67 protein-coding genes (1 of these 67 running past the window's edge) are annotated in these 56,603 nt (G+C 39.2%); 60 read left to right on the top strand and 7 right to left on the bottom strand.

The window, feature by feature from the left end:
- Positions 1 to 52, bottom strand: partial view of a ferredoxin gene (locus ABVF21_RS16345; protein WP_194221965.1) — the beginning only. The gene continues 197 nt to the left of window position 1, outside the view; only the first 52 of its 249 coding nucleotides appear in the window; the start codon lies at positions 50 to 52; its stop codon lies beyond the left edge, outside the window.
- A gap of 217 nt (positions 53 to 269) precedes the next feature.
- On the opposite strand from ABVF21_RS16345, the gene ABVF21_RS16340 reads away from it, so the two are divergent.
- From ABVF21_RS16340 to ABVF21_RS16320, 5 genes are all read left to right on the top strand, one after another.
- Positions 270 to 1,319 carry a helix-turn-helix domain-containing protein gene (locus tag ABVF21_RS16340; RefSeq protein ID WP_371018604.1) on the top strand — a complete coding sequence of 350 codons (1,050 nt, stop codon included), beginning with the start codon at positions 270 to 272 and terminating at the stop codon, positions 1,317 to 1,319.
- A complete protein-coding gene (locus ABVF21_RS16335) occupies positions 1,319 to 2,857 on the top strand; it encodes a RecQ family ATP-dependent DNA helicase (RefSeq protein WP_371018603.1) in 1,539 nt (512 codons plus the stop codon). The genes ABVF21_RS16340 and ABVF21_RS16335 overlap by 1 nt, the downstream gene beginning before the upstream one ends.
- Positions 2,838 to 3,416, top strand: coding sequence for a CPBP family intramembrane glutamic endopeptidase (locus tag ABVF21_RS16330; protein WP_371018602.1), 579 nt, complete (start codon positions 2,838 to 2,840; stop codon positions 3,414 to 3,416). The genes ABVF21_RS16335 and ABVF21_RS16330 overlap by 20 nt, the downstream gene beginning before the upstream one ends.
- 27 nt (positions 3,417 to 3,443) lie before the next feature.
- Positions 3,444 to 3,629 (top strand): hypothetical protein, encoded by a 186-nt coding sequence (locus ABVF21_RS16325; protein ID WP_303530927.1) that lies wholly within the window; start codon positions 3,444 to 3,446, stop codon positions 3,627 to 3,629.
- 82 nt (positions 3,630 to 3,711) lie between these two features.
- The gene (locus ABVF21_RS16320) at positions 3,712 to 4,161 is read left to right on the top strand and encodes a DUF2663 family protein (protein ID WP_303530928.1); all 450 of its coding nucleotides are present in this window, start codon (positions 3,712 to 3,714) and stop codon (positions 4,159 to 4,161) included.
- Between the two features lie 3 nt (positions 4,162 to 4,164).
- On the opposite strand, the gene ABVF21_RS16315 is transcribed toward ABVF21_RS16320, so the two are convergent.
- Positions 4,165 to 4,380, bottom strand: coding sequence for a hypothetical protein (locus ABVF21_RS16315; protein ID WP_194221960.1), 216 nt, complete (start codon positions 4,378 to 4,380; stop codon positions 4,165 to 4,167).
- 210 nt (positions 4,381 to 4,590) lie between these two features.
- Between ABVF21_RS16315 and ABVF21_RS16310 the strand changes: the two genes are divergently transcribed.
- From ABVF21_RS16310 to ABVF21_RS16290, 5 genes are all read left to right on the top strand, one after another.
- Positions 4,591 to 5,226 (top strand): CBS domain-containing protein, encoded by a 636-nt coding sequence (locus ABVF21_RS16310; protein ID WP_303530931.1) that lies wholly within the window; start codon positions 4,591 to 4,593, stop codon positions 5,224 to 5,226.
- Between the two features lie 58 nt (positions 5,227 to 5,284).
- Complete coding sequence (locus ABVF21_RS16305) at positions 5,285 to 5,683, top strand: hypothetical protein (RefSeq protein WP_206759496.1); 399 nt, start codon at positions 5,285 to 5,287, stop codon at positions 5,681 to 5,683.
- Positions 5,680 to 6,438: a metallophosphoesterase gene (locus tag ABVF21_RS16300; protein ID WP_303530935.1), complete on the top strand. Its 759-nt coding sequence runs from the start codon at positions 5,680 to 5,682 to the stop codon at positions 6,436 to 6,438. The genes ABVF21_RS16305 and ABVF21_RS16300 overlap by 4 nt, the downstream gene beginning before the upstream one ends.
- A gap of 93 nt (positions 6,439 to 6,531) precedes the next feature.
- Entirely contained in the window at positions 6,532 to 7,455 is a 924-nt protein-coding gene (locus ABVF21_RS16295) for a MerR family transcriptional regulator (protein ID WP_303531136.1), read from the top strand.
- A gap of 139 nt (positions 7,456 to 7,594) precedes the next feature.
- Positions 7,595 to 8,185, top strand: a complete 591-nt coding sequence (locus ABVF21_RS16290) for a genetic competence negative regulator (RefSeq protein ID WP_226613827.1) — start codon at positions 7,595 to 7,597, stop codon at positions 8,183 to 8,185.
- A gap of 103 nt (positions 8,186 to 8,288) precedes the next feature.
- Here ABVF21_RS16290 and ABVF21_RS16285 read toward each other — a convergent pair whose 3' ends face one another.
- The gene (locus ABVF21_RS16285; RefSeq protein WP_371018601.1) at positions 8,289 to 9,002 is read right to left on the bottom strand and encodes a PIG-L deacetylase family protein; all 714 of its coding nucleotides are present in this window, start codon (positions 9,000 to 9,002) and stop codon (positions 8,289 to 8,291) included.
- Between the two features lie 204 nt (positions 9,003 to 9,206).
- On the opposite strand from ABVF21_RS16285, the gene ABVF21_RS16280 reads away from it, so the two are divergent.
- The 3 genes from ABVF21_RS16280 (at position 9,207) to ABVF21_RS16270 (ending at position 12,799) form a co-directional block, all read left to right on the top strand.
- Positions 9,207 to 10,121, top strand: coding sequence for a D-alanine--D-alanine ligase (locus ABVF21_RS16280; protein ID WP_371018600.1), 915 nt, complete (start codon positions 9,207 to 9,209; stop codon positions 10,119 to 10,121).
- Positions 10,122 to 10,406: 285 nt separating this feature from the next.
- Entirely contained in the window at positions 10,407 to 11,687 is a 1,281-nt protein-coding gene (locus ABVF21_RS16275) for a Glu/Leu/Phe/Val family dehydrogenase (protein WP_194221953.1), read from the top strand.
- 116 nt (positions 11,688 to 11,803) lie between these two features.
- Positions 11,804 to 12,799, top strand: a complete 996-nt coding sequence (locus tag ABVF21_RS16270; protein ID WP_371018599.1) for a YpdA family putative bacillithiol disulfide reductase — start codon at positions 11,804 to 11,806, stop codon at positions 12,797 to 12,799.
- 45 nt (positions 12,800 to 12,844) lie between these two features.
- Here ABVF21_RS16270 and ABVF21_RS16265 read toward each other — a convergent pair whose 3' ends face one another.
- Positions 12,845 to 13,816, bottom strand: a complete 972-nt coding sequence (locus ABVF21_RS16265; RefSeq protein ID WP_303530944.1) for an asparaginase — start codon at positions 13,814 to 13,816, stop codon at positions 12,845 to 12,847.
- 125 nt (positions 13,817 to 13,941) lie between these two features.
- Here ABVF21_RS16265 and prsW point away from each other — a divergent pair, with 125 nt between their 5' ends.
- The 7 genes from prsW (at position 13,942) to rpsA (ending at position 19,818) form a co-directional block, all read left to right on the top strand.
- Positions 13,942 to 14,628: a glutamic-type intramembrane protease PrsW gene (prsW, locus tag ABVF21_RS16260; protein WP_371018598.1), complete on the top strand. Its 687-nt coding sequence runs from the start codon at positions 13,942 to 13,944 to the stop codon at positions 14,626 to 14,628.
- Positions 14,629 to 14,801: 173 nt separating this feature from the next.
- On the top strand, positions 14,802 to 15,533 hold the full coding sequence (gene sleB / locus ABVF21_RS16255) for a spore cortex-lytic enzyme (protein ID WP_303531137.1): 732 nt from the start codon (positions 14,802 to 14,804) through the stop codon (positions 15,531 to 15,533).
- Positions 15,534 to 15,547: 14 nt separating this feature from the next.
- Positions 15,548 to 16,897, top strand: coding sequence for a germination protein YpeB (gene ypeB / locus ABVF21_RS16250; protein ID WP_371018597.1), 1,350 nt, complete (start codon positions 15,548 to 15,550; stop codon positions 16,895 to 16,897).
- Between the two features lie 13 nt (positions 16,898 to 16,910).
- Positions 16,911 to 17,078 (top strand): DUF5359 family protein, encoded by a 168-nt coding sequence (locus ABVF21_RS16245; protein WP_194221947.1) that lies wholly within the window; start codon positions 16,911 to 16,913, stop codon positions 17,076 to 17,078.
- Positions 17,079 to 17,229: 151 nt separating this feature from the next.
- Positions 17,230 to 17,901, top strand: coding sequence for a (d)CMP kinase (cmk, locus tag ABVF21_RS16240; protein ID WP_303530950.1), 672 nt, complete (start codon positions 17,230 to 17,232; stop codon positions 17,899 to 17,901).
- Positions 17,902 to 17,905: 4 nt separating this feature from the next.
- A complete protein-coding gene (locus ABVF21_RS16235; protein WP_303530952.1) occupies positions 17,906 to 18,490 on the top strand; it encodes a lysophospholipid acyltransferase family protein in 585 nt (194 codons plus the stop codon).
- 182 nt (positions 18,491 to 18,672) lie between these two features.
- Complete coding sequence (gene rpsA / locus ABVF21_RS16230) at positions 18,673 to 19,818, top strand: 30S ribosomal protein S1 (protein ID WP_226613796.1); 1,146 nt, start codon at positions 18,673 to 18,675, stop codon at positions 19,816 to 19,818.
- 69 nt (positions 19,819 to 19,887) lie between these two features.
- On the opposite strand, the gene ABVF21_RS16225 is transcribed toward rpsA, so the two are convergent.
- On the bottom strand, positions 19,888 to 20,025 hold the full coding sequence (locus tag ABVF21_RS16225; RefSeq protein WP_303530954.1) for a YpzI family protein: 138 nt from the start codon (positions 20,023 to 20,025) through the stop codon (positions 19,888 to 19,890).
- Between the two features lie 130 nt (positions 20,026 to 20,155).
- On the opposite strand from ABVF21_RS16225, the gene ABVF21_RS16220 reads away from it, so the two are divergent.
- The 17 genes from ABVF21_RS16220 (at position 20,156) to ndk (ending at position 33,251) form a co-directional block, all read left to right on the top strand.
- A complete protein-coding gene (locus ABVF21_RS16220) occupies positions 20,156 to 20,755 on the top strand; it encodes a YphA family membrane protein (protein ID WP_303530956.1) in 600 nt (199 codons plus the stop codon).
- Positions 20,752 to 21,642 carry a YIEGIA family protein gene (locus ABVF21_RS16215; RefSeq protein ID WP_226613789.1) on the top strand — a complete coding sequence of 297 codons (891 nt, stop codon included), beginning with the start codon at positions 20,752 to 20,754 and terminating at the stop codon, positions 21,640 to 21,642. Before ABVF21_RS16220 ends, ABVF21_RS16215 begins: the two co-directional genes overlap by 4 nt.
- Positions 21,639 to 21,824, top strand: coding sequence for a capping complex subunit for YIEGIA (locus ABVF21_RS16210; protein ID WP_371018596.1), 186 nt, complete (start codon positions 21,639 to 21,641; stop codon positions 21,822 to 21,824). Before ABVF21_RS16215 ends, ABVF21_RS16210 begins: the two co-directional genes overlap by 4 nt.
- A 197-nt stretch (positions 21,825 to 22,021) precedes the next feature.
- Entirely contained in the window at positions 22,022 to 23,335 is a 1,314-nt protein-coding gene (gene der, locus ABVF21_RS16205; RefSeq protein WP_194221939.1) for a ribosome biogenesis GTPase Der, read from the top strand.
- A 51-nt stretch (positions 23,336 to 23,386) separates the two neighbouring features.
- A complete protein-coding gene (gene plsY / locus ABVF21_RS16200; protein WP_303530961.1) occupies positions 23,387 to 23,986 on the top strand; it encodes a glycerol-3-phosphate 1-O-acyltransferase PlsY in 600 nt (199 codons plus the stop codon).
- A gap of 12 nt (positions 23,987 to 23,998) precedes the next feature.
- Positions 23,999 to 25,054 (top strand): NAD(P)H-dependent glycerol-3-phosphate dehydrogenase, encoded by a 1,056-nt coding sequence (locus ABVF21_RS16195; RefSeq protein WP_303530962.1) that lies wholly within the window; start codon positions 23,999 to 24,001, stop codon positions 25,052 to 25,054.
- A gap of 69 nt (positions 25,055 to 25,123) precedes the next feature.
- Positions 25,124 to 25,375: a stage VI sporulation protein F gene (locus ABVF21_RS16190; protein ID WP_194221936.1), complete on the top strand. Its 252-nt coding sequence runs from the start codon at positions 25,124 to 25,126 to the stop codon at positions 25,373 to 25,375.
- 320 nt (positions 25,376 to 25,695) lie between these two features.
- Complete coding sequence (locus ABVF21_RS16185; RefSeq protein ID WP_303530963.1) at positions 25,696 to 25,893, top strand: DUF2768 domain-containing protein; 198 nt, start codon at positions 25,696 to 25,698, stop codon at positions 25,891 to 25,893.
- A gap of 32 nt (positions 25,894 to 25,925) precedes the next feature.
- Positions 25,926 to 26,645, top strand: coding sequence for a hypothetical protein (locus ABVF21_RS16180; protein ID WP_303530964.1), 720 nt, complete (start codon positions 25,926 to 25,928; stop codon positions 26,643 to 26,645).
- A 220-nt stretch (positions 26,646 to 26,865) separates the two neighbouring features.
- Positions 26,866 to 28,344, top strand: coding sequence for a stage IV sporulation protein A (gene spoIVA, locus ABVF21_RS16175; RefSeq protein WP_194221933.1), 1,479 nt, complete (start codon positions 26,866 to 26,868; stop codon positions 28,342 to 28,344).
- A 390-nt stretch (positions 28,345 to 28,734) separates the two neighbouring features.
- Positions 28,735 to 29,007, top strand: coding sequence for an HU family DNA-binding protein (locus ABVF21_RS16170; RefSeq protein ID WP_048309232.1), 273 nt, complete (start codon positions 28,735 to 28,737; stop codon positions 29,005 to 29,007).
- Between the two features lie 118 nt (positions 29,008 to 29,125).
- Entirely contained in the window at positions 29,126 to 29,692 is a 567-nt protein-coding gene (gene folE / locus ABVF21_RS16165; protein WP_194221932.1) for a GTP cyclohydrolase I FolE, read from the top strand.
- Positions 29,693 to 29,715: 23 nt separating this feature from the next.
- On the top strand, positions 29,716 to 29,937 hold the full coding sequence (gene mtrB / locus ABVF21_RS16160) for a trp RNA-binding attenuation protein MtrB (protein WP_098443979.1): 222 nt from the start codon (positions 29,716 to 29,718) through the stop codon (positions 29,935 to 29,937).
- A gap of 213 nt (positions 29,938 to 30,150) precedes the next feature.
- Positions 30,151 to 30,978 carry a heptaprenyl diphosphate synthase component 1 gene (locus tag ABVF21_RS16155; protein ID WP_194221931.1) on the top strand — a complete coding sequence of 276 codons (828 nt, stop codon included), beginning with the start codon at positions 30,151 to 30,153 and terminating at the stop codon, positions 30,976 to 30,978.
- A 3-nt stretch (positions 30,979 to 30,981) separates the two neighbouring features.
- Positions 30,982 to 31,695 (top strand): demethylmenaquinone methyltransferase, encoded by a 714-nt coding sequence (locus tag ABVF21_RS16150; RefSeq protein ID WP_303530971.1) that lies wholly within the window; start codon positions 30,982 to 30,984, stop codon positions 31,693 to 31,695.
- A gap of 41 nt (positions 31,696 to 31,736) precedes the next feature.
- Positions 31,737 to 32,705 carry a heptaprenyl diphosphate synthase component II gene (gene hepT, locus ABVF21_RS16145; RefSeq protein WP_371018595.1) on the top strand — a complete coding sequence of 323 codons (969 nt, stop codon included), beginning with the start codon at positions 31,737 to 31,739 and terminating at the stop codon, positions 32,703 to 32,705.
- Positions 32,706 to 32,807: 102 nt separating this feature from the next.
- A complete protein-coding gene (ndk, locus tag ABVF21_RS16140) occupies positions 32,808 to 33,251 on the top strand; it encodes a nucleoside-diphosphate kinase (protein WP_194221928.1) in 444 nt (147 codons plus the stop codon).
- An 80-nt stretch (positions 33,252 to 33,331) separates the two neighbouring features.
- Here the strand turns inward: ndk and ABVF21_RS16135 are convergent, their stop codons facing one another.
- Complete coding sequence (locus ABVF21_RS16135) at positions 33,332 to 34,750, bottom strand: amidase (protein WP_371018594.1); 1,419 nt, start codon at positions 34,748 to 34,750, stop codon at positions 33,332 to 33,334.
- Between the two features lie 280 nt (positions 34,751 to 35,030).
- Between ABVF21_RS16135 and aroC the strand changes: the two genes are divergently transcribed.
- The 23 genes from aroC (at position 35,031) to ABVF21_RS16020 (ending at position 56,459) form a co-directional block, all read left to right on the top strand.
- Entirely contained in the window at positions 35,031 to 36,203 is a 1,173-nt protein-coding gene (gene aroC, locus ABVF21_RS16130) for a chorismate synthase (RefSeq protein ID WP_194221926.1), read from the top strand.
- Between the two features lie 2 nt (positions 36,204 to 36,205).
- Positions 36,206 to 37,282, top strand: coding sequence for a 3-dehydroquinate synthase (gene aroB / locus ABVF21_RS16125; RefSeq protein WP_371018593.1), 1,077 nt, complete (start codon positions 36,206 to 36,208; stop codon positions 37,280 to 37,282).
- A complete protein-coding gene (aroH, locus tag ABVF21_RS16120; protein WP_303530980.1) occupies positions 37,279 to 37,641 on the top strand; it encodes a chorismate mutase in 363 nt (120 codons plus the stop codon). Before aroB ends, aroH begins: the two co-directional genes overlap by 4 nt.
- Positions 37,642 to 37,981: 340 nt before the next feature.
- Positions 37,982 to 39,433 carry an anthranilate synthase component I gene (gene trpE / locus ABVF21_RS16115; protein WP_371018592.1) on the top strand — a complete coding sequence of 484 codons (1,452 nt, stop codon included), beginning with the start codon at positions 37,982 to 37,984 and terminating at the stop codon, positions 39,431 to 39,433.
- Positions 39,426 to 40,451 carry an anthranilate phosphoribosyltransferase gene (gene trpD, locus ABVF21_RS16110; protein ID WP_371018591.1) on the top strand — a complete coding sequence of 342 codons (1,026 nt, stop codon included), beginning with the start codon at positions 39,426 to 39,428 and terminating at the stop codon, positions 40,449 to 40,451. Before trpE ends, trpD begins: the two co-directional genes overlap by 8 nt.
- Positions 40,444 to 41,214 carry an indole-3-glycerol phosphate synthase TrpC gene (gene trpC / locus ABVF21_RS16105; protein WP_303530983.1) on the top strand — a complete coding sequence of 257 codons (771 nt, stop codon included), beginning with the start codon at positions 40,444 to 40,446 and terminating at the stop codon, positions 41,212 to 41,214. Before trpD ends, trpC begins: the two co-directional genes overlap by 8 nt.
- On the top strand, positions 41,201 to 41,839 hold the full coding sequence (locus ABVF21_RS16100) for a phosphoribosylanthranilate isomerase (RefSeq protein ID WP_371018590.1): 639 nt from the start codon (positions 41,201 to 41,203) through the stop codon (positions 41,837 to 41,839). Before trpC ends, ABVF21_RS16100 begins: the two co-directional genes overlap by 14 nt.
- Before the next feature lie 2 nt (positions 41,840 to 41,841).
- Positions 41,842 to 43,029, top strand: coding sequence for a tryptophan synthase subunit beta (gene trpB, locus ABVF21_RS16095; RefSeq protein WP_371018589.1), 1,188 nt, complete (start codon positions 41,842 to 41,844; stop codon positions 43,027 to 43,029).
- Positions 43,022 to 43,849 carry a tryptophan synthase subunit alpha gene (gene trpA / locus ABVF21_RS16090; RefSeq protein ID WP_303530987.1) on the top strand — a complete coding sequence of 276 codons (828 nt, stop codon included), beginning with the start codon at positions 43,022 to 43,024 and terminating at the stop codon, positions 43,847 to 43,849. Before trpB ends, trpA begins: the two co-directional genes overlap by 8 nt.
- A 9-nt stretch (positions 43,850 to 43,858) precedes the next feature.
- The gene (gene hisC / locus ABVF21_RS16085) at positions 43,859 to 44,962 is read left to right on the top strand and encodes a histidinol-phosphate transaminase (protein WP_303530988.1); all 1,104 of its coding nucleotides are present in this window, start codon (positions 43,859 to 43,861) and stop codon (positions 44,960 to 44,962) included.
- Positions 44,959 to 46,065, top strand: coding sequence for a prephenate dehydrogenase (locus tag ABVF21_RS16080; protein WP_371018588.1), 1,107 nt, complete (start codon positions 44,959 to 44,961; stop codon positions 46,063 to 46,065). The genes hisC and ABVF21_RS16080 overlap by 4 nt, the downstream gene beginning before the upstream one ends.
- Positions 46,066 to 46,078: 13 nt before the next feature.
- Positions 46,079 to 47,365 carry a 3-phosphoshikimate 1-carboxyvinyltransferase gene (gene aroA / locus ABVF21_RS16075; protein WP_371018587.1) on the top strand — a complete coding sequence of 429 codons (1,287 nt, stop codon included), beginning with the start codon at positions 46,079 to 46,081 and terminating at the stop codon, positions 47,363 to 47,365.
- A 371-nt stretch (positions 47,366 to 47,736) separates the two neighbouring features.
- Positions 47,737 to 48,696, top strand: coding sequence for a hypothetical protein (locus ABVF21_RS16070; protein ID WP_371018586.1), 960 nt, complete (start codon positions 47,737 to 47,739; stop codon positions 48,694 to 48,696).
- Positions 48,666 to 49,940 carry a tetratricopeptide repeat protein gene (locus tag ABVF21_RS16065; RefSeq protein WP_303530994.1) on the top strand — a complete coding sequence of 425 codons (1,275 nt, stop codon included), beginning with the start codon at positions 48,666 to 48,668 and terminating at the stop codon, positions 49,938 to 49,940. Before ABVF21_RS16070 ends, ABVF21_RS16065 begins: the two co-directional genes overlap by 31 nt.
- Positions 49,941 to 50,007: 67 nt before the next feature.
- Positions 50,008 to 50,544 carry a ReoY family proteolytic degradation factor gene (locus tag ABVF21_RS16060; protein ID WP_371018585.1) on the top strand — a complete coding sequence of 179 codons (537 nt, stop codon included), beginning with the start codon at positions 50,008 to 50,010 and terminating at the stop codon, positions 50,542 to 50,544.
- A 183-nt stretch (positions 50,545 to 50,727) separates the two neighbouring features.
- Positions 50,728 to 51,564, top strand: coding sequence for a GNAT family N-acetyltransferase (locus ABVF21_RS16055; RefSeq protein ID WP_371018584.1), 837 nt, complete (start codon positions 50,728 to 50,730; stop codon positions 51,562 to 51,564).
- Positions 51,545 to 52,015 (top strand): YpiF family protein, encoded by a 471-nt coding sequence (locus ABVF21_RS16050; RefSeq protein WP_371018583.1) that lies wholly within the window; start codon positions 51,545 to 51,547, stop codon positions 52,013 to 52,015. The genes ABVF21_RS16055 and ABVF21_RS16050 overlap by 20 nt, the downstream gene beginning before the upstream one ends.
- A 133-nt stretch (positions 52,016 to 52,148) precedes the next feature.
- On the top strand, positions 52,149 to 52,646 hold the full coding sequence (locus ABVF21_RS16045) for a ubiquinol-cytochrome c reductase iron-sulfur subunit (protein ID WP_194221910.1): 498 nt from the start codon (positions 52,149 to 52,151) through the stop codon (positions 52,644 to 52,646).
- A 12-nt stretch (positions 52,647 to 52,658) separates the two neighbouring features.
- Positions 52,659 to 53,330 carry a menaquinol-cytochrome c reductase cytochrome b subunit gene (qcrB, locus tag ABVF21_RS16040; RefSeq protein WP_098443956.1) on the top strand — a complete coding sequence of 224 codons (672 nt, stop codon included), beginning with the start codon at positions 52,659 to 52,661 and terminating at the stop codon, positions 53,328 to 53,330.
- A 64-nt stretch (positions 53,331 to 53,394) separates the two neighbouring features.
- On the top strand, positions 53,395 to 54,162 hold the full coding sequence (locus tag ABVF21_RS16035) for a menaquinol-cytochrome c reductase cytochrome b/c subunit (protein ID WP_371018582.1): 768 nt from the start codon (positions 53,395 to 53,397) through the stop codon (positions 54,160 to 54,162).
- 90 nt (positions 54,163 to 54,252) lie between these two features.
- Entirely contained in the window at positions 54,253 to 54,846 is a 594-nt protein-coding gene (locus tag ABVF21_RS16030) for a DUF1405 domain-containing protein (protein ID WP_226613734.1), read from the top strand.
- A gap of 59 nt (positions 54,847 to 54,905) precedes the next feature.
- A complete protein-coding gene (locus ABVF21_RS16025; RefSeq protein ID WP_303531002.1) occupies positions 54,906 to 55,667 on the top strand; it encodes a sporulation protein YpjB in 762 nt (253 codons plus the stop codon).
- A 114-nt stretch (positions 55,668 to 55,781) separates the two neighbouring features.
- Positions 55,782 to 56,459, top strand: a complete 678-nt coding sequence (locus ABVF21_RS16020; RefSeq protein WP_371018581.1) for a zinc metallopeptidase — start codon at positions 55,782 to 55,784, stop codon at positions 56,457 to 56,459.
- Positions 56,460 to 56,518: 59 nt separating this feature from the next.
- Here ABVF21_RS16020 and ABVF21_RS16015 read toward each other — a convergent pair whose 3' ends face one another.
- Positions 56,519 to 56,599 (bottom strand): IS3 family transposase, encoded by an 81-nt coding sequence (locus ABVF21_RS16015; RefSeq protein WP_371018277.1) that lies wholly within the window; start codon positions 56,597 to 56,599, stop codon positions 56,519 to 56,521.
- Between the last annotated feature and the right edge of the window lie 4 nt (positions 56,600 to 56,603).

The following is a 56,603-nucleotide window of genomic DNA, read 5'->3' as shown; positions in this document are numbered from 1 at the left end:
AGGCACCACAAGCAATACATGTGTCTTTATCTACAATAGTATACTTAGCCATGATTTAACCTCCTATTCAATACTTCTATATGCCTTTCATCGTCAATTTATGCGTAAATGAAAGTATTTAATAACCTTATTGTAAAGGTCGCGACTTGACTTTTCAATAGTTTAATCCTTTTATTACCGCCTAATTGAATGTTACCCGGTTTTAAAATAAGTAAACAGATGAAAAAATTTGATACAATATAAAGAAGAAGGAATTGGGTGATTGATACATGCAATATTTAGACGGTGTGCTATTATATATTTTTGACCGTTTTAGGGGAGAGCGTTCACTTTCAGCCGTTCTCCATCTCCTTACTGGGAAAAAATCTTCACAAACGATTCAGGATGCAAAACTATTTAACGTTTCAAATTTTTTTGGTGTTTTGAAGCAAATCAAACGATCTCAACTCGTAGATCATTCCGTTAGGCTTCAAAAAGTTAAATTGATTGAGCCTAACCAACATGATGGTTTCAAGGTCACATTAGAAGGCAAAGAAAAATTGAGCGCTTTCCTAGTGGATAATCCTATTCCCACATACTTAGAAGGATGGAAGTATCATTCTATTAGTGATTTATTCTGGCAGCGGCTTAGTTTATACGTTCAAACGCTATCTTATTCAATCCATGGAAACATGAATTTTTATCCTATAAGCAAAGAAGATAATATTCAAAATTGGGTCAGGCTACACTTTCCAAGCGTGAAAGAACAGCGAGCCATTTTAGCAAATGATTTGTACAAAGAAATATCAGCTATTTTACTCCACCTCCCAGCACATCAGGCTGCATTATTTGTCAAACGGCTAAGTGGTAAAGGAAGGACAGGACTTACTTTTGTTCAAATGAGTAAATCGAACAAGATTAGTGTGGAAGAAGCTACAGTACAATTTCAGAATGTAATTCATGCTTTTCTTACGTATATTCAAAAGAATCCTCTTCAATTCCCTATATTGGGAACAGTGGCGAAAGGGTATGAGGGCGAGTGGCCGTTGACGTCTTCAACTAGGCAGACGTATACCATTCTTCAATCGGGAGTGTCGCTAGAACAAATAGCTCAAAGGCGTCGATTAAAGAGAAGCACGATCGAGGATCACCTCGTAGAAATTGCAATAAATGTACCTGGTTTCTCAATTGATCCTTTTGTATCTCAAGATGCACAGAGGGAAATCCGATTAGCCAGCGAGAAATTAAACAGTCAGCGGTTAAAAACAATCAAACAGTATTTAGATGATAATTATTCATACTTTGAAATCCGATTAACACTTTGTAAGGAAGGGATTTAATGGCTTTAACAGACTTGTTATACAAGCATTTTGGATACCGCGAATTTCGTCAAGGACAGCAGGAAATCATCTTGGATGTGCTAGAAGGAAAAGATGTTTTTGCGATGCTTCCTACAGGTGCAGGTAAATCGCTTTGTTATCAACTTCCAGCATATGCAGGCCTGGCACATATTCTTATTGTTTCGCCTCTCGTATCGTTAATGGAAGATCAAGTACAGCAATTAAAAGCACAAGGAGAAAAGCGAGTCGTTGCGTTAAATGGTTTTCTTCCCTTTGAGAAACGAATCTCGATTCTTAAAAACTTATCACGTTATACATTTATTTACGTATCGCCAGAAATTCTTCAAAATAAGTTTGTGCAAGATGCTTTAACTCAATTGGATTTAGGGTTAATGGTCGTGGATGAAGCACATTGTATTTCTCAATGGGGGCATGATTTTCGAACAGACTACTTAAAACTTGGTGTGATTAGAGACAAGCTTGGTAAACCTCCGGTTCTTGCGTTAACAGCTACAGCTACAGATGAAGTGCGGAATGATGTTATGGATCAATTGCACATGAAGATACCCGCTATTCATATACACAGCGTCGATCGACCTAACATTGCTATTAAGCTAGATAAATTGCCTTCACTTGAAACGAAAATCCAAGCGTTAAAGCGGTATGCTAATGAGTTAGAAGGACCTGGAATCATCTATTTCTCAAGCAGGAACTGGGCAGATAGAATTGCAAAAGAATTAAATGATGACATGAAAACCGTAGCATCTTATCACGCAGGAATGGAGCAGGAAGATCGGTTATTGATACAGCAGCAGTTTCTAAATGATGAGCTATCCATTGTTTGCTCGACAAATGCTTTTGGAATGGGTATTAACAAGAGCAACATTCGATTTGTGATTCACTTTCATCCCCCAGCTACAATCGAAAGCTATTTGCAAGAAATTGGTCGAGCGGGAAGGGATCAAAATCAAGCGATAGCTATTCACTTGTATACAGAAGAAGATGAATTTCTACCCCTTTCATTTATTGACAAAGAACTGCCTAAAGAGGTGCAAATTAAAGAAGTTATGAGAGACTTATCTAGCCGATCAGGTGAAACATATTCAAGTAATCAAATAGAAAGTGAAGGCGCGAAGTTTGGGTTGAATGAGACGGCGTGGCGTTATTTGTTCCACCGCCTAGAAGTTGAAGGAGTGATAGAGGATAAAGTTATTCGCTCTTTTGATGTCGATTCTACTTTAATGAAAATAATTGATGAAACAGAAATCCGGCGCAAAGAAAAACTTGCTAAGTGGTTTGGATTCAAAAGCTGGTTAGAAGAAGAGCAGTGTCGAAGAAAAGGTTTATTAGTTAGGTTCGGTGAAACGAATCATATCATTGACCCGTGTTGTGATTTTTGTGGTTTAAACCTTGAAGATTATACAGCTAGTTATGATCAAAGTGATTCCTCACCACAAGAAGAATTTGACTGGGATGCTGAACTGAAACGGATGCTGACAGTGTGCGGGGAGGATACCAGTGAGAAACCGACAGGCTGAAATAGTAAAACAATTAACTGATCGTGAGCTAGTATTAAATGTTTACTTAACACAGGCGATCATGCTTATTCTAGCCTTTGTATTGGGGGCTTTTCTATTTGGGGAGATATGGTTTCTTCCTAAAATTGTGGAATTCAATTGGAGTGATATAGTCTTCCTAGGAGGTGGTGCAGGCTTACTCGTTGTTCTAGCTGATCTTCTTTTGATGAAATCTCTCCCGGATGAGAAATTAGATGATGGAGGGATTAACGAACGGATATTTTCCAAGCTTTCTGTGCAACATATCTTCTTTTTGTCATTTCTTATATCTTTCAGTGAGGAACTGATGTTTCGAGGAGTCATTCAAACACACTTCGGACTAATACTTTCAAGTTTATTATTTGCAATGATACATGTTAGGTATCTTTCTAAGCCAGTATTATTCACATCTGTTGTAGGAATCAGTTTTTTGCTAGGTATTTTATATGAGGTGACAGGTAATGTTCTTGTCACGATGTCAGCTCATTTTTTTATTGATTTTATTATGGGTTGTTTGATAAAAAGGAAGACACGTCTGTGAGTAACTACATCATGAAAGGTGAGTCTTATGAAAAACGATCGTCCGCTACCCTCTAGGAAGGAATTCCATCGGAATAAGGAAAAACAAAAAAAGCAGGCACGAAGCAAAGGTAGTGAAGAGAATGAACTTCCATCTCTTGCGCTAATCCGAGTGCTCGCGCTGCTATTTATAAGCATGGTTGCCATATTTCTTTTATATTCTTATTTTTCTTAATATGTTTCTCTTATTCAATGCCCCCCTGTATTATCTGGCGCATATGTTGCATAAACTAGTTTCTATAAAAGGGGGGACTAGAGTGGATGCGTTCAAACAATGGAATCTTCCACAGCCACAATCTAAAATGACAAACGTCTTGTTAGAAGAGTTAGTGGAAAGAAAAAATGCTGAAATACAGTTTAATGGAAAATCTCAATTTTATGGGTATGTTCTTTCATGTTTACTTTTAGGTATAGGCGGACTATTTTGGTACGAGCTAGAAAAAAACTCATCTTTATTTGTAAATGGGTTCTCCCCGTCATTGATGCCATTTTTTATGTTGATGATTAGTTTGAGTATAGTAGCATATTTTCAATTAAGAAAGATTGCAAAAAAATGCAAAAAGGCCGAGGAAGAATTTGAATCTTTAAGATTGGAGATATTAGATCGAAGTGATGAACTTTTTGAAGGACAATTGCAGTGGCAAAATCGTCATGCTGTTTTTAAATATTTGAAAGATCAACATGGAATTAACCTTTATTACAAGTGAACTTTATCTTTGTTCAGGACAACCGAAAAATAAATATTGTTCGATTTGGAAATGACTTCCGTTAATGGAAAGCGCATCTTCTGCAAACATTTCAATTTTTCCGAAGGCAACAGTATCTTTAAGTTTTGGGCAGAAAACTTCTACGGGCATACCTAAACGACGGTTGAAATCCAAATCTTCATTACGTAACAATGATTTGGTTTTAAGTTTGTTTATCATAGATCCATCATCTCCGTTTTATTGTTTCCGTCCCAATTGGTCTGGTTATGCTTTAATCTTACCTCAAAAAGACTGAATCTTCAAGCAATTAAAAAGCCCAATTTACGGAAGAAATCGCCTCAATATCACATGAATTTCTCATTTAGAAGGATATTATCTTTGAAATGTGGTATTAATTAAGAGTAATGATCTTACAAAGAGGTGATAGTAGTGTATGTACGTAGTGCAATGAAACCAATTAGAGAAACTGTTTATGTGAATCATGACACAAAGTTGGATGAAACCCTAAAATTATTGAAGGATCGTGAAATTGATGGTGTCCCCGTTATCCAGGGAACGAAATATGTTGGTATTGTTACTTTTAATCGCATTTACAAAGCGTTTTTCAAAAGTGATGCAACCGATAAAGAAATGTTTCTTAGGGAAACCAATGCAGGGGATATTGCTTTCCAAAAAAATGTTACAGTTAATCAGGAGGAAGTGTTTGAGAATACGCTCCTTTTAGCTAAAAATGCACCACTTGTAGCCGTGGTTGATCAAAAGGAAGATTTCATTGGAATCATTACTAGATCAGATATACTTGATCAATTCCAAAGTGCTTTTGGTATGAGAAAGCCGGGCATTCGAATTGCTTTTGCATCTTCTGAAACAGAAGGAAGAATTGCAAGACTAGCTAAAATAGCAAAGAGTTTTCATGAAAATATTATTTCCCTCTCTACTTTTGACGAGTCAAACCAAAATGTACGAAGGATTGTAATGAAGATCGAGAAAAAAGAAAATATCGATCAATTTATAGCAAAACTTGAACAGAATGGATTTAAAGTACTCGATATTAAAGAAGTATGAGATATTAGTACCCATAAAGCCTCCTACTCTTACATACGTTAGAGTGGGGGGTTTTACTATGCCGCTTCTCTTGATAAGGGTTATGACAATATTTTGTTTGCTGTATTTAGCTGAAAGTAACTTGAATTTAAAAAGTATGACCTTTACAGATTTAATGTTAAACAGTGCGCGCTATGGTTTTGGGGCGATTTGTTTTTTATTTGGATTTTTAGTCGTGGCAAGAGTAATCAGGGAGCATGTAGAGAGTTTTCTTGCATTCGGAATTAAAAACAAAGCTCACCTTATAACGTTCTGTATTGAAGGTAGTTTGTTAATTGGCGTATACTGGGTATTGTTTCAAAATAATAAGTGGTTATCTCTAGCATCTCTCGTGATGGCATTTATATATGGTGGTTTGTCGGCTAATATAAGGGCTGCAAGAGAAGTGAAACGCTTTCAGAGGAGCAATGAAACATGAACTATATCATTGGGATCTTTTTGGCAGGTGTACTGTTACTAATTTATATGTGGGGTGAAGCTCATCTAAATCGTGTCCACACGAAGGAACTTTACATTAAACAACTACCAAAAAGCTTTGAATCATTTCGGATTTTTTTTATCTCAGATTTACACAATCGATTGGTTTCTGAGAAAATTTTAGAAAAGGTGAGAGATCAGGTTGATATTGTAGTAATAGGTGGAGACGTAATGGAAAAAGGGGTATCTTTTGATAAGGTTGCTCAAAACATGAGGAATCTTAGCGCTCTCGCCCCTTGTTATTTCGTTTGGGGGAATAACGATTATGAAGAAAATCCTGCAAAACTACAAAAAATTCTAGTTGATAACGGAATCCATATCTTAAAAAACCAGGCAGAAACGGTAATGAAAAATAATGATGGAATAAGCTTATTAGGAATTGATGACCTTTCAACAGAAAACGCTTCACTTCAGGATGCGCTTAATGAAGCGTCAGAAGATATTAAGATCCTGGTTAGTCATAATCCGGACATTAAACAAGATTGGCCAGAAGATAGTGGGGTTCAATTGATTTTATCCGGACATACTCATGGAGGTCAGATTCGACTGTTTGGATGGGGGATAAGAGAAAAAGGTGGAATTAAGAATATTAATGGGACAACCGTAGTAATCAGCAATGGATATGGCACAACAACTTTACCGTTAAGATTAATGGCACCAGCTGAGTCACATATTTTTATATTAAAAAGGAAATAAATACAAAAAAACAAAGCAACGCTTATACAAAGTTTACACAAACATCATTCACCCTTTATACTAGGTGTGATAATGGCTGTATTAGAGGGGAAGATGACTATGTCTGCAGGTAAGTATAATATTAAAGCGGTCTCGAAAAAATTAGGTATTCAACCCGGGACCTTGAGGGCATGGGAGAGGCGTTATAATATTATTTCTCCAATAAGAAATGAAGCTGGTCATCGTCTTTATTCGGAAGAGCATATGTCTATATTAAAATGGCTGGTCCAAAAAACAACGCAAGGCTTTACAATTAGTCAGGCTGTAGAATTGCTTGAGAATGGAAATGATTCATCAGATACGGATAGTATGGGCACTGATATGGTGCAGGATAGGGCTCAAATCTTAGCTGATGAAATCCTTGAAGCCCTTTTAGCTTTTGATGAGAATAAAGCGCAAGATTTGTTGAACCAGGCTTTCTCTGTCTTCAGTATAGATAAAGTTGTTCATGATATATTGGCTAAACTACTAGTGAGGGTTGGAGACCTATGGGAAAATGACAAAATAACCATAGCTCATGAGCATTTTACTACCGCTTTTCTTCGTTCTAGAATCGGTATGATTTTCCATACGCTTCCTGTCGATGGGTACCTTCCAAAAGTAATGGCTGTTTGCTCAACTGGTGAATACCATGAACTTGGATTGTTAATTTTTACTCTGTATCTTAGACGGAAAGGGTTCGAAGTTATTTATCTCGGATCGAGCATACCAGAAGAGGATATTGAAATCGTCGTAGAAGATACCGACCCCAAAATTCTGTTTCTATCATGCACGTTGATGACGAATTTACCAAGGTGTCTAGGTTTGATTGATCGATTGGACCAACGTTTCTCTGAATTAACCATTGGAGTAGGTGGTTCAGCTATTGCACATTTACGTGATGAAAAGAGACAGGCTTACGAACCGTTTTTAGTTGGAAATAATAAAGAAGAATGGGATGCCTGGATTAAAGATAAAATTCAAAAGCTTACTACTTAGTTGAAAGTGGACTTGACTTGTCTAAGCTTCCTTTGACAGTGTAAACTAGAAGAATATCGTCAACCAAGAACCATCTTTGTATTATCACATATAGTATGAATAAAGGATTTGCGGGTGACAGACGGTAGGGGGGAATTAGATGCGTCTTGAACGTTTAGCATATGATAAAATAAAAATATTTCTAACTTATGACGATTTAAATGAGCGTGGAATTACGAAAGAAGAGCTCTGGCAGGACGTACCGAAAGTTCATAGGCTTTTTCGTGAGATGATCATGGAAGCTGATGATGAACTTGGATTTAAAGTAGATGGTCCTATCGCTGTAGAAGTATTTTCACTTCCTGCTCAGGGAATGGTAGTCATTGTCACAAAAGGTTCCGGTGATAGTGAATTTGAAGAGGACTACAACGATGAGTATATTGAAATGCAAGTGACCCTTGATGAAAGCGATGAAGTTTTCTATGAGTTTCGTTCTTTTGAAGATGTGATTGGTCTTTCGAAAAGATTGATCAATGTGGGTATACAAGGAGGAACACTTTATTCCTATCAAAACCATTTTTATCTTAAGTTTGATGAAGAGGAATTTGCAGAGTATGAATTAGATTCTTTAGTTGCTTTACTGGCTGAATTTGGGAATCCTTCCACAATTACAAGCTACCGGGTGATGGAATACGGCAAACAGATTATGAAGACAACTGCAATCGAGCAGTTAAATCATTATTTCAAATAAGGTTCTGGTGGCTATCTGAATCATTCCAATTTGTTTCTTAACATCCGAAATGATTCAGTTATTGCTTTCTTGAACACGAAAAAACCTCCCATGGGAGGTTTTTTTAGGTGAGGAGGGATTTAGATGAAGGTTCGGCGTTTTCCCACGCTTTAATGAAATATTCTTTATTGTTATATTTCATGAAACCTTCTTGATTATATATGGTTGGAAAAGCTCTTTCAACGGACAGGTGTTGCGTTCGATGCGCAAGAAGAGCTTTTCTTACGGTATTTATATGGTTACTTGAGAATGATTTCATCAATGTAATCGAATCATCAGGGTCAGAAAAAGCAGGATGGCCTGTTTCATCAGCTAATGACTGTGGGAAGGTAGTGTAGTATAATTCCTTCACAATGTTTGTTTCGTGCACTGCCTGGAGCGTTGCAGCTTGAATCGCTTTATGGTCAGGATGCCCTGATAATCCATGAGGTGGAAAAGTGATGACAACGTCAGGTTTAACTTCTTTGATTCGGTTGATTACATCATTTTTAAGCACATTTGGAGGCAAAGAATTTAACTTCCCGTCCTGATATTCACCGATATATAATTCATCGATGCCAAGTAGCTTAGAAGCTTTTTCAAGTTCTTTCCGTCGAACGGATGCGAGTTCTTCGGGGCGACAAATAGCTGGTTCGCCGCATTTACCAGCGTCGCCAGGTGTGGCACTATATAAAACGGTTTTAATATCTTTTTTGTTCGCTAACTCTAATAATGTTCCTCCGCAAGTAAAGCTCTCATCATCAGGGTGAGCGAAGACAAACATAAATGTTTGAGACATAAGGGTATTTCCTTTCATAAATAAGATTACTGCCAGTATACAAAAAGTAAAAGACTTTTTTCCAATAATATTATTTATCGATGGTCATTAGGGATAACATAGTGTTCGAAAAACATGGTATGATGAGAGAAGTTTTGATTAGTTCCACTCGATTAACTATCGAATATAATGACATACATAAATGTAGCCCAGGAGGTATAAAGAATGAAAGTTGGAGTACTTTATGGAGGAACCTCTGCAGAAAGAGAAGTTTCTTTATCTAGCGGAAAAGGAATTATGAGAGCTCTAAAAAATAACGGTCATGAAGTAGTTGGAATTGACTTCCATCCAGATCGCTTAGCTGAAGTAATGGAACTTGATGTAGACATTGTTTTTATTGGTCTTCATGGTAAGTATGGGGAAGATGGTAGAATTCAAGGTTTACTCGATATGTTACAAATTCCTTATGTAGGATCCGGAGTACTTGGATCTGCCGTTGCGATGGACAAAGCAAAAAGTAAGAAAGTACTAAGAGATTCAGGCATTCGCCTTGCTCAAGATCTCGTTCTTCATAAATCGGATGACCACCGTTCTTTGGAATTACCTTTTGGATATCCAGTTGTTGTAAAACCAAACAGTGAGGGCTCAACCATAGGCTTAACAATTGCTAAGAACGAAGCAGAGCTTCAGCAGGGGATTGAAGAGGCATTTCGATTTGATGATACTGTAATCCTTGAGGAATTTATTTCTGGCACAGAAGTGACGGTTGCCGTAATGGGAGCTAAAGGTGATGTTAAGCCACTCCCTGTCATAGAGATTGTACCGAAAAATGAATACTATGATTATGAATCGAAGTATTCTGAAGGTGGAAGCGAGCATATTGTCCCTGCACGTATATCGTCTGATTATACGACACTTATCCAAGAGCAGTCGATAGTGGCACATGAACTCCTTGGTTGTGAGACGTATTCACGAGTAGACTATATTGTACCGAATGATGGATCGAATCCTGTTTTCCTCGAAGTAAATACATTGCCAGGTATGACACCGACAAGCTTGTTTCCTGACGCGGCTAAAGAGATTGGATATTCCTATGAACAGATGATTGAAAACCTTATTCATTTAGGATTAAAAAAATAGTAAAAGGAGAGACCTCACAAATTGTGAGGTCTTCTTTTTAATTGATATGACTACGCCTCTACTTAGTAAGCGTTTTCATTACTATGGAACAATTTGCATAAATGTAGCATGAATGCCTTCTCATAGCTTACCTAAACGTGTATACTATGTTTTGAAAGCAGAGCAATGGAACATTCTATAAACAACATATGAACTTTAACAATTAAAATCGAATAGGCTATGCTTCATTTAGCCTAAAAAGTACAAAAACAGCAGAGTAAGTGCACAGTAATGGGAGGTAAAGCAATGGTCGACAAAAACGAAACAGATAATGGACAAGGAAATAAGAAGAAACGGAACGTATTAGAGTCGACGCAATCAGTCATTCACGAAGCGCTGGACAAATTAGGCTATCCGAGCGAAGTTTATGAGCTATTAAAGGAACCAATGAGATTAATGACAGTTCGGATTCCAATTCGAATGGATGATGGCTCTATAAAAATATTCACTGGGTATCGTGCGCAGCACAATGATTCTGTAGGACCCACTAAAGGTGGCGTTCGCTTCCATCCAGACGTGACAGAAACAGAAGTTAAAGCACTATCTGTATGGATGAGCCTTAAAGCAGGGATTGTAGACCTTCCTTATGGAGGAGGTAAAGGTGGAATTATTTGTGATCCGCGTGAGATGTCTTTTAGAGAACTAGAACGATTGAGTCGAGGGTATGTAAGAGCAATTAGTCAAATTGTAGGTCCAACAAAAGATATACCGGCACCAGATGTATTCACGAACTCTCAAATTATGGCCTGGATGATGGATGAGTATAGTCGAATTAGAGAATTTGATTCTCCTGGATTTATTACTGGTAAACCTCTCGTATTAGGTGGTTCTCATGGTCGTGAATCCGCTACCGCGAAGGGCGTTACCATTTGTATTCGCGAAGCTGCTAAGAAAAAGGATATCAAAATAGAAGGTGCACGTGTCGTTATTCAAGGTTTTGGAAATGCGGGTAGTTTTCTAGCAAAATTCATGCATGATGCGGGTGCTAAGATTGTAGGAATATCAGATGCATATGGAGCTCTTCATGATCCTGAAGGTCTTGACATTGACTACTTATTAGACCGACGTGATAGTTTTGGAACAGTTACAAAGCTCTTTAAAGAAACAATTAGCAACAAGGAGCTTCTTGAACTTGATTGTGATATTCTTGTTCCAGCTGCTATTGAGAATCAAATTACAGAAGACAACGCACATCAAATTAAAGCAAGTATTGTTGTGGAAGCGGCTAACGGTCCTACAACGATTGAAGCTACAAAAATTTTAACGGATCGTGGTATTTTACTCGTGCCAGATGTTCTTGCAAGTTCTGGTGGTGTAACGGTATCTTATTTTGAGTGGGTACAAAACAACCAAGGTTACTACTGGACAGAAGAAGAGGTAGAAGCGAAGCTTGAAAAAGTAATGGTAAACGCTTTTAATTCAATTTACCGAACTTCTGAAACGCGTCGCGTTGATATGAGACTATCAGCATATATGGTTGGCGTGCGTAAAATGGCTGAAGCCTCTAGATTTAGAGGATGGATATAAATAGTTGCCAATCCGATGAAAATTCCCTATCATTCAGGTAGGGAATTTTTCTATTGCAAAGAGTAGAATAAAAAGAAATGTTCCATTTCTTATGGATAGGTTCGGGAGTGAGTGAGATGAGAGAAGAACAAGTGGTTATCATTGGCGCAGGTCCTTGTGGAATGTCTGCGGCAATTGAATTAATGAATGAGGGATACGATCCTCTAATTATCGAAAAAGGCAATATCGTGAATGCTATTTATCATTATCCAACGCATCAAACATTTTTTAGTTCAAGTGAAAAGCTTGAAATTGGTGAAGTACCTTTCATAATTGAAGAGCGGAAGCCAAAACGAAATCAGGCCCTTGCTTACTATCGGGACGTTGCTAAAAGAAAAGATCTTCGTATTCATTCCTTTGAAAAAGCAAATTTGATAACTAAGGAGAATGGTGCATTTATTATTGAAACGGAAAAAGTGCACGAATCCAAAAAAATAACATACCGCGCACAGCATTTAATCATTGCAACAGGATATTATGATAGTCCTAACTTTATGGGTGTTAAAGGAGAAAACCTCGATAAGGTTTTGCACTACTTTAAAGAGCCGCACCCTTATTTTGACCAGGATATTGTTGTGATAGGCGGTAAAAACTCAGCAGTTGACGCAGCATTAGAGCTTGAAAAAGCTGGGGCAAGAGTTACGATTCTTTATAGAGGAGCGGAATATTCAAAAAGTGTAAAACCATGGATTTTACCGGAATTTGAAGCTCTCGTTAGAAATAAGAAAGTGACAATGGAGTTTAATGCTTCATTATTGGAAGTGAAAGAAAAAGAAGTCGTATATGAAGTGAAGGGTGAACAGAAGAGCATACCGAATGATTTTGTATTCGCCATGACCGGTTATCATCCTGATCATTCATTTTTGACAAAAATCGGTATAGAAATTGATCAACAAAGCGGGCGACCTGCTTTCGATCAAGATACGATGGAGACGAATGTAGAGAATTGTTATATTGCTGGTGTGATTGCCGCTGGAAATAACGCCAATGAGATTTTTATTGAGAATGGCAGGCTACACGGTGCATTAATAGCTCAGTCAATCATAGGGAAAGCACAAAAACCTACCAATTAAGGTAGGTTTTTGTGCTTTTACAAATCAGGGAAGGTCTCTGTTTCATCATCGTAAAAAGAAATTGTGTAATTCCTTTGGGTCTTCTGTTGCTTCGAGTGCAACGAGTAATTTCAAACGCGCTTTTTGTCCATTTAATCCGTTAGAGAAAATTACTCCATGTTCTTTTAAATGCTTGCCACCGCCTTTATAACCATAAACATCTTGTACAATGCCATTAAAACACCTAGAAACCATGACGATGGCGATTCCTTTCTCTCTTAGATGTTTGATTCCCTCCATCATATCCGGTGGTAAATTCCCCTGTCCAAGCGCTTCTATTACGATGCCATTAATGCCAATATCTCCAGCAGCAAATAGTAGCTGTGAATCCATTCCTGCATAAGCCTTTAGAAGCATGACATTTTTCGTTAGTCCAGAAATATGATAGCGGTCTCTCATCGTTAAAGTATGATGAAAGAAGACACGTTGTTTTGTAACGATCCCGATAGGGCCATATTGAGGACTTTGAAAAGTGGAAACGTTACTCGTATGCGTTTTTGTCACATTTTTTGCTGTATGTATTTCATCGTTCAACACAACAAGCACGCCTTTTCCTTTAGCTTCATGGCAAGAAGCTACTTTTATGGATGAGAGAAGATTATATGGCCCATCAGAGCCAAGCTCATTGCTTGAGCGCATCGCACCTGTTACGACGACAGGCAGATCTGTTTGGAGAACAAGATCTAGAAGGTAAGCTGTTTCTTCTAGTGTGTCGGTTCCATGCGTTATAACCACTCCGCTGATGTGTTCTTCTTTGATTCTCGTTTCAATCCTTTCCGCAATAGTAAACATGACCTCAGGTGTCATATGCGGGGAGGGAATGTTAATGTAATCATCAACAATAACGTCATTTCCGATTAGTAATTCGCTCAGTGTTGCATTTAGAGGATTTTCTTTACCTGGGCTAACAGCACCAGAGTTCTTATTTTCCTCCATAGCGATAGTTCCTCCGGTATGAATGATCAATAGCTTGCTCATTGCGTCACCTCATCGTTTTCCTAATAATTGTTTCCTTAAATAAAGTAACATGATACGATTATAAAAGTATAGGTATGACTGAGCCTGCTTAAAAATGAGGTTCAGGATAGAAATGGGGAAAGCCTATGTTAGCAGCAATAACTGCTGGAATAGCACCAGGCATTGCGCTTCTTTGTTTTTTTTATTTGAAACAACATCAGTATGAATCTGAGCCAATAGGCCCGGTTGTACGAAGTTTTGTGTTTGGCGCTATGTTAGTATTTCCAGTAATGGTGATTCAGCATGGTTTTGAGGTCGAAAACTTCTTGCAATCACCATTCAGTCAAGCTTACTTGATGTCTGGACTGCTTGAAGAATTTCTAAAATGGTTTATTTTCTATTTTACTGTATACATCCATATAGAGTTTCATGAGTTTTATGATGGGATTGTTTATGGTGTTGCTATCTCACTAGGGTTTGCATCTGTTGAAAATGTCTTTTATCTTTTTGCATATGGCATTCAAGAAGCATGGTGGAGAGCGCTTCTTCCTGTTTCAAGCCACGCTTTATTTGGCTTAATTATGGGTTCTTATCTTGGAAGGGGAAAATTCTCATTGCAAAATAAGATTGGAAAGTGGATTTCTCTATCTCTTTTCGTTCCATTTATGTTTCACGGAACATATAATTATTTAGTTCTTCAGGTGAACAGCAATACCATCTATTTAATGATTCCATTTATGCTTGTTCTATGGTTTATAGGTGTAAGGAAAATCAAAGCTGCAAACCTTAATCAAGCAGAATTAATGGAAACGAAAGAAAACATGCCAATATGATAACAGTTTGAAAGATGCCGAAGAGGCATCTTTTTTGTTTTGTATAAAATACCTTCTGATACAAAAACTACACTTATGAAAACAGAATGATCAGGGAGGTCCACATCATGAGAAAGACAGTTCTTATTCTAAAAATCCCTCTAATAATTGGTCTAGTCTGTGCACCGCTTGTCATGGTATTTGATATGGAGAATCGAGCAGATGCATTTTCTAACCAAATCATCCAGAAGGGCGCAACAGGCAGCGATGTCATTGAACTTCAAGCACGCTTAAAGCATATAGGGTTCTATACAGGCTCAATTGACGGCGTATTTGGATGGGGGACTTATTGGGCGGTTAGAAACTTTCAGTATGAATTTGGAATGGATGTTGATGGACTAGTTGGTCCTGAAATGAAAGCGAAGTTAAACAAGTCTACAAAGTATGATCCTTCCATTCAGCAACAGGCGAATAGTGGCCAAAGTCCTAATGTTTCACAATCAAATCAAAATAATGAAACGAATAAGCCAAAAGACTCAACTACTCAGGCGAAAAACGTGCCGTCCGGTTATTCCCAAAACGACATTAAGTTACTTGCAAACGCAGTTTATGGTGAATCAAGGGGGGAACCTTACGAAGGTCAGGTTGCGGTTGCCGCGGTCATACTAAACCGTGTTCAAAGTGCTTCATTTCCAAACACAGTTTCAGGAGTGATTTTTGAACCGAGAGCTTTTACGGCTGTCTCAGATGGACAAATATGGCTTACTCCAAATGAAAGAGCGAAAGAAGCTGTGATTGATGCAATAAATGGATGGGACCCAACTGGGGAAGCATTGTATTATTTCAATCCAAACACGGCAACTTCTGGATGGATTTGGACAAGGCCGCAAATCAAACAAATTGGTAAGCATATATTCTGTGAATAGTGGAGGTGGTTAATATGATTCGTTCGATTTTAATTGGTGCGCTCGCAGTAGGCGTTGCTGGAACTAGCTACTGGGGGTACAAGGAACATCAAGAAAAAAATGCCGTGTTAATTAATGCGGAAAACACGTATCAGCGTGCTTTCCATGACTTAAACTTTCATATGGAAGCACTAGAAGAGAAGATAGGGTCGACATTGGCGATGAACTCCCGTGGCAGTCTATCTCCTGCCCTTGCAGAGGTATGGCGTTTAACGTCTGAAGCTCAAAATGATGTTGGACAACTGCCGCTAACGCTAATGCCTTTTAATAAAACGGAAGAATTTTTAACAAACATAGGCTCATTTAGTTATCGTGTAGCTGTACGTGATCTTGATGAAAACCCTCTGTCAGATGAAGAATATAAAACATTGAAGGAATTGCATAGTCATTCCACAGATATTAAAAATGAACTGAGAAAAGTGCAGGCGATGGTCATTGATCATAACTTACGTTGGATGGATGTGGAGCTTGCTCTAGCTTCAGAAACACAGGCTGAAGATAACACGATTATTGATGGATTTAAAACAGTTGATAAACAAGTGGAAGGGTATAGTGAAGTAAACTGGGGACCTGAGATTACTCAATTAAATGAAAAGAAAGAAAACCTGGACAAAAATATAGTCGGGAAAAAACTAACTGAAAAAGAAGCAAAGGAACATGTAATTGACTTTCTGGATCTTGATCCTAAAGCAAGCATTGATATAACGACTACTGGGGAGAAGTCAAAATACAAAGCCTATAGTTTATCAATTGAAGAGCCAGATACGAAATCTAGTATCAATCTAGATGTTACAAAAAAAGGGGCAAAACCAATCTGGATTTTGATGGATAGGAAAATAGGAGATCAGAAGCTTAGTCTAAATGAAGCCGCTGATCGAGCGAGAGCATTTCTAAAAGAGCATGATATAACAAATATGAGCATTTCAGAAAGTAGTCAATATGATCGAGTAGGTGTATTTACTTTTGTATACAATCAGAAAGATGTTTTAATTTATCCAGATGCTGTTCACATTAAAGTTGCGCTTGATAATGGTGATATTTCCGGCTATGAATCCTTAGAGTATTTAACAAACCACCATGAAAGATCTTTGGGCTCCCCAACTATTTCCAGAGATCAAGCGTTAGAACAAGTGAATCCGAATGTCCAAATAATGGAAGAAGGGTTGGGTGTCATTCGAAACGATCTTGGAGAAGAAGTATTATGCTATGAGTTTATGGGTACGATTGATAATGAAACGTATCGCATTTTTATTAACGCATCTAACGAAAGAGAAGAAAGAGTAGAAAAAATGGACGGTACCGAAATGAATTACGATACCCTATGAGAGGAGCGAATGTATGGCGAGAATGGAACAATTATTAATAAAACTCATCGTCATTCAATTTGTTTTTCTTATTATTTCTCAAGTTCTTCTAACTCAAGAAGAATTTCGTATCTATCTAAGTAAAGCGATTTATTATGAAGGTGTGCTAAAGGATATGCCTCCCCTGATTAGACGCCAATAGTGAATAGACCGATAAAATGTCTTGTGTTATGATAAATATGACATTTTGGCCGTACTGAGGAAAGCAGGTTCTCCTGCTTTTTTTGTACGTTAAATTGTCATTTATATGATCTAATTCGGATGGATGAATGGAATTTGGAGGCAATAATAATATGAACAAGCGAATAAATATAGCAATTGACGGTCCAGCAGGAGCTGGTAAGAGTACAGTTGCAAGAAAAGTAGCAGATAACCTATCTTTCCTTTATATTGATACAGGTGCAATGTATCGTGCATTAACGTATAAAGCTATTGAGAAGGACATTGATTTAGAGAATGGTCCGCTTCTTAAAGCACTTCTAGATGATACTGTGATCGACCTACAAGTTGGTGAAAGTGAACAGCTTGTCTTGGTTGATAACATGGACGTAACAACAGATATACGTTCTTATGCTGTCACGAACAATGTTTCCTTTGTAGCAAGACAAAGTGAAGTGCGATTAGAAATGGTAAAGAGACAAAAGATGTTAGCTGATCGTGGAGGCGTTGTAATGGATGGACGTGATATCGGTACACACGTTCTTCCTGAGTCAGAACTTAAAGTATTTTTAAGTGCTTCTGTAGAAGAAAGAGCCACGCGACGATATAATGAACTTATTGGAAACGGGATTGAAGCGGATTATGACCGTATCAAGGATGAGATTGCTTTAAGAGATAAGCGTGACACTGAGCGAGAAGTAGCCCCTCTTGTAAAAGCGGACGATGCCATAGAAATTGATACTACGAAGATGACAATTTCTGAAGTAGTGGACCAAATTTTACAATTAGCAAAAGAAAGGGCATGATCAAGTGAGCTTATACGGAGTAGGAAAAGGCTTATTTCATTTTTATTTCAAGGTATTCAATCGTGTAACAGTTGTTGGTCGTGAGAATATACCGAAAGACAAAGGGATTCTTCTTTGCTCAAATCATATCAATAACCTTGATCCGCCGCTAGTAGGAGCCATGTTTCCTAGAGATGTTCATTTTATGGCTAAATCAGAATTGTTTACCATTCCGATACTAGGTAAATTGATTCATAAGGTTGGGGCTTTTCCGGTAAAACGAGGAATGAGTGATAAACAAGCTCTTAGAAGTGGAATGAAATTTTTGAAAGATGGCGGCGTTGTCGGTTTGTTTCCAGAAGGTACGAGAAGCAAAGATGGCAAACTAGGCGAGGGGCTCTCTGGAGCAGGTTTTTTTGCTTTACGTCCAGAAGTGATGGTCGTACCGTGCGCAATTAAAGGATCTTATAAGCCTTTTGGCCGCTTGAAAATCGTGTACGGAAAACCAGTTGACTTATCGCCGCTTCGTGAAGAACAGGGAGCAGCTAAAAAAGCCACTCAGGCTATCATGAAAGAAATTCAAGATCTTATTGAAATTCATCATAAATAATTCGATATTGTTAAAAAATTTAAATAAATGTGTCAGGATACTTGACAAATCCGTCATTTTTAGTGAAAGTTAGAGGAAAGGGTGCTTAACTTTTCAATAAATTTCTTTCGCTATAAGTGGAAGACTTTTATAAATCATATCGAAAAGTTTTATTTCTTTTGGATTGAAGGAGGAGTTTGTCAATGGGTGAAGAGATGAATCAGGAAATGACTGAGTTCAAATCATTCGAAATTGGAGAAGTGGTGACAGGTAAGATCTCCAAGGTTGAAGAAAAACATGCATCAGTAGATGTAGGTTTTAAAGTTGATGGAGTGCTGCCAATCAGCGAACTGTCAAGCCTTCACGTCGAAAAGGTTAGCGACGTGCTCTCAGAAGGTGATGAAATAGAAGTTAAAGTAATCAAAGTTTCTGAAGATGAGCTAGTGCTTTCTAAGAAGGCAGTCGAAGCTGATCAAGCCTGGGATGCTCTACAGGAGAAGTATGAAAACTCCGTTGCATTTGATGTTGAAATTGCAGACGTAGTTAAGGGCGGCCTTGTGGTTGACCTTGGTGTTCGCGGATTTATCCCGGCTTCTCTTGTAGAAAGACATTATGTTGAAGATTTCTCAGATTACAAAGGCAAAAACCTGAGCGTTAAGATTGTGGAATTTGATCCAGAGAAAGCAAAAGTGATCCTGTCACATCGTGCTGTTCTTGAGCAAGAGGCGGATCATAAGAAACAAGAAACGCTAGCATCTCTTCAAGCAGGACAAGTTGTCGAAGGGACAGTTCAACGTTTAACCGATTTCGGTGCTTTTGTAGATATCGGTGGAGTGGATGGCCTCGTTCATATTTCTCAGATGGCTCATCATCGTGTTGAAACCCCATCTGAAGTTGTAACAGAAGGTCAACAAGTGAATGTTAAAATTCTTTCTGTTGATCGTGACAACGAACGTATTTCACTATCCATTAAAGAAACACTCCCGGGACCGTGGGAAGAAGTAAAAGGAAAACTTAGTACTGGAGATGAAATCGAAGGCACAGTGAAGCGTTTAGTTAGCTTCGGTGCATTCGTAGAAGTGGCTCCGGGTGTAGAAGGGCTTGTTCATATTTCAGAAATCTCGAACAAGCATATAGGAACTCCTCAAGAAGTTCTTTCAGAGGGAGAAACAGTTCGAGTGAAGATTTTGGATGTTAATCTTGATGAAAAGAGAATATCATTAAGCATCAAAGTCCTCGAAACTGAACAAGTATCAAATGAAGTTGAAGAATATCAGAAAGAAAGTGACGGCAACTCGCCATTCTCTCTTGGAGATATGATCGGTGATCAGCTTAAAAAGTACAAATAAGTAAATGAAATCCTCTCTGCACTCATGCAGAGAGGATTTTTTTTGATTTTCTAGCTAGAAGGAAACATATTAATTCTGTCCATTTCGTTTTCGAGCTTGATCTGGTCCTTCAAGCATTGCTGCTCCATCATGTGAAAGCGACTGATCACGATCAGACTCAACTCGTTTCGATTTCTTAAGTTTTCTATCTTGTCGATCTTTTCCCATCATTTAGCCTCCCTTCAACTGAACCTTTTCTTATCATGAAAAAAATCTTCGAAAGTTATTCATTTACAATTTTTAAGTCTATCTCTCATGAAAACGTCCCATACTGTTCATAATGAGAGGAGGTAACGGAGTGGATGGGGCGATTTTTATTTGGTTTGTATGGATGGGAGTTGTCATCACAGTCTTTTTTCAAAAGCCATCTTTAGAAAGGACTGGGTCAGCGTTCTTAATGTTAGTGGCAATATGTGTCGTGAATAAAACCGTCAACCTGATGGGTTTTTCTGTAGCTGTTGTACTAGTGCTTGCTTATATTTGTGGATATCTCCTCTGGATAAAGAACGGTGTAAAAACGGTTTACGCCATGATATTACTCATTATGTTAACAGCAGCTTATACTTCGATTCAGCTGTTTGCTATATATGATCCTGTTTTTACTTACTTGTATACGAAGTGGTCGGTTGCCGCAATTCTTTTTATTATTATTCATCTAACACTGAATGGCTTTGCAGAGAGATGTTCATTATTAATTCTTAGTATCGTTCATGGTGAGGTTATATTAACAATGATTTTTCGAGGAATGGGGTTTGAGCGAACTGCTGGCGAATTAGCTTCCTTCGATGTAATGGCTATATCGATTATGGCGACATGGGTCTGGTCCTCCTTCGTGAAATTAACAGTTCATTTAGAAAAAACTGTCAAAAAACATCAAGAAAGACGGGGATATTCATGAATGAGTATACAATACCAATTCTATTTGGTGTGATAGCCGGTACGCTTGCGAGAATTTATATGTTTCGAACAGATTATAGGCAATACCCTACTTATCCACATGGAATGATTATACATCTCGCGCTTGGTTTTATTGCAGCTTCACTCGGGGCGCTCGTCGTTCCATCAATTATGGAGCAAGAATTTACAGCGGTGACCTTCCTAACCCTAGCTGCATCGCAATTTCGGGAAGTGCGCAATATGGAAAGAAAAACTTTAACTGAAATGGATTCACTAGAGCTTGTCCCTCGTGGAGCGTCCTATATAGAAGGGATAGCTGTAACCTTTGAAGGGAGAAATTATTTAGTGATTTTCATTTCATTTGTCACGTCATTTGCTTATCTTGCAATAAATGTGTGGGCTGGATTAGTTGCTGCATTTCTTGCTTTTCTAGTAGCCAAAAAATACATGACTGGAAGTAAACTCGGGAAAATTGCGAATATTGAACAAAAAGAAGTTAAATTTGAAGGTGCAGGGCTATACGTTGATAACATCTACATTATGAATATTGGCATACCAGCGAGACAAAAAGAAATTTTAGAACATGGACTTGGATTTACGATTTCTCCAAAGAATTTTGATGCGCGAATGACGATTGGTAATCTCGGACAAAGACAAGCGATCCTTCATGACCTTGCTATATCTCTTGGTGTATACCGGGATTCAGGAACGCCTGCATTAGTTCCATTAATTAAACGCGATTTAGACGATGGTCGAATTGGAGTTTTTATTCTACCTCAAAATAAAAGCGTGGATCTTGCCATGAAAGTCATTTCTCAAGTACCAACTCTTGAAAATGCGATAAGGATGCCTACGGAAACGAAGAAAAAAGGAAGTGACTCATCATGATTATTGAGAAAGCGATACTTGCAACTGTTACACTATCATTAGCTCAGGCCCCTGTAGGAGCGAATGTGTTTGTATGTGAATCTCAAGATGAAATGGACGGCGTAGCCGCTGATCTTGAAGCTATACTAGATGGAATTGCTCATAAATTGAGCAATGGTGTTTATATTATTGTGAAGCATTAGCAAGTTTTCAAAGAGAAGTTACCAAGTTTCATTTGATCGTCTGTTGTTCATTGGTTGCTTTTTTGATAAGATATAAAAGCTATCGAAGACTATGCCCTTCTTATAGAGGAGGGTTTTTTACAATGAACTCCTGGAAAGTTTGTCCACGACTTTCTGGTTTCAAGCTTAGATAGTCTTTTAGAAAGGGCGTGCATAAAATGACAAAACCAGTTGTCGCAATAGTAGGTCGACCGAATGTTGGGAAATCGACCATTTTTAATCGTATAGTAGGAGAAAGAGTATCGATTGTAGAAGATACTCCAGGAGTAACAAGAGATCGTATTTATAGCAAAGGTGAATGGCTGAATCGTGAATTTAATATCATAGATACAGGTGGTATTGAAATAGGTGACGAACCATTTCTTTCTCAAATTCGTTATCAGGCAGAAATTGCAATAGACGAAGCGGACGTTATTATTTTCATGGTTAACGGAAGAGATGGCATTTCGAATGCGGATGAAGAGGTTGCTAAAATTCTTTATCGTTCCAATAAACCTGTTGTATTAGCTGTAAATAAAGTAGATAATCCTGAACAGCAAACGTTGATTTATGATTTCTATGCTTTAGGATTTGGAACTCCATTTGGTATTTCAGGTTCACATGGTCTTGGGTTAGGTGATCTTTTAGATGAAGTCTTTAAATCATTCCCTGAAGTAGCAGAAGAAGAATATGACGAAGGAACGATTAAATTCTCATTAATTGGTCGTCCGAATGTTGGAAAATCATCGCTTGTTAATACGATTTTAGGAGAAGAGCGAGTGATTGTAAGTGATATTGCTGGTACAACTCGCGATGCTATTGACTCCATGTTTACTCGTGATGAACAAGATTACGTCATTATTGATACTGCTGGCATGAGAAAGCGTGGAAAGATTTATGAAACGACTGAGAAGTACAGCGTTCTTCGTGCAATGCGTGGGATTGAACGATCTGACGTTGTTTTAGTTGTGATTGATGGAGAAGAAGGCATTATCGAGCAAGACAAAAAAGTGGCGGGGTATGCTCATGAAGCAGGTAAAGCCATTGTTATTGTCGTAAACAAATGGGACGCAGTTGAGAAAGACGATAAGACGATGAGAGAATTCGAACAAAAAATTCGTGATCATTTCTTATTCCTTAGCTATGCACCGATTGTGTTCTTATCTGCCAAAACAAAGCAACGTCTTCATACATTGTTACCAGTTGTTAATACTGTAGCTGATAACCATGCCCTTCGTGTGAAAACGAATGTATTGAATGAATTAATTATGGATTCCGTTGCAATGAATCCAACACCAACAGATAATGGGAAGCGATTGAAAATTAACTATGCGACGCAAGTGGCTGTTAAACCGCCTACCATCGTATTATTTGTTAATGATCCGGAACTGCTTCATTTCTCTTACAAACGCTTTTTAGAGAATCGTATTCGTGAAACATTTGGTTTCCAGGGGACTCCTTTACGAATTCTTGCACGTAGAAAAAGCGAATAATTAAGCTTGTTTCATTCGGGGGAACCTTGCTAATACAAAGGGGGAAATGAGATGATCGCGATCCTGATTTGCATTGCTGCTTACTTGCTTGGATCAATTAGTTTTAGTTATTTAATTGCAAAAATCGTGAAGAAAATAGATATTAGGGATCACGGAAGTGGCAATGCAGGAGCGACAAATACACTTCGAGTGCTAGGGACTGGCCCAGCGGTTGCTGTTCTTGCACTTGATGTAATAAAAGGCATACTTGCCGTCTGGTTAGGGTATTGGTTCACTAGTGAACCAATCGTTCCTTTCCTTGCGGGAATTTGTGCTATCTTAGGTCATAACTGGCCAATCTTTTTTGGATTCCGTGGAGGGAAAGGCGTTGCTACTACGATAGGGGTATTTGCAACAATTGCGTTTTTTCCAGCACTTTATGCTGGCATCATCGCTATTATTGCCATTGTAGTAACGAGATTTGTTTCTCTTGGTTCATTGATTTTTGTAGTATTAACTCCAGCGTTTATTTTCTTACTTGGAGGGAATCCAGCTTCATATATTTTGTTAGGGACGATTCTAGCGATTCTTTCTGTCTGGAGACATCGTACAAATGTAAAGCGACTGTTCTCTGGTACTGAAAGCAAGCTCGGTCAAAAGGTCGAGCAGTAAGGAGGAAGTTCAATGGCGAAAATATCAGTTGTAGGTGCAGGGAGCTGGGGGACAGCTCTTGCAATTGTACTAGCAGATAATCAACATGATGTGACATTATGGGCAAGAAGAACAGATCTTGCAAATGAAGTGAATGAGAAGCATACGAATGAGAAGTACCTTCCTGGTATAAAATTACCTGAGGGGATTAGGGCTACCAGTTCCCTTGAAGAGAGCGTGAAAGATGCTGAAGCTATCTTACTTGTTACACCAACTAAAGCGCTTAGAGAGGTTCTTCCTGAACTTAAGACATACCTATCAACACCGGTTACGCTCATTCATGCTAGTAAGGGAATTGAACCAGAAACATCCAAGCGTATTTCAGAGGTGATTGAAGAAGAAATCCCAGAGGATTTAAGAAAATCGGTTGTCGTTTTATCTGGGCCGAGTCATGCAGAAGAAGTGAGTCTTCGTCACCCTACGACCGTAACGGCCTCTTCTAAATCAATGATTCAAGCTGAGTATGTTCAGGATCTTTTCATTAACTCGAATTTTAGAGTATATACTAATCATGACATCATTGGTGTTGAGCTTGGTGGTGCATTAAAGAATATCATTGCTCTAGGGGCCGGTTTATCTGATGGACTCGGCTATGGTGATAATGCGAAAGCTGCCCTTATCACAAGAGGTTTAGCTGAAATTGCTCGCCTTGGTGCAGCTATGGGGGCAAATCCACTTACCTTTATGGGATTGACAGGTATAGGAGACCTTGTAGTTACGTGTACAAGTGTACATAGTCGTAACTGGAGAGCCGGAAATCTTCTTGGAAAAGGAAATAATCTAGATGAAGTTCTCGAAAATATGGGGATGGTAGTAGAAGGTGTTCGAACTACGAAGGCTGCTTATTATCTCGCACAAAAACAGAACGTAGAAATGCCTATAACTTCTGTGTTATTTGAAGTGCTATTTAATAACAAAGATGCGAAAGATGGTGTAGATCAACTGATGGGTAGGCTTCGAACTCATGAGACAGAAGATCTAACGTCTTTGCTTGCGGACCGTTTTGAATTGAATCCAAAAGAACTCTAAATAGGCTAAGCACGAAGTATTCCTCCTTGCATACACTATGTTGAACGTTAATGGTAAGGAGGAAACTGCGTGAGCGATCTGTTCGATAACATAGAAAAGAAAACCAATGTGAAAAAGGAAGACATTTTTAAGTTAGCTAATTCCGTTCAGGGAGCAGATTTTACTGATGAGAAAACAGTGCGTAAATTAATTGCGAATGTTGCACGCGTTGCTAACGTAAATGTCACAAAAGAAAAAGAAGATCGAATCGTAAAGGCAATCGTAAATAAGAATATGCCGTTCGATTTGTCTGCTATTGCAAAAATTTTCAGTCAAAAATAAAGAATTTAGTAGAAACTTAGGCTAATCAACGATACCGCCTTCGATGTAAGACCATATACTAATAATGAACCATCAATGTGCAGAAGCATACTTCTTTAAGAAATTAGAATAGTCAAAGCTGAAGAAAAGCCCCTTTCTTCAGCTTTTTATTTGTTATTTATGGAAGCGTTACCTTTTAAGATAAAGTACGCTGGCATGTTTTGAAGAGATGTAATTGAGTAGAACCATTGAATTGTTGAAACCTTTAGAGGTAAATGGAGTAAAGATTTGATATAATGGTGGGCAGTGCAAACTAGATTTGTCATATTAGGGGGATTAAAATGTCACCAGCGTTAATTAAGATGTGGGTAGCACTTTCGGCACTAGGGCTAATGTTTATAGCGGTTATGGCGATCATGCTAAGTCGCACGAAGCTTAAAGGTGTTTTCCGAGTGCTTGTGTCAACTTTTGCATATATGTGTATGTTCGTTGCGGGGGTGCTCATGCTTCTCGTCGTGTTTACTGGACCTACTAACTAAATAAGTAAATTTCTAACTAAGGAATGAGTGTAATGAAACGTTTAGCTACTAAAGCTGTATTATGGACATGCCTTGTTTCTCTATTGTCAGGATGCCTGTATCCAGAGAGTCAAAAAAACGAGAATCAAATTCCTTATACAGACCAAATTCAATCTGTTCAAACAGCAGTAGAGCAATTCCAAGAAAATAAGTCCATTCTTCCTATCAAAACAAGAGATCAGGAAACACCAATCTATCAGAAGTATCCAGTTGACTTCAAGAAATTAGTGCCCGCTTTCTTACAGCAAGCACCTGGGAATTCATTTGAAAATGGTGGGGTATTTCAATATGTACTTATTCATGTAGAAGAAGAGCCGACAGTAAGATTAATTGATTTAGTCACTATTGAAAAAGTAAAAGATCTTCAGCTACGTATTAATGATTATAGAAGGAAAAAGAACTATCCACCATTCAAAGATGTTCTTGCAAAAGACCGGTATTCCATCGATTACGATGCAATGGGGATGGATGAAGAGCTGACTGTTAAAAGTCCATTTACAAATGAACAACTTCCATTTTTCTTAGATGAAAAAGGTGATGTACATATTAATTATTCTAGCGACCTTACGAAGGCAATCGAAAGTAATCCAGATCATAGCTATGAAAAGGGCGATGATATCCGAGATTTGTTAGCAGACAATTCGTTTTATGTTCCTGTTGCTTCTGTTGCGTATACAATTGAAAATGATAAAGCTGTTTTTTTAGTGAAATAGGTATTTTCCCTCCTCTTTAGCAATACAACTATTAAAAAGAGGAGGGACTTTTTTATGGGCTTATTCAATAGAGGACGAAAAGTTTACTTAAAGCATCAAATCCTTTTACTGTGAACTGTCATATTTATTGGACAACATCATAGAATGGTAGTGTTCAAGAAAGTCTGCGGTCTGGATTGAATCATTTCGTCCAATGAGGCGGAATTCAGGAGGCGATCACGTGGAGAGAGTAGATATCTTCAAAGATATCGCAGAGCGTACAGGGGGAGATATATACCTTGGAGTCGTAGGTTCTGTTCGAACAGGGAAATCAACATTTATTAAAAAGTTCATGGAACTAATCGTCCTGCCCAATATGGAAAGCGATTCTGATCGAACGAGGGCACTGGATGAACTACCCCAAAGTTCTGCTGGCCGTACCATTATGACGACTGAGCCTAAATTTGTACCAAATCACGCCGTTCAAATTCATGTGGAAGATGGTCTTGATGTTAATGTTAGACTTGTCGATTGCGTCGGATATGCCGTGCCTGGTGCTAAGGGATACGAAGATGAAGATGGGCCAAGAATGATCAATACACCATGGTATGAAGAGCCGATACCGTTTCAAGAAGCAGCTGAAATTGGTACAAGAAAAGTAATTCAAGAACATTCCACGCTTGGCGTCGTGATAACGACTGATGGTTCGATTGGGGAGATCCCAAGACACGACTATCTGGAATCTGAGGAAAGAGTCGTGGAGGAATTAAAAGAAGTAGGTAAGCCATTTATTATGATTGTCAATTCTGCACACCCACACCATCCACAAACGGAGGCATTAAGAGGAGACCTTTGTAATAAATATGATATTCCTGTTATTTCTCTTAGCGTAGAGACTATGACGGAGCATGATATTAACAATGTCATGAGAGAAGTGCTTTACGAATTTCCAGTTCTAGAAGTTAATGTGAACTTACCAAGTTGGGTAATGGTTCTCCACCAAGATCATTGGTTGCGACAGAGTTATGAAGAATCCGTTAGAGAGACTGTGAAAGACATTAAGCGTCTTAGGGATGTTGATCGTGTCGTAGGTCAGTTTGAGGAATTTGAATTTATTCAGGATGCTCGTTTAGCAGGAATTGAAATGGGGCAAGGAATAGCGGAAATTGATCTTTATGCTCCGGAAGATCTATACGATCAAATTCTAAAAGAGGTTGTTGGTGTTGAAATTCGAGGAAAGGATCATCTTCTTCAACTTATGCAGGAGTTTGCATTTGCAAAAGCTGAATATGATCACGTCTCAGACGCTCTTCGGATGGTTAAACAAACTGGCTATGGTATTGCAGCACCAGCGATTGAAGATATGAGCCTCGATGAGCCTGAAATCATTCGTCAAGGGTCAAGGTTTGGTGTCAGGTTGAAAGCAGTTGCCCCATCTATTCATATGATTAAAGTAGACGTAGAATCGGAGTTCGCACCTATCATTGGAACGGAAAAGCAGAGCGAAGAGCTTGTTCGTTATTTAATGCAAGATTTTGAAGAAGATCCGCTTTCAATATGGAATTCAGATATTTTCGGTCGTTCCCTGAATTCTATCGTGAGAGAGGGGATTCAGGCAAAACTTGGTTTAATGCCTGAAAATGCTCGTTATAAATTAAAAGAAACGCTCGAACGCATTATTAACGAAGGATCCGGCGGTTTAATTGCGATTATATTATAACAAAACCGACTCCAATACCTGGAGTCGGTTTTTTACGTTAAGTGGTTTAGAAGAACCGAGAAAAGGGGTATTATCTATTTTAGTGAGTTGTTAGGCTAAGTTGGCAACTTTGGAGTATATCTAACATTTGTCCATCTAAAGCGTTGAATTGCTTGAATTAATAGACAATATAAAATTCACCTTTAGAGCGTTTACAAAACGCTCATTTAGCAGATAATAAGTAAAAAACATTGAAAAATCGTTGAAATCGAGCTAAACGTATTGAATTCTTTTGCATCTTCGTATAATATAGGGCTTGCAAACGTACTAAACGTGCATTGCAACGTATAAATATTGGTCATTAAGTAAATGAATGTATTTATCCATCTCTCTTGAGAGGAGGTGAACAGAATGAACAAGACAGATCTAATCAATGCTGTTGCAGAATCTGCAGAGCTTTCTAAAAAAGAAGCGACAAAAGCTGTTGACTCAGTTTTTGATAACATTATGCAATCCTTGCAAGAGGGTGACAAAGTTCAACTAATTGGTTTTGGTAACTTTGAAGTCCGTGAGCGTTCTGCTCGTAAAGGGCGTAACCCTCAAACTGGCGAAGAAATCGAAATCGCTGCAAGTAAGGTTCCTGCATTTAAACCTGGTAAAGCCCTTAAGGATGCAGTGAAGTAAGAAATACATAGGGCCAAGAAGAGTCGCACATTCTGCGGCTCTTCTTTTTTGCTAACTTTTTCTCCATGTGCTAGAATCTTGATAGGTAATAAAGGCCCTGAATGGAGGAGTAAGAACAATGTACGAAGTTAATCATGAAAAAATACAAGAAGCAGTGAAAATGATCCTTGAAGCGATCGGTGAAGATCCTGAGCGTGAAGGATTGTTGGATACTCCAAAACGTGTAGCAAGAATGTACGAAGAAATCTTTCAGGGGCTGCATCAGGATCCAAAAGAGCATTTTCAGACTATTTTTGGAGAAGACCACGAGGAGCTTGTTTTAGTTAAAGATATACCTTTTTATTCAACTTGCGAGCACCATCTTGTTCCTTTCTTCGGAAAAGCGCATGTTGCCTATATTCCAAAAGGCGGGAAGGTAACAGGACTTAGTAAGCTAGCAAGAGCTGTTGAATCTGTAACGAAACGTCCACAGCTTCAAGAGCGAATTACTTCTACGATAGCAAATTCGATGGTAGACACATTAGATCCACATGGTGTTATGGTCGTAGTTGAGGCAGAACACATGTGTATGACTATGAGAGGCGTTAAGAAGCCTGGTTCATCAACCGTTACATCAGCAGTAAGAGGCGTGTTTGAAAATGACGCTGCTGCACGATCTGAAGTACTTGGTTTGATCAAGGGCTAATCCTTTTAAGCGGAGTGATCGATATGAAGAGTGATAGCAACGATTTTTTTGTAATTAAAGCACTTGAAAATGGTGTGAACGTTATTGGGTTGACGCGTGGATCTGATACAAGATTTCATCATTCAGAGAAACTAGATAAAGGCGAAGTTATGATTGCCCAATTCACGGAGCATACATCTGCGGTTAAGGTGAGAGGAAAAGCTGTCATTCAAACAGAGCATGGTGAAATAAGTACGGAAGAGTAAAGCAGGACATTATAACCTGCTTTTCTTTCATTTCAAAACCTTAGCCGTTCGTTTTAGCTAGAGGGTTATTGTGCTATACTAGGAATGAATACATAATTTATACTTTAACAATGAAAAAAACGACAAAATAAAGTATATGGAAAACGTAAGCTTTCGCAAAAAGACGCGGCTGGCTCACTTTTCTAATTGGAAGACATGTAAGGGGTATGGGATATGACAAATCCGAAAGAAAGTACACATAAAAAAATAGCAGGAGTTCGAGACATGCTTCAGTCTCGCCTATCCCATTCATATTTGCTTCGATTTATTGATTTTCCAGTTATTGATGAAGAGAAGCTATATGTGTTCTATGGCATATTAGAACAAGCGAAGCTCGAACATAAAAGAAAGCAGGATACGCTCCTGTCCATCATGCTTGTGCAGATTGCACTTGATACGCATGAATTAATCTCACTCGATAATATTGAGAACGAAAGTGAACGAAAAAATCGTCAGCTAACGGTGCTTGCTGGTGACTATTTTAGTAGCATGTATTATCATATTCTTTCTAAGTGGGGAGATAATGGTCTGATTCGTACTCTTTCAGAGGCCATTCAGGAAATAAATGAGGCAAAGATGGCTTTTTATCAAACGGACTATACATCAATTGAATCTGTCTTTGATAACATAAAGACGATTGAGTCTATATTAGTTCGGAAAGTTGCTGAACATTATGGTTTAAATAACTGGAGCAATTTTGGAACTCACTATTTTTATATGAACCGTCTTCTTGTTGAACGTAAGAAGGGACTCATTCAATCTGGGTCCGATGTCCTTTATAAGATTGCTGCTACGCTATTATCGGTTAAAGATGCGAAGCTAACAACCAATCAAGTTTCTAAAGTAAGAATTGTACTGGACTCTTATATTTCACATGCGAAGAAAGAGATGGATCAGCTACTTCATAACCATTCAGAGCTTCATCATCTGTTTCAGAAGCGATTTGAATATAATTGGGGTTTACTGGGCATACAGGAAAAGAAAATGGCGGAAGAGGGATAAAGAATGGCTTCATCTAAAGAAGAACGAGTTCACGACGTATTTCAAACCATATCAAAACGATATGATGTCATGAATTCTGTGATTAGTTTTCAACGTCATAAAGCATGGCGTAAAGATACAATGCGACTGATGGACGTTCAGAAGGGAACAACAGCTTTAGACGTTTGCTGTGGTACTGCAGACTGGACACTGGCTATGGCAGATGCCGTCGGTAAAAGTGGAACGGCAATTGGACTTGATTTTAGCGAAAATATGCTTGAAGTAGGTCAAGTGAAAGTCAAGGAAAAGAAAAAAGATAATGTTACACTTCTTCATGGAAATGCGATGAATCTCCCTTTTGAAGATAATTCCTTTGACTATGTGACAATTGGCTTTGGACTTCGTAATGTACCGGATTACAATCAAGTTATTAAAGAAATGTTTCGGGTAGTAAAACCGGGTGGTCAGGTGGTTTGTCTAGAGACAAGTCAACCTACGATTCCAGTATTCAGGCAGGTTTACTATGGTTACTTTAAACACGTAATGCCGGTGCTTGGTAAAGTTTTTGCGAAGAGCTACGAAGAGTATTCATGGTTACAGGAATCAGCAAGCACATTTCCTGGACGCGATGAATTAAAGCAACTTTTCTTTCAAAATGGATTTAGCCGTGTAGACATAAAGCCATACTCAGGTGGCGTTGCAGCGATGCATAGAGGATTTAAGCCAACCAAACCATAAAAGAGAACAGATATTTTGTGAAAATCAGTAAGGTGGATCTCATGAAATTAAAAACGATATACGCTTCTTTAAAAAAAGATTTATCTTTTATTGAATCCGAACTGGAGCAAACGGTAGATGCTCACCATCCTGTTCTCCGGGATGCTTCTAACCACCTATTAAAAGCTGGAGGGAAACGAATCCGTCCTGTTTTCGTTTTGCTCTCAGGTAAATTCGGGGATTATAATTTGCCCCTTATGAAGAATGTGGCAGTGGCTCTTGAACTTATTCATATGGCTTCTCTCGTACATGACGATGTGATCGATGATGCAGAAATGAGAAGAGGAGCCAAAACGATTAAAGCCAAATGGGATAATCGTGTGGCGATGTATACTGGGGACTATATTTTTGCACGAGCGATTGAGCTCGTTACAGAATTGAAAGAACCAGCTGCTAACACCATTTTATCTACTGCGATTCTTGAGATGAGCATCGGTGAAATTGAACAAATTCGTGATCAATTTAACTGGAATCAAAATGTACGAGATTATTTTCGGAGAATCAAGCGGAAAACCGCTCTACTTATTGCTACCTCTTGTGAACTTGGTGCGGTAGCAGCAGGTGCTTCGAAAGCAGAACAGCTTCATCTTAAAAAGTTCGGTTATTACGTAGGAATGTCCTATCAAATTACGGATGATATTTTGGACTACACGGGAACGGTTAAGCAGCTTGGAAAGCCCGCTGGTGGCGATTTATTACAGGGGAATATTACGTTACCGGTGCTTTATGCCATGAATCAAGGTAACAAGGAAGAAATCATGAATGTGTTCTCAGAAGAACTCTATGCTTCTCAGGAGCAAGTAAATCAAGTCATAAGCATTGTAAAGTCTTCTGGAGGTATTGAGCACGCGCGGGACATTAGTGATCGCTATCTTCAAAAGGCGTTTCAAGAATTGGATCAATTACCTTCGCATTCTGCTAGAACCTCACTTAGACAAATCGCAGAATATATAGGCAAACGAAAACATTAAAAGGAAATGTTGTTATTTTTGCGAATATTTGATAGAATTTTGAAGGGCAGAAAAATGCTTTCTGCCCTATACATATAAAGTGTTGAAAGTGAGGAGATTTTTGTGGAGAAAACATTTCTAATGGTAAAACCTGACGGGGTTCAACGTAATTTAATTGGTGGCATTGTATCACGCTTCGAGAATAAAGGCTTTAACTTAGTAGGAGCAAAATTGATGACGGTTTCAAAAGACCTTGCAGAAACTCACTATGGCGAACATAAAGAGCGTCCATTCTTCGGCGAACTAGTAGATTTCATTACATCTGGTCCTGTCTTTGCGATGGTTTGGGAAGGTGAGAACGTCATCTCAACAGCGCGTACAATGATGGGGGCAACAAATCCGAAAGATGCAAGTCCAGGAACGATACGTGGTGACCATGGAGTGCAAGTAAGTATGAATGTCATTCACGGTTCAGATTCTCCAGAAAGTGCTGAAAGAGAAATCGCTTTATTTTTTAATGAAAATGAATTAAATGAGTATGCGAAAACGATTTCAAAGTGGGTTTGATTTTTACAACAAAATGAAAGCGCTTATATAAAAGAATCCGGACAACTAGTCCGGATTCTTTTATTACATGAAGTCTTAAGTTATAAGTTTGGAAATTGGAAACCTTTTTCGATTTCAATAGTATGGGCAATTTGAAGCAATAAACTATCGTTAAATTTCTTAGATGCCGCTTGAAGACCTACTGGTAAGCCTGATTGTGCTAAACCAACGGGTATTGATATAGCCGGGTGCCCGGTACAATTATAAAGCTGTGTCATCATCCAGTCAGAGATAGGGGCGGATGCTTTTCCGTTAATCCGATCCGGTCCTTCGATCTGGTGTGAAAAAGCGGTTACCCCAACTACAGGAGAGAGAATGGCATCAAAACGATTAAGTTCTTTTTGGATGAAATTCCACACTTGTGTTCTCTTCATTTCAGTTTCTCTCAGTTCTACTGCACTGAGCTTTCTGCCTGCTGCAATCATGTTAGAGACAGATGAGCTAAATTGAGATGGGAAACGGTCGTAAAGGGATCCGTAAGCAGACGCTAACCCCGCAAACCACATTTTATTAAAGAAAGAAATTAATTCTTCTAATTTCATCTCAAACTGGAAGGGGATTTTTTCTACTATAGCCCCTTGATCACGTAATATGGAAATAGCTTCTTCAATTGGGCCTAGAATCATTGGGTCATATGGGTATAACCCGAAATCCTCTGTATAGGCAAACTTCTTTCCTTTCACTCCCAACTGCATTTCTTTTTGTAGGTTACTTTCTGGTAGTGGAACCGAGTAAGGGTCATTTGGTTCGTAACCTTCCATAACCGATAGAAGTAATGCCGCGTCTTCGGTTGATCTCGCCATTGGACCATAATGTACAAAAGGCTGTGTAGTTCCGAAGCGATTGATCGGTGAACTATCGAATGGAACGCGGCCAAATGTTGGTTTGAGGCCGATAATGCCATTAAGACTCGAAGGAATTCGAATCGATCCGCCACCGTCACTTCCCTCTGCCAACGGAACGCATTTGCTTGCTACTGCAGCAGCAGATCCACCACTAGAGCCACCGGCAGTTCTAGATGAATCCCACGGATTTTTTGCTGGCCCAGCTAAAAGGTTATCTGTGGTACCTTTATGTCCAAATTCGGGAGTATTCGTTTTTCCAATGATAATTGCACCAGCATCACGAATCCTTTTAACTATCGTTGGTTCTGATTGGGCGATGTGATCTTTAAAAATTGGGGAGCCAAAGGTAGTAAGGCGACCCATCACGGGGGTGAGGTCTTTAAGAGCGATTGGGATTCCGTGTAAAGGACCACGTACTCCACTTTTCATCAGCTCTTCCTCAGCTCCTTTTGCTTCTTTTAAAGCTTCTTCTTCGAAAATAGTGATAAATAAGTTGAATTTAGGATTCAATTGTTTTATTCGTTCAAGATGACTTTGCACAACTTCAACAGGTGAAAGTTCTTTTGTCATTATTTTTTTGGCCATGGATTGAGCGGTTAGGTTTGTAATTTTCATCTGCACACTTCCTTAAGTTAAACTATACCGTCAACTTTAACGAAATATGGCTTATGAGGCAATCAAGTATCGCTTTTAACTATAAACATAACGTGGTTAACAGTAGTAGCAAGGAGGGGATCTTAACAAAGAGGAAGAATAAAAAAATTGTGTTTTTTTAGTTAAATTATGTTAGGATATGCCCAACCATTATTGAAAAAGTTAAAAATAATTACACGAATTTTAGATGGTATGATATAGTAGTACGTAAAAGCGCCAAAGCAAAATGGAGGAGATAGAGATGAGATACTTAACAGCAGGAGAATCACACGGACCACAGCTAACGACAATACTTGAAGGACTTCCTTCTGGTCTTGAGCTAGTAGCAGAAGATATTAATACAGAACTTGCGAGGCGCCAACTTGGATACGGGAGAGGTCGCCGTATGCAAATTGAGAAGGATCAGGTTCAAATTCTAAGTGGTGTTCGTCACGCCAAATCAACTGGTGCACCAGTTGCACTTGTCGTAGAAAATAAAGACTGGACACATTGGAAAAATTACATGGGTGCTGAACCATTAACAAAAGAACAAGAAGAAAACATGAAGCGTCAAATCTCACGTCCGCGACCTGGTCATGCAGATTTAAACGGCGCTATTAAATACAATCATCGAGATATGAGAAACGTGTTAGAACGATCATCTGCTAGAGAAACAACAGTAAGAGTTGCTGCTGGAGCTGTAGCTAAAAAACTACTTAAGACACTTGGTATTAAGGTGGCTGGGCACGTGCGCATGATTGGAGGAATTGAGAGTCAATACGATGGTGGTATGTCTCTTGAAGAAATTCAGCGTGTTTCAGAAGAATCGCCTGTTCGAAGCCTTGATGAAGTAGCTGGTCAGAAAATGATGGAAGCAATTGATGATGCAAAGAAAAATGGTGACTCAATTGGTGGAATCGTCGAAGTGATTGTCGAAGGATTGCCTGTAGGTCTTGGAAGTCATGTTCACTATGACCGAAAGCTTGATTCGAAAATTGCTGGAGCTGTTATGAGTATTAATGCATTCAAAGGTGTTGAATTTGGAATAGGTTTTGATGCAGCAAAAATTCCTGGAAGTGAAGTCCATGATGAAATTCAATGGTCTGAGGAAGAGGGATACACACGTAAAACAAATCGTCTTGGTGGTTTTGAAGGTGGTATGACAACCGGTATGCCTATCGTTGTAAAAGGGGTTATGAAACCTATTCCAACATTATACAAACCACTACAAAGTGTAGATATCGATTCAAAAGAGCCATTTCAAGCGAGTATAGAACGATCTGATAGCTGTGCGGTTCCAGCCGCAAGCGTTGTTGCTGAGAATGTTGTCGCATGGGAAGTAGCGTGCTCAATTCTTGATAAGTTTGGTCATGATCGTATTGAAGAAATTGCAGATGCGCTTGAACGCTTCAGGACATATAGCCGGGAGTTTTAAGGATGGACAGTTTAACGATTGATACAAATGGGGGATGTTATTCTGTTCATATTGGAACTGGTATTCGAAACAAATGGAGAGATCTGATTGATTACGCTTCTTACTCAAGTTTTTTCATAATTACAGATGAAGCAGTTGAAGCAAGATATTTATCATCAATTCAAGGACATGAGAATATCCGGACTTTCGTTGTTCCTTCTGGAGAAGAATCGAAATCTTTCGCTATGTACCATGAGGTAATGACGGCATTACTTAAAGCTGAGTTGGATCGAAAAGCCTGCATCATCGCTCTTGGTGGTGGGGTAGTAGGTGATCTAGCCGGCTTTGCTGCCGCAACATACATGAGAGGAATTGAATTTATTCAAATTCCAACTACGTTACTAGCTCATGACTCAAGCGTTGGTGGGAAAACAGGGATTAACCATGAAGTCGGTAAGAATTTAATTGGTGCCTTTCATCAACCATCAGCCGTTATTTATGATACGGAGTGTCTGAGAACCCTTCCAGATCGCGAATGGCGTTCTGGATTTAGTGAAGTGATCAAGCATGCGCTCATACACGATGAATCGTTTTTACAATGGCTAATGGATAGAGGAAAAAAAGTTCAGGACTACACAGATGAAGAACTTCAATTCATTATCAAGAAGGGTATTGGTGTCAAAGGCGCAATTGTGAAGGAAGATGAGCGCGAACAAGGAATCAGAGCTTACTTGAATTTTGGCCATACGCTAGGTCACGCGATTGAATCAGAGCTTGGATATGGAAAAATGACACACGGAGAAGCGGTTGCTATTGGTATGATCTATGCCCTCAAACTAAGTGAGGAATATTTTCAAACAACGCTTCGTATGGATGAAATAACGAAATGGTTTCAAGATATCGGTCTTCCTACTGCAGTTCCGAATGAGCTTAGTATTCACCAATTAGTTGGCCGGATGAAGAAAGACAAAAAAGCGGAAAACAAAACATTACAATTTGTATTATTAAAGAAGATCGGTCAGCCTGTTAAGGTGATGATAGACGATGAATCTGCCCTTGAGCTGCTTCGATCTAGTATGAAAGGGAGTGGAGCACATTGATTCGAGGGATTAGAGGAGCAACGACAGTTAACCTTAATGAAAAAGATGAAATTATTCATGCAACGACGACATTACTAGAACAACTAATCGAGCATAATAGAATCGATCCGGCTATGGTGGCGTCCATTCAGTTTACGATGACTGGGGATTTAGATGCTGTATTCCCTGCAGAAGCAGTTCGAGCATTTAAAGGCTGGTCTAACGTTCCGTTGCTTTGCTCATCAGAAATCCCTGTTCAAGGAGCGTTACCGCTGTGTATTCGACTGTTAATGACGGTGAATACAACAATTGACCAAGATGAAATTAATCACATTTATTTAGAGAAAGCTGTGTCACTTCGTCCAGATCTTGCGAGTTGACAAAACAGATTCCTCATACTAGGATAGAAATAAGTTTTAGAGCAGAGGCACGATGAGGTATTACGAGTTGAGAGAGCAGAGAATAGGATAGTTGAGTTGAGGAGAGCTTAGAGGGATACGTTTATACACCCCCTGAGGTTATTAGGGGGTTTTAATATACCCTTTTTCGATATTGGTAACATTCAGACAATTATAGTCTGTTCTTTGTTATACCACATTTTTATCCTCGGATTACTCAGCTTTTCCATTCTCCATGACTAACAATGGAGAGGTGAGAAAGTTGACTTCAAATTATTCTTCTTTTCAAAGGGATTCCGAAACTTACGGGATGATCCCATTAATGAAATCGTATTTCCTTGATACGACAACACCCATTCAAATTTTTCAAAATATAGGTAAACGAGCAAGCTTTCTATTAGAGAGTAGTGATCAAGAGTCAAGCTGGTCACGCTATTCATTTATAGGAGTAGATCCAGTCTATTCCCTAGTTGAACAAAAAGGTATTTTCTCTGTTAATGATGTGGATGGGAATAGAATCCTTCAACGAAATGATTTCCAGTCAGGAGTAAAAGCGCTATTTGAATATTTAAATCCTAAGCTACCAGATCACGACTTCCCTTTTTATGGTGGAGCTGTTGGCTATATTGGCTATGATGCCGTTAGTCAATTTGACAAAATTCCAGTTCATCCTGACCGGGACGAAGATATGCCGTTAGTTCATTTTATGGTTTGTGAGAATTTATTAATCTATGATCATCATTTAAAGCGATTGACAGTTTGTCATCACGCCAGGGTAAAAGAGGCTTTAGATGTTGAACGAGTTTATACTGATGCTTTTTCGATTATGGAAGAACTTGTTTCTCTTGCATCAAAGCCTAATCAAGGTGAAGTGATGCTTCTTCCTGAAGATGCTTCACATGAGGTGGATTTCTCTGAAATTAAATCGAACTATGAAAAGCAGCAATTCTTAAATGATGTGAATAAAATAAAATCTTATATTGAAGAAGGGGATGTCTTCCAGGCGGTATTATCTCAAAGGTTTGAAAAAGATGTCACCATTGGAGGATTAGATCTTTATCGAGTTCTCCGGGTCATTAACCCATCACCATATATGTTTTATTTAAAAATGAACGATGTAGAAATCATCGGTAGTTCACCTGAGAAATTAGTTCAGGTACAAGATGGGAAAATTGAGATCGATCCAATTGCAGGGACGAGAAAACGTGGAAAAACAGCTCAAGAAGATAATGAGCTCGCTAAAGAGTTGCTGGAAGATGAGAAGGAACGAGCGGAGCACTATATGCTCGTCGATCTTGCAAGAAATGACGTTGGGAGAGTAGCGGAATACGGAAGTGTTTCAGTACCACAGTTAATGGACATTGGACGCTTCTCTCATGTGATGCACATTATTTCTAAAGTAACAGGTGTTTTGGCACCTCGATTTACTAGTTTAGATGCGGTAGTAGCCTCCTTTCCTGCAGGTACAGTTTCTGGTGCGCCAAAAGTAAGGGCGATGCAAATATTGAACGAGCTTGAACCAACTTCGCGATCCATTTATTCAGGAGCGATTGGTTATATAGGTTTTGATGGCAATGTTGATTCGTGTATCGCCATTCGAACAATGGTGATCAAAGACGGTACAGCATACGTGCAAGCAGGAGCAGGGATCGTAGCTGATTCCGTACCTGAGAGCGAATGGGAAGAGACTCGAAATAAGGCGAGTGCTCTTATTAAAGCGATACAGGTAGCGGAAGCTATTTTCGACAAAAAGGAGGAGCAGCTAAATGTTTAAAGAACAATTAAGCAGAATGATGGAGGGGCACACGCTGGCTGAATCCATAGCAGAACAGGTCATGGACGTTATTATGGAAGGAAGAGCGAATGATGCACAAATTGCTAGCTTCTTAACCATTCTCCAAATGAGGGGAGAAACGGTTGATGAATTGACTGGGTTTGTTCGCTCCCTTCGAAACCATGTTGTTCAGCTTGATCATGGCGGACTGCCGCTAATCGATACTTGTGGTACAGGAGGGGACGGCCACTCTACCTTCAATATTTCAACTGCTTCAGCCATACTCGTTTCTAGTCTAGGTGTCAAAGTTGCGAAACATGGTAATAAAGCTGTTTCCTCTAAGAGTGGTAGCGCAGATGTTCTTGATGAACTCGGTATCCCTACACAATCAAGTCGTAGCGAAGCTGTTGCAACTCTGAAGGAAAGAAACATGTGTTTCCTATTTGCTCCGAATTACCATGTAGCTATGAAGCATGCTGTAAGTGCCCGAAAAGCGATTGGTTTTAGAACGGTTTTTAATAGCCTTGGGCCGCTAGCAAATCCAGCCGGTAGTCAGTCGCAGCTAATTGGTGTTTATAGTCATGACAAAGCATTGAAAATGGCGAAAGCATTAAAGCGTCTAGGAACACAACGCGCTTTACTAGTGACTGGTGGGGAAGGAATCGATGAGTGTTCTATTTCAACTTACACTGATTTTGTAGAATTAAGAAATGGTGAGATCATGACCTATCGCCGCACACCAGAAGAAGTTGGTCTATCAACAGGTAACGCTCAGGATTTAGTGGTCAACACTTCAAAAGAAAGTGCGAATTTAATTGAACGAATTTTTAACGATGAAGGAAATGAAGCTAGCACTGGAATTGTTCTCTATAATGCTGGAGCGGCTCTCTACCTTGCAGGAGCGTGTGCAACTATTAAAGAAGGTGTGCAGATGGCTAAAGATGCCATTAGGAATGGTACTGGTCGAAAGCAACTAAATGCATTAAGCGCAAACAAGGAGTTGAATGTTCATGCTTGATCAAATTATTAAAGTGAAGCACGAAGAGATGGAACGATTTATTATGCCTGATGATGAAAAAGTGACAAATGTTTCATTTGTAGGAAGTTTACGTAAGCCAACGCATGAATTAGGATTGATTGCAGAAGTGAAAAAAGCCTCTCCTTCAAAAGGTATTATCAACGCCAACTTTGATCCTGTAGAAGTAGCTAAAGCTTATGAAAAAGCAGGAGCGGATGCCATTTCTGTTTTAACGGATGAGTCATTCTTTATGGGAGCAAATTCCTTCCTAACAGAAGTTAAAAAGCACGTGTCTTTACCGGTATTACGGAAAGACTTTATTATTGATAAAAGACAAATTGAAGAAAGTAAACGTATTGGTGCAGATGCTATTCTATTAATTGTGCGAGCGCTTGGCGCAACAAAGACCAAGGAATTTTATGATTATGCTTCAAATTTAGGATTAGAATGCCTTGTTGAAGTACATTCCAAAGAAGAGCTTGAAGCGCTTACTGATCACTTTACTCCAGAAATCATAGGAATTAACAATCGGAATCTCGCAACATTTGAAACGTCTACTAAACAAACACACTCACTCAGCCAGTATATTCCTCAGTCAACATTGATGATTAGCGAAAGCGGCATATCAACTTACGAGGATATTAAAGACGTGAAAATTGCGGGAGCGAAAGCCGTACTAGTAGGTGAGGCCCTTATGAGAGATGGTACTTATGAAAAGGGAATTAAGCATTTGTTTGGTGAAACAGTTCATGAGAAAGCCTGAACTTAAGCTGTGCGGTAATCGCTCGTTAGAGGATTGGGAGAGCGTAAGAGTGAGCGGTGTCCCATATGCAGGATTTATTTTTGCAAATAGCGTACGGCGCGTTACGGATGAACAAGTTAAAGGTTGGTTAAGCGATTATCCACCGCTGAATGATACGAAAATTGTAGGGGTGTTTGTGAACCCGGAATTAGAAGAGTTAGCGCAAACGGTAAGTGAAGTACCGCTTGATATTCTCCAACTCCATGGTAATGAAACACCAGCTTTCGCGGCCAAGATTAAACAAATGACAGGGAAAACGGTTTGGAAAGTGATTCATCATGGCAAAAGATCTCTAGATGAAATGAAACGGTACGAAGGTATAGCTGATGGATATATCGTTGACACCAAACTACCTGGACAATGGGGAGGAACCGGAAAACGATTTGATTGGGATTCTATCCCGTCATATCAGGCTGAAGCGGCTGAGCAAAGGGTGCCTTTATTTGTGGCAGGTGGAGTAAAGCCAGATAATGTTCAAGAATTGATAAGCTACCATCCAGATGGAATAGATGTATCAAGTGGAATCGAAACCAATGATAGGAAAGATAAAACGAAAATGAACACCATAATCGAAAGGCTGGGATAACAATGTCAACAACAGTACCTGATCAACGCGGTAGATATGGAAGATACGGCGGTAAATATGTTCCGGAAACAGCGATGTTTGCGTTAGAAGAATTAGAACAATCGCTAAACGAAGCAATGGCAGACGAACAATTTATGACGAATTATCATGAGGAACTGAAAAAATATTCAGGTCGACCAACGCCGATTACACATGCAGAAAACTTATCAAAAAGACTTGGCGGGGCGCAAATTTATTTGAAGCGTGAAGATCTTAACCATACAGGGGCACATAAATTAAATAATGCAATTGGACAGGCTCTTCTTGCCGTTCGTATGGGGAAAGAAAAAATTGTTGCTGAAACAGGTGCTGGCCAGCATGGTGTTGCAGCTGCAACTGTAGCCGCTCGATTTGGATTAGAATGTAAAGTGTTTATGGGAGAAGAGGATATTAGACGTCAGGAATTGAATGTGTTCAGAATGAAGCTTCTCGGTGCTGAAGTTGTCCCAGTCTCTTCTGGTAGCAAAACGTTAAAAGATGCGACGAATGAAGCGATTCGGTACTGGGTAGCAAATGTGGAAGATACGTTCTATTTAATTGGTTCTGTAGTTGGTCCGCATCCTTACCCGAAAATGGTAAGGGATTTCCAGCGCGTGATCGGTGATGAATCACGCGAACAAATGGAAGCATTACCCGATAAGGTAATCGCTTGTGTTGGAGGTGGAAGTAATGCAATGGGCATGTTCTATCCATTTCTTAAAGATGATGTTCGCTTGATTGGCGTAGAAGCTGCCGGTAAGGGAATTCATACTGGAGAACATGCCGCTACGCTCTCTGAAGGTCGTCTCGGTGTTATTCATGGCTCAATTACTTACTTATTGCAAAACGAAACGGGACAAATTCAAGAGCCACATTCCATTTCTGCCGGACTCGATTATCCTGGAATAGGACCTGAGCATGCCTATTTAAATGAAACGGGTCGCGTGACTTATACAGAAATTACTGATAATGAAGCACTTGATGCATTAAAAGTTCTATCTGAAGAGGAAGGTATCATTCCGGCGATTGAAAGTGCTCATGCGCTTTCTGAAGCAATTAAGCAAGCGCCAGACATGAACAAAAATGAAGTTATTCTTGTGTGCCTCTCAGGAAGAGGGGATAAGGATGTACACACGATAATGGAACATCTTGGAGGTGACGTTAATGAATAAACGATTTGAGAAACATGTAGATGGACGAAACGATCTATTCATACCTTTTGTTGTAGCTGGTGATCCAACAGAAGAAACGACTATTAATTTAGCATTGATGCTTCAAGAAGAAGGAGCTAATGCAATTGAACTCGGTATTCCATATTCTGATCCTCTAGCAGATGGTCCAGTGATTCAGCGTGCGTCACTACGTGCATTAGAACATGGAATGAGCCTTGAGAAAGCGATGGGTCTCGTGAAACAAATGCGAGAAAAAGGACTTGAAATTCCAGTTGTGATATTTACTTATTACAATCTTTTGTTACAATTAGGAGAAGAACGCTTCTTCGCTTTAGTGCGAGAAAATGATATTGACGGACTATTAGTTCCAGATCTTCCTTTTGAAGAAAGTGAAGAGTGGAGAGAAAGTTGCAATGCTAATGAGACTGCGCTGATTTCTCTTGTTGCACCAACAACTTCAGATAAAAGACTGCAGGCTATTTCGAAAGAAGCTACGGGATTTCTTTATTGCGTCTCGTCACTCGGTGTTACGGGAACGAGGACTGACTTTCATTCCTCAGTCTTTACATTTCTCGATCGAGTGAAGAAACATAGTATGATTCCGGTTGCGGTTGGCTTTGGAGTCTCGGCTCCTGAACAAGTTGAAGAGCTAAAAGAGCACTGTGATGGCGTTATTGTTGGTAGTGCGATTATTCGTCAAGTTGAAGAACAAGTGGAAGTGTTGAAGAAAGAAGCATCCCAGAAAGAAGGTATAGATCAAATTCGGGCATATGTACGAAATTTGATTTCTCCATACGGGAAAGTGAAAATCCATTCGTGAGGTGCAGGCATGATTCCAAAAAGACAAATGAAAGGGTTAACCCCTTACAAGCCAGGTAAGCCAATTGAGGAAGTGAAAAAAGAGCTTGGTCTCAAACAAGTAATTAAACTCGCTTCAAACGAGAATCCATATGGTTCCTCTCAGACAGTGAAAGAGGCCATTGAAAAGGAACTGTCGCAATTACACATTTATCCAGATGGCTATGCAGCTTCTCTTCGGACTGAGGTAGCAAAGCATCTTAATGTAAATGAAGATCAGCTAGTTTTCGGTAATGGATCAGACGAAGTTGTACAAATCCTTTGCAGAACTTATCTTGAAAAAGGAACTAATACAGTGATGGCTACACCAACTTTTCCGCAATATCGTCATAACGCAGTTATTGAAGATGCAGAAATTCGTGAAGTTCCACTGACTGAAGGAAAGCATCAACTAGAAGAGATGCTAAAAGCCATTGATGAGAATACGCGCATCATTTGGGTGTGTTCACCTAATAACCCTACAGGAGAGTATATTCCAGAAGAAGAACTATTTTCATTTTTGAAAAAGGTTCCTGATCATGTTCTAGTTGTCATGGATGAGGCTTACAAAGAATATGTTACTGCGAAGAATTTTCCTGATACGCTATCAGCGCTTTCAGAGTATAAAAACCTTGTAGTTTTACGAACGTTTTCTAAAGCATATGGGATTGCTGCTCTTCGCGTTGGTTATGGAGTAGCTAACCCGGAAGTAATCGCCTCAATTGAACCTTCACGAGAGCCGTTTAACACTTCACGTGTGGCGCAAGCTGCGGCAATTGCTGCTCTCAAGGATCAACAGTTTATTGATATGTGTCGAATAGAAAATGAAAAGGGCAGAGAGCTTTATTATGATTTTTGTGAACAATACGATTTATCCATTTATCCTTCTCAAGGGAACTTTGTATTAATTGACTTTGGTATACCTGCAGACGAAGTGTTTGAATACTTGATGAAACAAGGATACATTGTCCGTTCAGGTTCTGCGCTTGGTTTTCCAACTTCAGCTAGAATAACAGTTGGATCAGAGGAGCAAAACAAAGAAATCATTAGCTGTCTTTCTCAATTTCTTGATGAAAAGAGAAAGGAACAGTCATGAGCAAACATGTTGCGATTATTGGCCTTGGATTAATAGGAGGGTCAATTGCTCTAGCTATAAAAGCAGGGCATCACGATGCTGACATTACGGGGTATGATGTAAACCAGAATCAGTTGGATTTAGCTATGGCACTTCGGGTTGTAGATCAAACGGCTTCTTCGCTTGAAGAAGCCGTTCAAACCGCTGATTTTATTATGATTGCTGCTCCGGTTGTTCAAACAGAACAAATTTTAGAACAATTAGCCAAAATCAATTTGAAAAGCAATGTGATTATTTCTGACGTGGGTAGCACGAAGCATTCGATTGTAAGTCATGCTAAAAAAATCTTAAGTCCTTCCGTTACCTTTATCGGTGGTCACCCAATGGCTGGTTCTCACAAAACCGGCGTAACAGCAGCAAAATCACATTTGTTTGAGAATGCTTTTTATATTTTGACACCTGATGAATCGGTCAACAAATCAAAATTAGATGCTCTAATAGCATTACTAAGTTCAACTAATGCTACATTTGTTGAATTAGACGCTGAAGAGCACGATTATTTAGTAGGATTAATTAGTCATTTCCCTCACATATTAGCAGCAAGTCTGGTTAACTTTGTTAGTGATCGAAATAATAATCAGAGCTATAATGTAGCGAGGTTTGCGGCAGGAGGGTTTCGGGATATTACCCGTATAGCATCAGCTAGTCCTGTGATGTGGCGTGATATTCTTCTAAGAAACAAATCTGTCTTACTGCAGATGACTGAAGACTTGAAGCTCGAGTTAGATCGAATTCAAGGTTATATTAAAAAAGAAGACGGAGATCGTATTTACGATTACTTCTCAGACGCTAAGGACTTTCGAGATGGGTTACCTGTTCGATCTAGAGGAGCTATCCCTGCTTTTTATGATTTGTTTCTCGACGTTCAAGACCAGCCTGGTGTCATCGCTAGCGTTACACAAAAACTTGCAAGTGAAGAAATTTCAATAACAAATATTCGAATCATCGAGACACGAGAAGATATTATGGGTGTTCTTAGAGTGAGTTTTCGCTCAGAAAAAGACCGTGACAATGCAAAAGTGGTCCTTGATCATGACTTCGATACGTATGTAGATGATAAATAAGGAGTAAGTGACTATGGAAACGATTGTGCAAGCACAAAGTCTTAAAGGAACAGTTACAATTCCTGGAGATAAATCAATTTCTCATCGTGCCATTATGTTTGGTTCTATTGCAAAAGGTACAACTCGAATTACAAATTTTCTTCCTGGGGCAGATTGTTTAAGTACGATTTCTTGCTTTAAACAAATGGGTGTTCAAATTGAACAAGACGGAGCTTCAGTAGTGGTAGAAGGCAAAGGTATCGATGGTCTTCGTGAGCCATCAGAGCTTCTCGACGTAGGGAATTCTGGAACGACCTTTCGTTTAATGATGGGCTTACTCGCTGGAAGACCATTTCATTCTGTATTAGCCGGAGATGAGTCAATTGCAAAGCGACCAATGAATCGCGTAACAGTTCCATTAAGTCAAATGGGTGCAGCAATTGATGGGAGAGAGAATGGCACGTTTGCTCCGATAGCGATTAGAGGCGGTAATCTTAGTGGTATTACATATGATTCACCTGTAGCGAGTGCCCAAGTGAAATCAGGTATTCTTCTTGCGGGTCTTCAAGCTGATGGCGTTACAACGGTTACAGAAACTCATCGTTCACGAAACCACACTGAAAATATGTTAGAAAGTTTTGGTGTCAAAGTGAAGAGAGACGGTTTATCTGTCAGCGTTGAAGGGGGACAGCATCTAACCGCTACAAATGTAGAAGTACCTGGTGATATCTCCTCAGCTGCATTTTTCCTAGTAGCAGGAGCAATCGTTCCTAATAGCACCTTAACCCTATTAAACGTAGGGATTAACGAGACAAGATCAGGTATATTAGATGTTCTTGAACAGATGGGAGCTTCTTTGTCCATTAAAAACAAGCGGGTTGTGAATCAGGAAGAAGTGGCTGATTTAACAATTAGTACTAGCGATCTTTCGGGAACAACGATCGAAGGGGAGATGATCCCTAGATTGATTGATGAGCTTCCAGTTATTGCTTTACTTGCTACGCAGGCTAATGGAAAAACGGTTATTCGAAATGCGGAAGAATTAAAAGTAAAAGAAACAAACCGTATCGATGCAGTCGTTGAAGCATTACAAACGTTAGGCGCATCTGTAACAGGAACACCAGATGGAATGGTTATAGAAGGTCCTACACGCCTCCATGGTGGACAGGTTTCAAGTTTAGGTGATCACCGTATTGGAATGATGCTTGCAGTCGCAGGTTGCATTACAGAGGGGTCTGTTCAGCTTGAATTACCTGAAGCAATCAAAGTTTCATATCCTGATTTCTTTGAACATTTGAAACAACTAAGAGCAGGTTCCTAGGAACCTGCTTTTTTATATGACAACACATCCCATCATTTGGCGCTCAAAGTCTTTTCGTCTCTCACTCTGACCATAATGGGTGTTCAAATTGAAAGTCTCTAGCGCTAGTCGGCTCTAAATGGGCGCTTACGCTTTTCGGATAAAAAAACCGAAATTTTCTAAAGAATCTGTTGATTTTCTGGAATACCCTGTTATACTAAGAATAGTAATGGTTTCTCTCCACTCCTATCCATATTTATTTTGTCCCTGTGTTTTGAAAGCGCTAACAAAGGCTTTTAGCACAGGGAATTTTTTTCATTGGTGCTTTTATAACATAAATAAGTACTCTAAAACATAGCCTGTCATAAACAAAATGGCAGGGAGGCGCTTGTTTGAAACGTCTTTATGAAAATGCATCTATAGATGGCACTGATTATAAGCTGGTTGCGGATGAATTGTTATCTTATAAGACGAAGGTTGGAAAGCTTAATAAAGGAGTCCGTTGCAACTTGAATGGTTTTTCAATGAGGGCTGGGAAAGTTTATCTTTCGGAAATAAACAATAGAGAACCAGAGAGTGAATTTATCGAATTAATGAGAGAATACATGTTACAGGGCGTCACTTCGATTCTAGCGTTAACCGAAATAAAACATGCTTGTACATTTGAAGAAGAAATCAGTCGTTCGTTATCATACCTAGTGAATTCTCCTATCGACTATGCTCTTGGTTTACGAATGGACAGCACAAAAGTGACTCCAGATGTTATTAGGAAGTGTGCACGTTACCAAGTTCCGTTCATTGTAATGGATTTTAAACGTGAGGAAGAATGGAAAAAATTCGTATCTGAATGGATCATTCAAGCGAATTTTCCTTACCATGCCATGCTTGTGCCTTTCTTTTCATTTATCGAAACGTGGGATTCTGATGCTATAGAACTAAAGCTTACACAATTGCTTAATGAAGCGGTACTCAAAGGGCTAGACGCATTTCACTATCCTGAATTATTGATAAGGAGAGAGCTTCCTAAACCAATATTAATGCGAATTGGGTTTTATCCTCAAAAAGGTGGAATTCTTACAGGAACGGATTTTGATTTTAATCTCTATCGAACGAATTCAGGCAATCAAGTTGAAGATGAACTATTTCTTGATTATGATGGAAGAGACCCAATCATTTCAGGACTTCGTGGTGAATTACTGAAAGTGAATCATCATGTTTTCCTAAAACCAGGATATGGTCAACATTTGAAAATTCACAGACCATCGTTTTTTACTGCGAGTCATCGAAATAAAAAAAGTAGTGTTAGAAGGAGTTTTGGAACGTGGAGCGTCTTAAGCAGGCTGTCTCATTAATTGAGTCGGGGAACTTTGAAAAAGGTTTAACAGAATTGAAAGAAGTACGAAAAGATGCAGATCATGAAACATTATATGATCTCTCAAACATTTACTATAGTCTTGGACTGATTGAAGATTCTAGAGATGTAGTAGAGGAACTGTTAATACACTATCCAAATGAAGGAGAATTACTTGTACAGGCAGCTGAATGCTATGTTGATCTTGAACAAGAGCAGGAGGCTATAGCCGCATTAAATAAAATAGATGAAAGTGATGCTGCTTATCCGCCGGCGCTTCTCTTGCTTGCGGATCTCTATCAAACAGAAGGCTTAGAAGAGGTTGCGGAACAAAAATTAATGGAAGCAAAGCGTCTTTCACCTGATGAGCCAATCATTGATTTTGGATTAGGTGAGTTTTATCTCACTCAAGGGCATCATTTAAAAGCTGTACCTTACTATGAATCAGTACTCGGAACTAAGGGAGAGCTTGCGAATGAGAACATTGAACTGAGGTTAGCTGAAGCCCTAAGTGGAAGCGGACAATTTGAAGAGGCGCTTACTTACTATGAGAAAGGCCTGGAGAATGCTCGCGAAATTAATGCGCTCTTTGGATATGCTTTTACAGCGTTACAAATAAGTGAATACCGTAAAGCTATTAATGCATTTAACGAATTGAAGGAAGTTGATCCACAATATAGCACGCTTTATCCATACCTCGCGAAAGCCTATGAAGAAGAGGGAGCTACTAGTGAAGCAATTCAAGTACTAGCAGACGGAATAAAGGTGGATGAATTTAACGAAGAGCTCTATTTGCAAGCGAGCAGGTTAAGTTATAAAACTCATGATAACGCAAGCGGAGAACAGTACTTACGCGAATTACTAGCTATTAATCCAACGCACATTGAAGCAGCCAAGACGCTTGCAACGTATCTTAGAACGGAAGAAAGATATGAAGACATCCTTGATCTACTACGTAATATTGAAGAAGGAGATCAAAGCGATCCTTACTTAGATTGGTCTGCTGCAACTGCTTATGCGCAGGTAGAAGAGTATAAAGATGCCATAAAACGTTATGAAAACGCATATACTTATTTCAGAAACGATCCGATCTTTTTAGAAGAGTATGGAGGATTTTTGTTTGAAGAGGGTCGGCGTGAAGAAGCTGTTAATGCATTTAAGCTAGCTTTGGAGTTGGACCCAACGCTCGTTCATCTAGAGGAAGAAGTGCTGCGCTTTGAAGAAGAAACATTTAAAGAGGAGTAAGGCGAAGAAGGAAATTTATGTTCAATGACGAATTGTTAAATTAGGAAAATCTCAGGGAGGAATCGCTATGAGCAGCTCCGTTTCTGTCGTTGAAAAGAAAGACTTTCTGAAATGGTTTTTGAAGAAATACCAGGTGAAGAAACGTGAATGTGTCTGGCTGTTAAATTATTTAATAAGCGATGAAGTGCTCATGGGTAACGTACATTTTGTTGAGAATGCTGAGTTTTGTCCAAAGGCGCTTGTGATCTCAACTCATTGTGTAGAAAATGCTCCATTCCGTTTTTATAAGCACAACATCATCACGACTGACCCTGAAAAATCATTTCATGACATTCGTCTGAATCAGGACGAGCCTATCTACATTCAATTGAATTTCAAGAGTAAAAACGTTTCTCCGCACTATGTGGCTGTTCTAGAGGAAAATCCATTTTTACCAGAAAATATGGCAGCGGATAAAAAGTATTCATTTATGGCTGAAATGGTTCTTGATGAGTCGTTTACTCGGTTCAAGAAAGAATCGATTCTGAAGCAGATTGATGAAGCGTTGGATCGAAATGATAAAATGGCGTTCAAAAATTTAAGCAAGCAATTAAGTAATTTATAACCCTTGATTCTTCAAGGGTTTTTTTATTTGGGTGGCCATCGTTATGATCATGTATTTGGAACGTGCGTTCGAGAAAACCCCTTCATCGATGATCTTACAGATGGTATACTAAGAAAGAAATGAAAGTCGCTAGTCGAATTCGTTTTGAGTTAACCGACTCACAGTCAGAGAGGAGAAAACGTGTTGATCCGAAGTTTAGAGTGGAATGATATCGCTCTTGTAGAAGAAATGCCGACTGGGATTGAAGATGACTACGTCGTCCGGATTATTAAAAGGTTGATTAAAGAAGAGAAGATGATCGGCTATTTTGAAGAAGGGAAACTAATCGGCATAGCGGGGATAACGCTCTATGAAGATGAAGCTGCCGTTCTAGGTAGATTGCGAACTCATATTGACTATCGTGGTAAAGGTGTTGCTTCAGCATTGATGAACTTCTTACGTAAAGAAGCACATCAAAATTCAAATGTGAAATGGATCGGGTATGCGACTGAAGAGTATAACATAGCAGGTAATCGGTTAGCACCTCACTTACATATGAACCTTGAGGCAGTTATAGTCTCATCCCGTATAAGTCCTCATTCCGTTTCTGGTGACAACGTGACGTTACCTTTTCAAAAAGTGACCGGAACAGAAAAGAAAGGTCTAATAGAAAAAGAATGGGAAAATAATAGTCATACTTTTTTTCCGTATTCAATCTATTATCCACTTCCGTTCGTTCCTGCTCTATCGTCTTCTTACATTGATAGCACTGAGATCTTTGTAAATGAATATGGAAGCTTTATTATGACGAAAGAGGAGAAGGGAGCTTCTTATTTGCATGTGAAAGTATTAAATGAAGCGGTCCTTTATAGTAAAGAAATGTGGGGAATTGCAAGCACCTGTGCAAGCGAGGAAGCGAGAACAATTTGGGTTGATTTACCAATGAAAGAAGCGAAGTGGCTAGAAATGAAATCTCACCAAACCATTTGGTACTTATATGGACAGAAAAGGAGTTATCAAAATGAAATGGACAGAAGCTGATATTGCTCTATTTGAAAAAGAAAAAGAATATGTAGATACTGCTGTGCTTCCGCTCGTCCCGATATCGATGACGAGTAGCATAAAAACAACTGTATCGATGGGAGAATATATAAACATAATAGCAAGTGAGCTTGAAAGACAGTTAAAAGGGCGTCTATTATTATTACCTTCCTTTACTTATTTGACTTCTGAGGAATCATTATCAAAAGTAGAACGTCTAAAAAAAGTAGAACAAGAGTTATTCGAAGGTGGAATTAAGCACATTGTTACTCTAACAGCCGATGTTGATTGGAAGAAATTTGAATATCAGTTAGATAGTGCTATGCTATGGATGCCAGCGATCCCGCTAGAGCATATGGATGAGCAATATAAAATGGAAACGGTATCAGCGCAAGTGAAACAAGTTTTACAATTTGTAACAAATACGTGGCAAAGTAATATAAATAGTTAGTTTGTGGCATGCTAAAGACCAATCCGAATATTGACAGAGCAAGAGTGACTACGCTATCATAGGAATGTCCTAGTTATATGTATGTACTATTTATGTCCGGCTGGACTGACTTCATAGGATAGGGGGGAAACCAATGGCGAAGAAGAAGGAAGTAACAAGACGCCAATTTCTAAACTACAGCCTGACTGGTGTCGGCGGTTTTATGGCAGCAGGAATGCTAATGCCGATGGTTCGTTTTGCAATTGATCCATTATTAAAAGAAGGTGCCAAGCAGGATTTTGTTCCTGTAATGGACACAAGTGAGATTACGAACAAACCTGTTCGTAAAGAATTCAAAATTGACCAGGTAGACGGTTGGTATGAATCTGAGGTCACTCAATCCGCATGGGTTTACAAAGATGAAAAAGACGAAATCGTCGCACTTTCACCTGTTTGTAAACACTTAGGGTGTACGGTGGACTGGGCTTCAAATGCAGCATATCCAGATCAGTTTTATTGTCCGTGCCACGGTGGCCGTTACACAAAAGATGGTGTGAATGTAAAAGGAACACCACCTCTTGCGCCGCTTGATGTTTACAACAAGAAAGTTGAAGATGGAAAACTTTACCTCGGAAAACCTGAACCACGTTAGGGGGCGTAATCTATGTTAAATAAAATCTATGATTGGGTAGATGAACGCTTAGATATTACGCCAATGTGGCGCGATATTGCAGATCACGAAGTGCCAGAGCACGTTAACCCTGCTCATCACTTTTCGGCGTTTGTTTATTGTTTCGGCGGTTTAACGTTTTTTATTACCGTTATTCAAATTCTATCCGGGATGTTCCTTACGATGTATTATGTACCTGACATTGTGAATGCCTGGGAGTCTGTCTACTATCTTCAAAACGAAGTAGCATTCGGACAAATTGTAAGAGGAATGCACCATTGGGGAGCCAGTCTCGTTATCGTTATGATGTTTCTACATACCCTTCGCGTGTTCTTTACCGGCTCTTACAAAAAACCTCGTGAATTAAACTGGGTTGTAGGTGTATTGATTTTCTTCGTTATGCTTGGTCTAGGGTTTACAGGATATCTTTTACCATGGGATATGAAAGCGCTATTCGCAACAAAGGTTGGTCTTGAAATTGCAGTGACTATACCAGTGGTTGGAGAATGGGCAAAAACTCTTCTTGCAGGTGGAGAAATTATCGGAGCTCAAACGCTCGCTCGTTTCTTTGCGATTCATGTATTCTTCTTACCAGCTGCACTTCTTGGATTGCTAGCTGCTCACTTTATCATGATTCGTAAACAGGGTATTTCTGGCCCGCTATAAGATGTAATCTCAGAACTTATTATGATCATTTCGACACAATTTTTTATACGAAGGAGGGGGACAGATGCATCGCGGAAAAGGAATGAAGTTTGTTGGCGATTCGCGTATTCCTGCGCAAAGAAAGCCTAACATTCCAAAAGATTATTCAGAGTACCCCGGCAAAACAGAAGCGTTTTGGCCGAACTTCTTATTAAAAGAGTGGATGGTAGGTGCTGTATTTCTAGTTGGGTATCTAGCACTAACAATTGCCCATCCATCTCCACTCGAGCGTGTAGCGGATCCGACAGATGCGACCTATACGCCGCTTCCTGACTGGTACTTTCTCTTCTTATACCAGCTCTTGAAGTACAAATTTGCCGCCGGTGACTATACGCTTGTAGGTACAGTTGTTATGCCCGGCCTTGCATTTGGTGCACTTCTTCTTGCTCCATGGCTTGACCGCGGTCCAGAAAGAAGACCGGCTAAGCGTCCTGTTGCGACAGCGCTTATGTTACTTGGTCTTATTTCAACGGTATACTTGACGTGGGAATCAGTTGTAACTCATGACTGGGAAAAAGCAGCAAAGCAAGGGGAAATTGTTGAAGCTGAGGTTGACAAAGAATCAGAAGGTTACGCCATTTATTCTGGACAGTCATGTATTGGTTGTCATGGGGACAGCCTTCAAGGTGGTTCAGGTCCATCTCTTCTTGAAACACAGCAAACAAAAGAGTCGATTATGGACATTGCTGTGAACGGGATCGGCGGAATGCCAGCGAATGCTTTTAAAGGTTCTGAGGAAGAACGTGAGAAGCTAGCTGAATTTATTGTCGAAACGGTAGAAGCAAATAAATAAGATGAAAAGCTGACTGTTGCAGTCAGCTTTTTCTCATTTTAAATTGCTTATGCACTTCAATCGATGAAAGATATTGAAAAGGAGATTCCTATGATTTCTCAATTTTTATACCTGCTAAAATCAAGACCTTTTCTTCTACTTCTGTTGATCATTAACATTCCGGGTACTATTTACGGCTATTACTGGTATGGATGGCAGTTAGCAGAAACAAAGCCCATCTTTTTACTATTTGTTCCGGATAGTCCTACAGCGAGTCTGTTTTTCTGTTTTGTTTTACTGGCCTTTCTTTTCGGTAAAAATTGGCCACTGATGGAAAGTCTAGCTGCCGTGACTTTATTCAAATATGGGATTTGGGCTGTCATTATGAATGCTCTAGTGATGGTTGTGACAGGACAGCTATCTCCTATCGCAATTATGCTCATCTTATCTCATCTTGGAATGGCAATAGAAGGATTGCTTTTTACCCCTTTTTACAGAATCAAGTTATGGCATCTCGTGCTAGTGGCGATATGGACGTTACATAATGATGTGATTGATTATGTTTTCGGTCAAATGCCACGTTATTCAATATTAAGTGAGTATACACCGCTTATTGGATATTTTACATTCTGGCTGTCGATCTTTTCTCTAGCTCTTGTCTATTTCTTATCTGTTCGAAAAGGACACTATCAGCTTTCCATCTAAGATGGTCTACTCTTGTCCATTTCTTCATACATTGAAGTAGGAAGAAGGAGGGACAGGGAATGGGTAGACGATGGCTCCTTGTAGTGTTGCTTTTGACGCTTCCCGTCAATGTACATGCTTCGGAAACAGATACGAAACAAGTCTGGAATGATATAGCAGCAAATGCGTTGGAATTTGGCAAACAAGAGAAGTTTGACCGTGCCAAAACGATGCTTGATGAATTTTCTAATGCTTTTCCAGGTGATCAGTCTAGTGAACTTTCGACTATTGAATTAAGAGTGATCCTCAATACACATGACCGTGCACTAAAGGCTGTAACAGCTATGGATAAAGCTGTTGATCAAAGAATTCAGTCCTTAACGGAATTTCGTCTGGCTGTTGATGCGTTAGTAGCTGAAGATCAGCCAATGTGGAAACAGACGGATGACCAAATTCTCCCGCTTATTACCGAAATGTCCACTGCTATTGAACACGGAGACGTAGACGTCTACAATGCGAGTAAGGATCGTTTTATTGGAACATATAGTGTAATACGCCCAGCAATGGCAATTGATCTCTCGCCAGAAACTCAGCAACGACTTGATTCGCATATTGCTTTTATTGAGCGATATGGGTCTGAGCGTAATTCAGAATTATCGGGTCAATTGCAAACCATGAAAGATGATTTCAAACAAGCTTACCACCCTTCTTCATCTGAGGAATCTTCCCTTTTATGGTTAATTGTTTCAATTGGAGGTATTATTATCGCTACACTGATTTATGTGACCTATCGAAAATATAGAGGCGAAAAAGAAGGTTTAAAAAGGAAACAAGCCGATTAAATTTGAAGATCTTGTGAACCTGAAACAGTGTGATTGACTTTCTAGTGGGATTTGACTAAAATTGACGTTAATAACAGTTTAGAAAGCAATTACACATATGATGGAGGAATGGAAATGGCTGGTTTTCTAGTCTATTTTGCGCTTCTGTTAATCATTCCACTCTGGGCTCAGAGTAGAGTAAAGAGCGCATACAAAAAATACTCAAATGTTCCAAACTCGTCTGGGATGACTGGTGCTCAAGTGGCAAGAAAAATTCTCGATGAAAATGGGTTATATTCTGTAGGGGTTGAAGAAGTGCGCGGGCACCTTTCGGATCATTATGATCCTCGCTCAAAAACAGTAAGACTATCATCAGGTAATTTTCATGGTCAATCAGTGGCGGGAGCAGCGATCGCTGCACACGAGGTAGGACACGCGATCCAAGATGAGCAGAACTATGCACCGCTTCGTTTCCGTCATACGCTTGTTCCTGTGGCGAATCTTGGTTCAAACTTTAGCTATTTCATCATTCTCGCTGGTATTTTGATGGCATCGCAAAACTTCATTTTACTTGGGATTGTCTTTATGAGTGCAGCTGTGTTATTCCAGTTGGTAACACTTCCAGTTGAATTTAATGCTTCCAATCGAGCAATGGAACAAGTTGTATCAACTGGCGTTATTCGAAACGATGAAGAAAGAGAAACGAAAAAAGTATTGAACGCAGCGGCTTTAACATATGTTGCAGCAGCAGTAGTTGCTCTATTAGAATTACTTCGCTTTGTGTTCATCTTTATAGGAATGAACGAAGATTAAATAAGGAAATCTCGCCCTGAAGTGACCCCTGTCAAGTAGACAGGAATTAAAAAGCATTTTTAAGCAGCCTGAGCTCTATACTTATAGGGGCTCAGGTTGTTTAATTTCTTTTGAAATCTTTGGTGATTGTAAAATCGTATGTAT

This window comes from Pseudalkalibacillus sp. JSM 102089 (assembly GCF_041366475.1).
Lineage (GTDB): Bacteria > Bacillota > Bacilli > Bacillales > Guptibacillaceae > Guptibacillus > Guptibacillus hwajinpoensis_B.
This window is presented reverse-complemented; position numbering and strand designations above follow the sequence as displayed.

Coding starts and splice junctions, on each gene's coding strand:
- ABVF21_RS16340 (WP_371018604.1), top strand. CDS start 270: ATGCAATATTTAGACGGTGTGCTATTATATATTTTTGACCGTTTTAGG.
- ABVF21_RS16335 (WP_371018603.1), top strand. CDS start 1,319: ATGGCTTTAACAGACTTGTTATACAAGCATTTTGGATACCGCGAATTT.
- ABVF21_RS16325 (WP_303530927.1), top strand. CDS start 3,444: ATGAAAAACGATCGTCCGCTACCCTCTAGGAAGGAATTCCATCGGAAT.
- ABVF21_RS16315 (WP_194221960.1), bottom strand. CDS start 4,380: ATGATAAACAAACTTAAAACCAAATCATTGTTACGTAATGAAGATTTG.
- ABVF21_RS16305 (WP_206759496.1), top strand. CDS start 5,285: ATGCCGCTTCTCTTGATAAGGGTTATGACAATATTTTGTTTGCTGTAT.
- ABVF21_RS16300 (WP_303530935.1), top strand. CDS start 5,680: ATGAACTATATCATTGGGATCTTTTTGGCAGGTGTACTGTTACTAATT.
- ABVF21_RS16295 (WP_303531136.1), top strand. CDS start 6,532: ATGACTATGTCTGCAGGTAAGTATAATATTAAAGCGGTCTCGAAAAAA.
- ABVF21_RS16290 (WP_226613827.1), top strand. CDS start 7,595: ATGCGTCTTGAACGTTTAGCATATGATAAAATAAAAATATTTCTAACT.
- ABVF21_RS16285 (WP_371018601.1), bottom strand. CDS start 9,002: ATGTCTCAAACATTTATGTTTGTCTTCGCTCACCCTGATGATGAGAGC.
- ABVF21_RS16280 (WP_371018600.1), top strand. CDS start 9,207: ATGAAAGTTGGAGTACTTTATGGAGGAACCTCTGCAGAAAGAGAAGTT.
- ABVF21_RS16275 (WP_194221953.1), top strand. CDS start 10,407: ATGGTCGACAAAAACGAAACAGATAATGGACAAGGAAATAAGAAGAAA.
- ABVF21_RS16270 (WP_371018599.1), top strand. CDS start 11,804: ATGAGAGAAGAACAAGTGGTTATCATTGGCGCAGGTCCTTGTGGAATG.
- ABVF21_RS16265 (WP_303530944.1), bottom strand. CDS start 13,816: ATGAGCAAGCTATTGATCATTCATACCGGAGGAACTATCGCTATGGAG.
- prsW (WP_371018598.1), top strand. CDS start 13,942: ATGTTAGCAGCAATAACTGCTGGAATAGCACCAGGCATTGCGCTTCTT.
- sleB (WP_303531137.1), top strand. CDS start 14,802: ATGGTATTTGATATGGAGAATCGAGCAGATGCATTTTCTAACCAAATC.
- ypeB (WP_371018597.1), top strand. CDS start 15,548: ATGATTCGTTCGATTTTAATTGGTGCGCTCGCAGTAGGCGTTGCTGGA.
- ABVF21_RS16245 (WP_194221947.1), top strand. CDS start 16,911: ATGGCGAGAATGGAACAATTATTAATAAAACTCATCGTCATTCAATTT.
- cmk (WP_303530950.1), top strand. CDS start 17,230: ATGAACAAGCGAATAAATATAGCAATTGACGGTCCAGCAGGAGCTGGT.
- rpsA (WP_226613796.1), top strand. CDS start 18,673: ATGGGTGAAGAGATGAATCAGGAAATGACTGAGTTCAAATCATTCGAA.
- ABVF21_RS16225 (WP_303530954.1), bottom strand. CDS start 20,025: ATGGGAAAAGATCGACAAGATAGAAAACTTAAGAAATCGAAACGAGTT.
- ABVF21_RS16215 (WP_226613789.1), top strand. CDS start 20,752: ATGAATGAGTATACAATACCAATTCTATTTGGTGTGATAGCCGGTACG.
- ABVF21_RS16210 (WP_371018596.1), top strand. CDS start 21,639: ATGATTATTGAGAAAGCGATACTTGCAACTGTTACACTATCATTAGCT.
- der (WP_194221939.1), top strand. CDS start 22,022: ATGACAAAACCAGTTGTCGCAATAGTAGGTCGACCGAATGTTGGGAAA.
- plsY (WP_303530961.1), top strand. CDS start 23,387: ATGATCGCGATCCTGATTTGCATTGCTGCTTACTTGCTTGGATCAATT.
- ABVF21_RS16195 (WP_303530962.1), top strand. CDS start 23,999: ATGGCGAAAATATCAGTTGTAGGTGCAGGGAGCTGGGGGACAGCTCTT.
- ABVF21_RS16185 (WP_303530963.1), top strand. CDS start 25,696: ATGTCACCAGCGTTAATTAAGATGTGGGTAGCACTTTCGGCACTAGGG.
- ABVF21_RS16180 (WP_303530964.1), top strand. CDS start 25,926: ATGAAACGTTTAGCTACTAAAGCTGTATTATGGACATGCCTTGTTTCT.
- ABVF21_RS16170 (WP_048309232.1), top strand. CDS start 28,735: ATGAACAAGACAGATCTAATCAATGCTGTTGCAGAATCTGCAGAGCTT.
- folE (WP_194221932.1), top strand. CDS start 29,126: ATGTACGAAGTTAATCATGAAAAAATACAAGAAGCAGTGAAAATGATC.
- mtrB (WP_098443979.1), top strand. CDS start 29,716: ATGAAGAGTGATAGCAACGATTTTTTTGTAATTAAAGCACTTGAAAAT.
- ABVF21_RS16155 (WP_194221931.1), top strand. CDS start 30,151: ATGACAAATCCGAAAGAAAGTACACATAAAAAAATAGCAGGAGTTCGA.
- ABVF21_RS16150 (WP_303530971.1), top strand. CDS start 30,982: ATGGCTTCATCTAAAGAAGAACGAGTTCACGACGTATTTCAAACCATA.
- hepT (WP_371018595.1), top strand. CDS start 31,737: ATGAAATTAAAAACGATATACGCTTCTTTAAAAAAAGATTTATCTTTT.
- ABVF21_RS16135 (WP_371018594.1), bottom strand. CDS start 34,750: ATGAAAATTACAAACCTAACCGCTCAATCCATGGCCAAAAAAATAATG.
- aroC (WP_194221926.1), top strand. CDS start 35,031: ATGAGATACTTAACAGCAGGAGAATCACACGGACCACAGCTAACGACA.
- aroB (WP_371018593.1), top strand. CDS start 36,206: ATGGACAGTTTAACGATTGATACAAATGGGGGATGTTATTCTGTTCAT.
- trpE (WP_371018592.1), top strand. CDS start 37,982: ATGAAATCGTATTTCCTTGATACGACAACACCCATTCAAATTTTTCAA.
- trpD (WP_371018591.1), top strand. CDS start 39,426: ATGTTTAAAGAACAATTAAGCAGAATGATGGAGGGGCACACGCTGGCT.
- trpC (WP_303530983.1), top strand. CDS start 40,444: ATGCTTGATCAAATTATTAAAGTGAAGCACGAAGAGATGGAACGATTT.
- ABVF21_RS16100 (WP_371018590.1), top strand. CDS start 41,201: ATGAGAAAGCCTGAACTTAAGCTGTGCGGTAATCGCTCGTTAGAGGAT.
- trpB (WP_371018589.1), top strand. CDS start 41,842: ATGTCAACAACAGTACCTGATCAACGCGGTAGATATGGAAGATACGGC.
- trpA (WP_303530987.1), top strand. CDS start 43,022: ATGAATAAACGATTTGAGAAACATGTAGATGGACGAAACGATCTATTC.
- hisC (WP_303530988.1), top strand. CDS start 43,859: ATGATTCCAAAAAGACAAATGAAAGGGTTAACCCCTTACAAGCCAGGT.
- ABVF21_RS16080 (WP_371018588.1), top strand. CDS start 44,959: ATGAGCAAACATGTTGCGATTATTGGCCTTGGATTAATAGGAGGGTCA.
- aroA (WP_371018587.1), top strand. CDS start 46,079: ATGGAAACGATTGTGCAAGCACAAAGTCTTAAAGGAACAGTTACAATT.
- ABVF21_RS16060 (WP_371018585.1), top strand. CDS start 50,008: ATGAGCAGCTCCGTTTCTGTCGTTGAAAAGAAAGACTTTCTGAAATGG.
- ABVF21_RS16050 (WP_371018583.1), top strand. CDS start 51,545: ATGAAATGGACAGAAGCTGATATTGCTCTATTTGAAAAAGAAAAAGAA.
- ABVF21_RS16045 (WP_194221910.1), top strand. CDS start 52,149: ATGGCGAAGAAGAAGGAAGTAACAAGACGCCAATTTCTAAACTACAGC.
- qcrB (WP_098443956.1), top strand. CDS start 52,659: ATGTTAAATAAAATCTATGATTGGGTAGATGAACGCTTAGATATTACG.
- ABVF21_RS16035 (WP_371018582.1), top strand. CDS start 53,395: ATGCATCGCGGAAAAGGAATGAAGTTTGTTGGCGATTCGCGTATTCCT.
- ABVF21_RS16030 (WP_226613734.1), top strand. CDS start 54,253: ATGATTTCTCAATTTTTATACCTGCTAAAATCAAGACCTTTTCTTCTA.
- ABVF21_RS16025 (WP_303531002.1), top strand. CDS start 54,906: ATGGGTAGACGATGGCTCCTTGTAGTGTTGCTTTTGACGCTTCCCGTC.
- ABVF21_RS16020 (WP_371018581.1), top strand. CDS start 55,782: ATGGCTGGTTTTCTAGTCTATTTTGCGCTTCTGTTAATCATTCCACTC.